This window comes from Salinirussus salinus (assembly GCF_009831455.1).
GTDB lineage: Archaea > Halobacteriota > Halobacteria > Halobacteriales > Haloarculaceae > Salinirussus > Salinirussus salinus.
In genome coordinates this window covers 435,112-491,378 of the sequence record NZ_WOWO01000003.1, presented here as the reverse complement: position 1 = coordinate 491,378, position 56,267 = coordinate 435,112, and the positions used below count along the sequence as shown (strand labels likewise).

Below are 56,267 nucleotides of genomic sequence, written 5' to 3'. Positions count from 1 at the left end.
TCGTTCATGCGTGGAGTACCGGCCGTAGCGGAATAAACGCTTACCCGTCGAGTTCGTCGGCGGCCTCGCGGACCAGCCCGTCGAGGATTTCGGGCGTCGTGGGGTGGTAGGCACGGTCCGGGACCTCGCGGACGTCGATCCCCGTCTCGACGGCGACCTGCATCGTCTTCGCCATGGCGTCGGCGTGGTAGTGCAGGCCCTGCCAGCCCAGCACCGTCCCGTCGGTGCCGACGACCAGCCGGCCCAGCCCCGCGGGGACGTTTTTCGTCCGGAAGACGCCGTCGCTCGCGGTCTCTCGGGTGACGACGACGTGGTCGATTCCCGCCTCCCGCGCCGACTCGGCGGAGTGGCCGACGCGGGCGTAGGGAAGCACGCCGAGCCCCGAGAAGACGACGTGGTGGTGGACGTTCTCGTAGCTGGTCAGGGGATCCCCGTCGCGGTGGGCCAGGACGTTCTCGGCGGCCACCGCCCCCTGCTCTTTGGCGACGTGGAGTATCGGCTCCTTCCCGTTGGCGTCGCCGACGACGAACACCCGCTCGTCGTCCCGGGCCTGCATGGTGTCCGTGACCCAGCCGGGTTCGGACGACAGCGCCGTCCGTTCGAGGTCAAGCCCCTCGAGAGCGGGGCGGCGGCCGGTGAACGCGAACAGCCGGTCGGCCTCGACGGTCCGCTCCTCGCCGTTTTCGGCGACGGTGAGCCGGACGCCGTCGTCGGTCGGCTCGACCCGCCGCTCGTCGGTCTGCGTGAGCACGGTCACGTCGAAGTGCTCGCGGTAGTAGGACAGCAACGCGTCGCCGAAGGGCGGGTCGGCCTCGTCCAGCGGACGGGCGTCGTGCTCGACGACCGTCAGCTCCACGCCCGCCTCGCTGAGATAGGGAACCAGCTCCATCCCGATGTAGCCAAACCCCATCACGACGCCGGTGTCGGGCAGGGTGGTGGCGTCGAGTACGTCCGCGCTGGTGGCCACGTCGACGTCGCCGATGCCGGGGAGGTCGGGGATGTTCGGGACCGAGCCCGTGGCGACGACGACGTAGTCCGGCTCCAGCCTCCGGTCGCCGACGGCCAACCGGCAGTCGTCGACAAAGCAGGCCCGCTCCCGGAGGAAGTCGACATCCTCGCGGTCGGCGAGCCGGTCGACCGCCGCCCGGCGGTGGGCCGCGAAGTCGGCGGTGTGTTCGTCCTTTCGCTCGACGACCCGCTCGAGGTCGACCTCGGGGAGCGGGCCCGTCAGCCGGTCGTCGTGGCGGGCCGCGAACCGGTGTTCGGCCGCCGAGAGCACCTCCTTCGAGGGCATACACCCCCGGAGGATGCAGAGCCCGCCGCCGGGGTCGCCGTCGTCGACCAGTGTCAGCCGGATGCCTGGCTCGTCGGCAAGCCGCTGTGCGACCGCGACGCCCGCGCTCCCGTACGCGCCCACGACCGCGACGTGCGTGCTCACGCCCGGACACCCCCCGTTGCCCGGTCGGTCTGCCCCGAGTCGTGTGTTCCCGTGGTCCGGTCGGTCCGCCCCGAGTCGTGCGTTCGGTTCGCCGTCATCGTTCCTCCGCGAGGAACTCGCCTGCGGCCTCCCGCCCGTTGTCCATCAGCTCCCGGATGAAGGCCGGGTCGCGGTCGACCTTGGTCGCGCTGTCGTAGCGCTGGCCCATCTCGATGCGGCGGATCTCGGTGTGGGTGAACTCGTCGGCCGGGAGCTTGCCCGTCTCGACCCAGTCGTTGACCCGCTCGATGAACCCCAGTTCCTGGTTCAGCGAGATGTTGCCCGAGAGCTCGTTGCGCCGGTCGTTTATTTCCAGGGTGCTGGTGGGGACCTCCTCGACCTCCTGGGGGTTGATCTGGACGACCCACAGCTCGTCGGGCTTGCGGCCGGGCGGCTGGTGCATCAGGTCGTACACCGGCGGGTTCTGGGAGAACAGCCCGTCCCAGTGGGCGTGGCCGTGCAGCTCGACGGCCTCGAAGAGGTCGGGGACCGCCGCCGAGGCGAGGACGGCGTCGACAGTGACGTCCTCGTTGGTGAACGTCTCGAAGACGCCGCCGTTGACGTCGACGGTCCCGACGACCAGCTCCGGCGACTCCCGGCCACACAGCGGCGGGATCGCATCGAAGTCGATGCAGCCCTCGAGTGCGTCCCGGATGCGCTCTTTCCCGAGTTCGTCGCCGGGGACGTCGTAGGGGCTGACCTGAGGGAAGGGAAAGCCGCTCTTTTCGAGCCGGTTCAGCGCGGTCAGCCAGGAATTGACCGCCCAGTCGGCCCCCTCCTTCGCCGAGAGGGCGTCCCACAGCTCCTCGAGCAGTTCCACGGACCGCTCGGGCCCCTCGGTCACCAGCCCGTACCAGGCCGCCAGCGCGTTGAACGCCCCGCCGGAGGTGCCGCTGATCCCCACGAGTTCGTGTGTCGACCAGTCGACCTCGGTCAGCAGGACCTCCAGGACGCCCGCGGTGAAGGCGGTGTGGCTCCCCCCGCCCTGGCAGGCGATGGCGACGTTTCTCTGCCCGGGCGGCGCGCCCGCGGTCGCGTCCCCCTCCTCGCCGCCGTCCGTCGCGACAGCATCTCCCGCGCCGGTGTCACTCATCACTCGTAGGTGTGGGTGTAGCCGCCGTCCCAGAGCAGGTCGGCGCCGTTGAGGTGTTTGCCGTGACTGGACAGGCCGAAGACGAACAGGTTGGCGACCTCCGCGGGCGTCATCATCTCCTTGGTGCGGGCCTGGCCGAGCATCACGTCCTCCACGACCTCCCGCTCGGAGATGCCCCGCTCCTCCGCCGTATCCTGGATCTGGTCGACCATCAGCGGCGTCAGGACGTAGCCTACAGACACCGAAAACGAGCGCAAGGTCCCCTCGCCCTCGGCGGCGATGGCGCGGGTCAGCCCCGTGAGCCCGTGCTTTGCGGTGATGTAGGCGGGCTTGTCCCGGGTGGCGTAGTGGCCGTGGATCGAGGACATGTTGGCGATGGCCCCCACCCCGTCACCGGACTGCGTCCGGTTACCCGAGGCGTCATCCGACGCCTCGCTGTCGTCGGTCGCCTGGATGTGTGGGATCGCGTGTTTCGCGGTGAGGAAGGGGGCACGCAACATCACGTCCAGCAGGAGGTCGTACTTCTCCATCGGGAAGTCGGCGATGCTGTCGATGTGCTGGAGGCCGGCGATGTTGGCGACGTAGCGCAGGTCGCCCTCGTCGGCGGCAGCCTCCACGACCGCCGCGACGTCGCCGTCGCTCGTGAGGTCGGTCTCGACGCCCTCCACGCGGCCGGGCGCGTCGAACTCGGCGGCCATGTCGGCGGTGCCGTCCAGACCATCGCTGTCCACGTCGGCCCCGACGACGGTCAGGCCGTTCATCGCCAGCGCGACCGAGGTCGCCCGGCCGATCCCCGAGGCCGCGCCCGTCACGAGCGCGACGGTCTCGGCGGTAAAGCGGTCGTCCTCGAGGACGAGCAGGTCCTCCGGAGTCAGTTCAGGCGCGCTGAGTTTAAAATCGTCTGTCACGAATATCCCTCGTCAAGTCAGACGTCACCGAGCCGTATAACTTGCCCTCACGTCGACGTAAGCGGCGTTCCGCCCGCACCGAGGGGAGGCGTCGTTCGGCCCGCGTTCGGACGCCGGCGCTCAGGCCAGCAGCTCCACGCCGAGGACGATCCCCCCGACGACCGCGAAGACGACGCCGAGCCCGACCTCCATCAGGTCGCTCGGGACGTACTTGCCCACGCGGGTGCCGATGGTGCCGCCGACGAGCACGCCCGGGACCGACCAGGCGACGACCCACCAGACCGGCGAGGCCGCCAGCGCGTGGACCAGCGCGCCCGCGGCGGCGGCGATACCGAGGGTGAAGACGCTGGTGGCGACCGCGACCCGGGGCGGGAGGCGACACCGGACCACCAGTTGGGTGGTGACGATCTCCGGCAACCCGGCGCTGATCAGCCCCGTGATGAAGCCGCCGACAGTGGAGAGCGCCACACCCGGCAGCCGCCAGCAGGTGTCGTAGGTGAACGTCTCCCCGTCGGCGGCCTCGATGGTCGTCGTCCCGCGACCGGTGTTCTTCTCGCGCAAAAAGTCGCCCTCGCACTCGCCGGGTTCACAGTCCTCGGTGGGGTCGTAGTAGACCAGAAACCCGCCCAGCAGGATGAGTCCTCCGCCGAAAAACAGTTTCAGGAGCGTCGGGTCGACGACGTGGGAGACCAGCGCCCCGACGACGATGGCGGGCACCGCTCCGAGCAGCAGCCACTTCGCGGTCCGGAAGTCGACGACGCGCTGGCCGACGTAGGACCGGAGCCCGTTGCCCATCCCGAACACCTCGGTCAGGAGCCCGGCGCCGATGGCCTGTGCGGGGCCGAGCCCGACCACCAGGAGAAAGAAGGGGCTGAAAAACAGCGCCCCGGAGACGCCGGCCGCGAGCGCGACCGTCGAGAACGCCACCGAGACCGGAAACACCCACCAGTGGGTGAGAAACAGGCCCATATTGAACGCGGAGGGGACGTCACCCCCGCCCCCGCCGGCGGCGGTCGCGGTTACCACGTCCGCGAGGAGGACCAGCCCGACCACCGCCAGCCCGCCGGCCACCAGCCGCCGGCGGCTCACCGGGAGCGCGCGAGTCATCCGAACAGCTCGGCGACGGTGTCCTCTTCGGGCGCCCAGCCGACGAATTCGCCGCCCTCGAAGGGCAACTCGACGGCGGCGACGTAGTTACAGAGGCCGACGTAGAAGTCCACGAGCAGCCCGACCGCGACCACCTCGCCGGGGTCGTAGGCCCGACAGAGCGCGCCGTGTATCTGGTCGGTCACCTCGCCGGTGGCGACCGCGCGGGCGTACTGCAGCAGGACGTACTCCTCGTCGGGAAACGGCGAGAGGTCGCCGCCGCCGACCGCCCGCATCTCCTCGAGCGACACGCCCAGGTCGCGGGCGATGTCGACGTGCTGGTGCCACTCGTAGCGGGCGCCCCGGGCCCGGGCGACCGCGAGGATGACGAGTTCCTTCTTGCGGGGGGTCAGCTGGTCGTAGACGGTGTTCAGGTACTCCAGGGTCGCCTCCAGCAGTTCCGGGTTGTGCGCCCACACCCGGAAGATGTGGCGGTCGCCGAGGTAGTCGTCGGTGAACAGGTGGTGGTACGCCTCGGGGATCTCCTCGAGGTCGAGCAGGTCGAGTCGGGTCATGGAGACGAGTGGACCGTACAGCCACAAAAGCAGTCTCTCACGCGCGGGTAACCCGGTCAGCGCCGGTTCAGCCGGCCGCCTTACCCCTGCGTAACCCACTTTCGGCACTCTCCACGAACGGTTATGTATCAGCCCCGTGCCAGAGTTACCTAGAGTAACCCGAAAGGGTGCTCGTGATACACATGGTCGAGGTAACACTCATCGGCGGACTGGCGGGCGGGATCGTCGCGACGGTCGTCATGACCGTCTTCATGATGGCGCTGGGGGACGACTCCCCGCCGCCGACGGCGCTGTTCTGGTCGAAGTACGTCGGCGACGGGGCGCCGGAAGCGTACGTGATGCAGGGGATGGCCCTGCACATGCTGTACGGGCTGGGCGCCGGTGTGGCGCTGGCCGCGCTGTTGCCGGCCGCGGGCTTCGGGACCGTCACGCTCGTGACGGCGCTGGGGGTCGGGGTCGGGTACGGGATCCTGCTGTTCGTGGTCGCAGCCGCCTTCTGGATGAACGTCGTTCTGGCGCTGGATCCGGAGCCGAAGGCGGTCGGCACTTTCCTCTTCTTTCACCTGGTCTACGGCGCCGTCCTCGGCGCGTGGCTGGGTGCCGGCGTCCTCTGAGCGGACGTGAGGTCGGGGTAACCCGGTGAGCCGGGTGTTCGCCACGAGTCTTTAGCCTCCAGGCAGGACCTCCAGGATACCGCCGGCACAGTATGACGTCCCCTCGTCGAGTCCTCGCCGCGCTGGTCGCCCGCTACGACGAGCGCGGCTCCCCCCTGTCGCCGGCGGTGATCGCGACCGCGCTCGACGGCGACCCGGACCCGTGCGCCGTCGAGCGCTGTCTCGACCGGCTGGCCGGCTGCGAACTGGTCGCGGCCGAACCGGACGGCTACCGGCCGACCGTGACGGGCCGGGAGTTTCTCGACCTCGACATCGACGACGGGTTCGCGGTCGTCGACCCCGGCGCAGGTTCGGATCCCGGGTGACTCACGACGGCGCCCCCGAGCGCGAACGAGCGGTCGCGTGCGAGCGATATCACGTGATTTCCGGGACAGGTTTGTCACCGAGACGGGGATTTATCTGAGCGGCTATCGAAGCCATCAGGGATGGAACCCTCCGGAGACACGAACACCGAACCCCACAGCGAGGCGGATCCGGACCGCAGCGAAACGGGGGCAGGCGGCGGGATGGAACCCGACGGCGGCGACGCACGGGACGGCGGACCGGGGCTGGGCAGGCTGGCCGAGGGTGCCGAAGTCGACTTCGGCGACCGGGAGTACGGCGTCTACGAGTGTACCGACTGCGAGAACGTCGTGCTCTCCTTGCGGGACGCCGAGGGGATGGTCTGTCACGGCCAGGAGATGCAGCGGGTGACCGAACACGCCATGGACATCCAGCCGCCGGATTTGCGGGAGGTGTTGCTGGACGCGTTCGGCCTGCCGAAGGTCGGGCTGGACATCTGTCTGTGTGTCATCGGCGAGGGACCGGTCCCGCCCGCGGAGGTCGCCGAAGCCCTCGACTACGACACCTCGACCGTCCGGACTTACCTGAACGAACTCGTCGACCTGGGGCTGCTCACCAGGTCACAGCTCAACCGCGAGAGCGGCGGCTTCGTCAACGTCTACCACTCAGTTGACCTGGCGGAGATGCGCCGGGAGACGCTCGTGGGCTTTTACGTCTGGGCGGGCGAGGCCGCCTCGCTCATCGAGCAGGCGAACCTCACGAAGAAGGACTACCTCGAAGAGAGTCACGAGGAGGGGCTCGAGGAGGTCTTCTGGGAGGAGTTCCGGGGCAGGACGGGTGGCCCGGAGGACGGGTAGCGCCCGGTTCGAGTATTTGTATCTGTCGGTGACCGGGGGCCGGGTCGCCAGTCCGGCGTGCCTTAAGGGAGTCTCCTGTCGTCGGGTGTGGTATGAGCTCCGAACCACAACGGCGAGCCGACCGCGAGGTGCCACTGTTCACCGACCCCGGGGACGTGTTGCTGTCGATGCAGGCCGTCGTCGGGCGGAAGTGGCAACCGGTCATCGTCTACCACCTGCTCGAGGCGGGGCCGCTGGGGTTCAGCGCGCTCAAGGACCGCACCGGCGGCATCTCCTCGAAGATGCTCTCGGAGAGTCTGGACGACCTGGAAGCAGCCGGGCTGGTCGCCCGCGAGGTTGTCAGCGACAAGCCCGTCCGCGTCGAGTACACGCTCACCGAGGACGGCGAGAGCCTGGAGGGGCTGGTCCGGGAGATGGTCTCGTGGGGCAGCCGGCACATCGACGACGCGGCCGGTGAGGAAGCCGGCCTCGTCCTGGAGGGGGCACGATGACCCGCGAGTACGACGTCCTCGTTGTCGGCGGCGGCACCGGCAACAACGTCGCGGCCGCGGCCGCCGACGCCGGCCTCGAGACCGCACTGGTCGAGAAGGGACCGCTCGGCGGGACCTGTCTCAACCGCGGCTGCAACCCCTCGAAGATGCTCATCCAGGCCGCCACCGCCGCCAATCACGTCCGCGAAGCGGGGAAGTTCCACGTCGACGCCACCCTCGATGGCGTGGACTTCGCGGCCGTCGTCGACGGGATGGACGAGACCCTCTCGGCGCTAGCCGACGGCATGGAGGCCGGCTACCGCGGGAAGGAGGGGCTGACCATCTACGACGACGAGGCCGCATTCGTCGACGAACGAACCGTCGAGGTCGGCGGGGAGCGCGTCAGCGGCGAGCGGGTGGTCGTCGCCGCCGGCTCCCGACCGCTGGTCCCGCCCATCGACGGGCTCGACGAGGTGGATTACCTCACCAGTACCGACGCCCTCTACCTCCGCGAGCAACCCGACAGCCTGGTCGTCATGGGCGGGGGGTACATCGCGGTCGAACTGGGCTACTTCTTCGAATCGATGGGGACCGACGTGACCGTCATCGAGATGATGGACAGCCTGGTCCCCCGCGAGGACCCCGAGGTCGCGGAGGCGTTCACCGAGATCGCTCGCGGGCGCCACGAGGTCTACACCGGCCACCGCGTGACAGCCGTCGAGCCCGACGGCGACGGGGTCCGGGTCCACGCCGAGACCGAGGGCGGCGAGGCCGTCGCGGTCGGGGGCGACGAGCTGCTGGTCGCGCTGGGTCGCCGGCCCAACACGGACACGCTGAACGTCGAGGCCGCCGGCATCGAGACCGACGATGCGGGCTTCGTCGTGACCGACGACCGGCTGCGGACCAGCGCCGAGGGCGTGTGGGCGCAGGGCGACATCGCCGACAACGCGATGTTCAAACACTCCGGGGACCACGAGACCGAGGTGACCGTCGCGAACGTCGTCCACGAGGAGGGTGCGACAGTCGACTTCGCCGCGATGCCACACGCCATCTTCACCGAGCCACAGATCGCCGGCGTCGGCAGGACAGAAGCCGAGCTGGAAGAAGCGGGCGTCGACTACGAGGTCGGCCACCAGTCCCTGCCCGAGACGCCGATGGGGCGGGCAAAGAAACTGGAGGAGGGGTTCGTGAAGGTGCTCGCGGCCCCGGACGGCGAGGTGCTTGGCTGTCACATCCTGGGCTACGAGGCCTCCACCATGATCCACGAGGTGGTCGTCGGGATGCGCCGCGGGGAGGGGACCGTCGAGGATATCGCCGACACCATCCACGCCCACCCGACGCTGAACAAGGCGGTCGAGTACGCCTTCGACGAGCTGGCCTGATGCGGGTCGCTGTGCGTCAGTGCCGGGTCGGCCGCACGGCTGCGCGCGGACGTATCGGCCTCACAGCGAGCCGATCAGTTACGTGCTCGGGGCCGGCGCGTCCGCCCGCTCGCGGCGCAGCGCGCGCTGGAGGCCGACCTCGGCGATGTTGCCGCCGTGTTCCGCGGTCCGGACGACGCTGTCGAGCACGCGGGTCAGCCGGTAGTCGACCCCCTCGGCTTCGAACAGCCGGCGGTCCAGCGCCTCCCCTTCGTCTCTGACCCGGTCGCGGGCGCGCAACACCTCGTGGGCGGCCTCCAGCCCGCGACCGTCGACGACCAGCCCGACGGCGTCCTCGACGACCGCCCGGGCCCCGCAGGCGAGGTCGTCGATGTCGCCGACCGGACCGCCACCGCCGGCGTCGAGTTCCGCCGCGGTGCGGGCGACCCGCTCGGCGTGGTCGGCGACCCGCTCGAGCTCGCGGGCGGTCGCCCACAGCTCGAACAGCTCGGACCGGTCCAGGCCGAGCGCGTCCACCTCGCCCAGCCGGGCGAGCCCGCGGGTGAGGTGGCGCTCGACGAGGGCGTACAGCCGGTCGGCCTGGTCGTCCCGGTCGCCGGGGTCGGCCATCCCCGCGCCGTCCAGCGCCGCGAGCGCGTCGCGGTGCATCGAGAGGGCGACGTACTGGAGCTGGCGGACGGACTGGCGGACCGACACCTCGCCGGGGTCGACCAGTGTCCGGACGGTGGCGCCGTCCTCGCTTTCGCCGATGGCGACGCCGGTGAGCCCCCGACCCACCCGCTGGAGGGCCCGTTCCTGCTCGGCTGAGAGTCCGCCGGGAGAGTCCAAGCGGAGCTCGGTGCTGCCGGCCGCATAACCCGCCCGGACGACGCGCTCGACGGCACCGGGGTCGTCGTCGACCGGAACCGCGATCGGTCCGTCCGGCGCCCGCTCTCGGTCCCCGGCCCGGACCGCGAGCGTCCCGTCGATGTGGGCGTACAGCGCCACCTCGGTCCCGGCGGTTACCCCCTCGCGCTCGGCCCACTCCTTGGGCAGCGAGACCGTGTACGTTCCGCCGCCGACCTGCTGGACCTTTCGGGTCTCCATCAGTAGATCAGCTCCCGCTCGTTCTCGACCATGTACAGCGTCCGGGCGGCGATGTTGACCGCGTGGTCGCCGACCCGCTCGATGTCCCGGATCGTCAGCAGGAGCCGGGAGACGTCGTCGAGCAGCGCCTCGACGCCCCAGGCGCTCCCGTCGGCCTCGCGCTCGATGAGGTCGCGGGCGACGGTCTCGCCGGCCCGGTGACAGAGCGCGTCGATCTCGTCGTCGTCCGCGGCAACCTGCCGGCAGGCCGCGGCGTCGCCGCTCCCGTAGGCCGCGAGCGCACGCTCGACCAGCGCCAGCGCCTCCCGCCCTATCCCCTGGAGTTCGGCGAACTGGACGCCCGCGGCGGGCTCGCGCTCGCCGGCGGTCGCGTAGCCGGCGAGGTTGGTCGCCAGGTCGCCGACCCGTTCGAGGTCGGTGAGGATCTTGAACGAGGCCGTGACAAAGCGCAGGTCGCTTGCGACCGGCTGCTGGAGGGCGTACAGCTCCACACAGCGCTCCTCGAGGTCGACATAGCGGTCGTTGACGTCCTCGTCACCCTCGATGAGGGCCCGGGCGCGGTCGGCGTCGCCGGTCGCGAGACACCCCAGCGCGTCGTCGAGCCGGTCGGTGACGAGCGCGCCCATCGCGAGCACCCCCTCCCGGAGCCCGTCCAGCTCGTCCTGGTAGGTGTCGCGTGCCATCGGCTCACCCGAACTTGCCGGAGATGTAGTCCTCGACGCGCTGGCTCTCGGGGTTCTCGAAGATCTTGTCCGTGCTGTCGTACTCGATGAGCTCGCCGCCGGTGAGGAAGACGGCCGTCTGGTCCGAAATGCGGGCGGCCTGCTGCATGTTGTGGGTGACGATCACCACCGTGTAGTCCTCGGCCAGCTCCTCGACGAGGTCCTCGATCTTCGAGGTGGCGATCGGGTCGAGTGCGGACGCCGGCTCGTCCATCAGGATGACGTCGGGGCCGACCGCGAGACACCGGGCGATGCACAGGCGTTGCTGCTGGCCGCCCGAGAGCCCCAGCGCGTTGTCGTCGAGCCGGTCGTTGACCTCCTCCCAGAGCGCGGCCTGCCGGAGCGCCCGCTCGACGAGTTCGGCCTCCTCGTCGGTGTCGTCCCGACCCAGCAGCCGGGCCAGCAACCCCTTCTCGATCTCGCCGTGCTTTCGGGGGCCATAGGAGACGTTGTCCCGGATCGACTTGGGGAAGGGGTTGGGCGACTGGAACACCATCCCGATCCGCTTGCGCAGCTCGACGAGGTTGGTGTTGGGGTCGTACACCTCCATGCCGTCGAGTTCGACCGACCCGTCGACCCGCGCGGACTTGATCCGGTCGTTCATCCGGTTGAGCGAGCGCAGGAACGTGGACTTCCCACACCCCGAGGGGCCGATCAGCGCGGTGACGCTGTTTTCCGGGATCTCCATCGAGACGTCGTCGATCGCGCACTCGTCGCCGTACCAGACGTTGAGGTCCTCGACGGTCAGCTTCGGCGGCCCGTCGAAGCCGTAGTCGGTCCACTCCGGCCGGGCTTCCTCGACGCTCTCGCCGGCGGTCGTCGTGACGCCGGCGTCCGCTCGTTCGGTCTCCGGTTCAGCTCCCAGGTCGGTGTCGGTGACTGATTCACTCATGATCGAGTTTCCTCCTGAAGTAGGTTCGGGTCAGGATCCCGATGGCGTAGAAACCAAGCACGACCGTCAGCAGGACAAAGGCGGAGGCCCACCCCATCGACGGCGACCCGCTGACGCCGGCGGTGATGACCGCCCACACCTGCGTGGGCAGGGCCGCCGTCGCCTCCAGCAGGGCCCCGTTGTAGACGAACGGTGGCTGGGCGGTGAACTGGAAGCTGCCGAACACGTCGATGGCCTCGGTCTCGTTGAGCGTCGAGCCGAGCACGAGGATCAGCGGGGCGGTCTCCCCGGCGATCCGGCCGACGCCCAGGATGACCCCCGTGATCACGCCCGGCAGCGCCGCCGGCAGGACGACGCTCCGGATCGTCTGCCACTGGTTCACCCCGAGGGCCGCGCTGGCGTCGCGGTACTCGTCGGGGACGGCCTTGACCGCCTCGCGGCTGGTGATCAACACCAGCGGCAGCAGCATGAACCCGAGGACGAGCATCCCGATCAGCAGCCCCTCGCTCTCCCCGAGCCGGGGGATGAGGAAGGCGGCGCCAAAGAGTCCAAAGACCACGCTCGGGGTGCTCCACAGCGCGTTCGTGGCGACCTCCACCAGGGCGGTGAACTTCCCCTGCTCGGCGTACTCGGTGAGGAAGACCGCCGCACCGACGGCCAGCGGTACCGCGAACAGGGAGGCGCCGACCACCAGCCAGACCGTCCCGACGACGGCCGGGAGGATCCCGCCGGGCTCGGGCCCCAGCGGGATGTACGGCGACATCACCATCGGCCAGGACAGGGTTCCCGTGTAGCCGATGGTCACACCCAGAAGCGTGAAGTCCGCACCCGTGACGGCGACGTGCAGGGCAGCGATCGTGAGGAAGCCGGCCGCCGCCGCGAGCCCGAGCGTCGTCTCCTCGCCGACCACCCGCCGCCGGAGCCGGTCGGCCGGCTCGTCGGGAGCGACCGACCGGCGGGCGAGCGCCGTCACGAGGGCGACGGCGAGGGCGGCCACGGCGGCGAGCACCCCCACCGCCGGGACCAGATTGGCCGGCCCGACCGAGGGGTTCACCCCGGCCGCCGGCTGGAGGAAGACGACGGCGGCCAGCAGGCCGAGCGCCCCGAACAGCCCGACCTTGACCGCCTGCGCGCGTTCGTGTGCCCGCTCGGCGGGGCTCCCCTCGCCGACGAAGAGTCCGAGGAGGGCGGCCACCGCGAGCGCCGCCGCGGCCAGCGTGCCGGCGTAGACGGCCGCGAGCCCCAGCGTCCCGGCGACGGGGAGCCCGAACGGCGTCTCCCCGAAGACGGCGAGGGCGAGCGTCAGCAGGACGGTCGAGCCCATCGTCAGCCCGAGCGCGCGCTGGAGCGTCCGCTGGTTCGGCAGCTCGCTCCCGACCCCGCTGAGGCTGCCGTACTTGCGCAGGAAGTAGACGAACACCACCGCCCCGGGGATGGCGACCAGCAGCGTCCCGACGGTGAGTTCCGGCGTCACCCGGACCGTCGTGTCCGTGGGCACCAGCTCCCGGTTCTGGAGCACGTCGTAGACGAAGGGGATCTCGATGGCGTCGCCGGTGACGACGACCGAGAGGAGTCCCGCGGCGAGCGCGCCCAGCACCGCCAGCGGGAGCGCTCTGAATAGCTGGCGGGCCGCCGAGTGCCACTCGTCGGTGCCGGCCGGCGAGCGCGCCCAGCTGAGCGTCCCGACCAGAAGCGGCGAGAGGAGCACGAGCGCGGTCAGCGCGCCGATCCGGAACCCGTGGAAGGCGTAGGTCACGCCCTGGGACGCGACGAAGAAGACGATCGAGACCATCGCGGCGACCATCAGGAGTGCGTTCAGGTTGATCAGCAGGAAGGCGCCGTACTGGCGCCCGCGGGCGCCAAAGCCCGCCCGGGACTTCGCGGCGGCCCACCCGGAGACCATCGACCCGAACAGGGTGAACAGCGGGACCACCACGCCGCCGGTGAACCCGCCCTGGAGGCTCTGGGGGTCCCACTCCCAGCCGACGCCGACCACCGCGGTCGCGACGGTCGTCCCGAGCGTCACCAGCAACAGCGCCGCCGGGGCCGTCGAGGAGACGTCCTCGCGGGGGAACACGGTGAGCACAAACAGGCCGACGCCCGCGGCGACCGCGACGACCCAGGTCAGGGTGCCGCCGAACAGGGTCGCGGCGAGCGCGCCGCCGACGAGCAGGCCGACGACGCCGAAGGCCACGCCGGCGAGCAGGCCGGCGCTGCTCGCTGGTTCGTTCCGGACGACACCCAGCCGCGAGACGACGCCCGCGGCCCCGACGACCAGTCCCTGGCCGACCAGCAACAGGCCAAGCAGCGTCGCCAGGTTGAGTCCGGTCCCCATGGGGGCGGAGACGACCGCCAGCAGTGTCAGGCCGACGAGCAGCCCCACGCCGACGCCGCGGACGCGCTGTGACGTTATCGGGACGATGCCGAGTGCGGAGAACAGCCCGACGGTCGCGACGCCGCCGACCCCGAGGACGAGCAGGGTCAGAAACAGCGAGTTCAGCGCCGCGCCGCCCGTATCGAGCGCGACGGCGTCGACGAGGGTGACCAGCCCGAGCAGGAAGCCGACGACCGAGAGCGCGACGGAGGTGTCCAGTGCGCGGTCGTAGTAGTTCGACTGCTCGCTGACGAGTTCGTTCTCGCGTGCGTATCCCTCGCTCATCGTTCACCCTGGAGGTTCCGCTGCATGCGATTCTCGATGTACTGCGCGAGGACGCTCATCAGGGCGACGATGACGAAGAGGATGACGCCCGCGAAAAACAGCACCTCGAGGGTGTTGTCCGTGGCGTCGCCGTAGGAGGTGGCGATCCGGGAGGTCAGCGTGGCGCTCTGCCCGAAGACGTCGTACAGCGGCTCCGGGATGCCCTGGCCGGCGGCCATGATCGCCGCGACGGCCATCGTCTCCCCGACCGCCCGGCCGAGCCCGAGGATGATCGCCGCCGATAGCCCCGACAGCGCCGCGGGGATGGAGATGCTCTTCATCGTCTGCCACTCCGTGGCGCCCATGGCGATGGCGCCGTCGCTCATCGACCGCGGGACGCTCGAGAGGGCGTCCTCCCCGACGGAGACGACCGTCGGCAGCGCCATCACCCCGACGACCGTGCCGGCGATCAGGAAGCTGGCCTGCTGGTCGAGAAAGGAGGTCTGGACGAAACTGTTCAGCACCGAGAAGCCCAGAAAGCCGTAGACGATGGAGGGGATGCCCGCGAGCACCTCCACGGCTGGCTTCACCACCTCGCGCACGCGGTCGCTGGCCACCTCGGCGATGAACAGCGCGCCGAAGATCCCGAGCGGGCCGGCGACGAGCAACGCAATGAGGGTGACGACGACCGTCGCCCAGATGGTCGGCAACAGCGAGTAGGTCCCGCCGGCGGGGTTCCACCCGCTGGGTAACCCGAGCTGTGGCAGAACCCCTTCGAGCCAGAAGAACCACCGTGCCTCGCCGCTCCCGCCGGTCGGCACGGCGACCAGCCCGGCTCCCCACTTCTCGACGGCCGGCCACGCACTCGAGAAGAGGTAGTAGGTGATGAACCCGACCGTGATCACGGTCCCGACGGTGGCGACGAAGGTGATGATCTTCGCCGTGCGGGCCTGTTTGGTCGTCCAGCCGACGACCATCGTCAGCAAGAAGCCGGCCAACGGGTACGCGACCAGGTCGTTGGGTCCCAGAAACGTCACCAGCGTCAACAGGAGGGTGACGGAGCTGGCGGCCCCGAGCGCGATGTCGCCCGGCGTGGGCTCGGCGCCGACCAGGGCCCGCTTGAGCACGACCAGCGCGTGCCAGATTTCTCCCGGCAAGCCCAGGACGAAGCCGACGACCCGACCCGGAACTGCGGTCACGAACGCAACCAGCGCCTGGATGCGTCCGACGATCCCCTCTCGTATCCTCCCGGTCAGACCATCGGCCATTGTGTAGGTATCTGAAACGGTTACCGCGGATGTTGCGTGGCGACCGGGCGCCTACTCCCAGACCGGGTTCTGGTCGGGCAGCTTCTCGATCTGTGCCTGGCGCCGGGACTCGCCCAGCGTGAAGTAGTCGTTGGGCGCGACGAACGTGTCCTGGCCGAACTCGGTCAGACACATGTAGATCGCCGCGGCCTCCCGGTTGTCAGTGCCCTGCCACGTGTACATGTGGAGGTCACGCGAGAGCGGGTAGTCCTGGGAGTCGAGCCCGTTCTGGTCGTCCTCGTAGGTGTAGGTCGTCCCCTCCCAGGTCAGCGAGATGGGGCTGACGCCGTCGGTGTCGAGGAATGCCAGCGCGAGGTAACTGATCGCGTTATCGGCCTGGGCGATCGCCTGCGCGAGGCGCTGGTTCTGCCCGTAGCGGTTGGCGACCGTCGTCTCCTCTTCGGGGTTGTCGAAGACGTTGCTGACGAAGGAAGTCCGGGTGCCCGACCCGGTGACGCGGCCGAGCACGAGCACCTCGCGGTCGGGCAGGCTGCTGTCGATCTCCTGCCAGTTGTCGATCCGGCCCTTGTAGAGGTCCTTCAGCGTCTGGCCGTCGATCCCGTCCAGGCCCGCCTCGGCGATCTCCGAGGAGACCACGATCGGCTGGCCGTCGACGGCGACCACGTGGTCGACGAAGTCCTCGTAGGAGTCCCGGTCGGGAAGCTCGTCCTCGACGTTCCCCGAGGAGTTGCCAAGGTCGACGAGGCCGTCCCGGACCTTCCGGACGCCCGTCCCGGAGTGGGAGAGCGCGACCGTCCACGGGAACGGCGGGTTGGCGTCGTCCCTGCGCTCGAAGCCGTACAGGCCGGCGAAGTAGTCAGCCAGCGCGTACTCCTCGGGGTTGTCGAGCCCGTACTCCTCCCAGGGCCAGTACTCGGCGTCGTCGGCCGGCCGGTTCCCGTTCCAGTACGACGAAGCCGTGTTCGCCGGCGGATACACCGTCGAGGAGCCGCCCGAGCGCAGGGTGCCCGGCCCGCTCTGGCTCCCCGTAGGGGTGTCCTCGGTCTCGTTGTCTCCGGTCTCGTCGTCCGACGGCTCCGGAGTGTTCGAGGAGCCGCCATCGTCGTCGGCCTCGGTCTCCGCGGGCGTGTTGCTGCCGCCCGAACTCGAACAGCCGGCCAGCGCGGCCGCACCGGCCGTCCCCGTCCCCAGGATGAATTTACGCCGCGATACCCGCCCGGACTGACGCTTGTCGTCTTGCGTCATCGAGTGAGTCGACCCCGAGAACGGTTAAAGGAATTTATAATACCCGACAGGAGTGGTATGGAGGAATGTATTCCGCTCAGAGGGTACTGACACGGATTTCCCGTATATATTTCTCAATAGCTATAATGTCTCGCACCGGGTAGAGGGCGACCCACAGCCGTCACGTCGCGGGGACACGGTCGGACCGAGCCCGGAGCGTCGGGCGCGGTGCTGAGGGGGCGTCACGCGCTGTCAGAAACGCAGCCGTCGGGGGTGGCCGGTCACCCGAACTTGCCGGTGATGTAGTCCTCGACGCGCTGGCTCTCGGGGTTCTCGAAGATCTTCTGGGTGTCGTCGTACTCCACGAGCTCGCCGCCGGTGAGGAACACGGCGGTCTTGTCGGAGATCCGGGCGGCCTGTTGCATGTTGTGGGTGACGATCACCACCGTGTAGTCCTCGGCCAGCTCCTCGATCAGGTCCTCGATCTTCGAGGTGGCGATCGGGTCGAGTGCGGACGCCGGCTCGTCCATCAGGATCACCTCCGGGTCGACGGCGATGGCGCGGGCGATACAGAGCCGCTGCTGTTGCCCGCCGGAGAGGTCGAGCGCGGACTTGTCGAGCTGGTCGGAGACCTCCTCCCAGAGGGCGGCGTCTTTCAGCGCCTGCTCGACCGTCTCGTCGAGGTTCTCGGTCTCGTCCTGGACGCGGAGCCCGTAGGCGACGTTGTCGTAGATGCTCTTGGGGAAGGGGTTGGGATGTTGGAAGACCATCCCGATCTGGCGGCGCAGCGCCACCGGGTCCACGTCGTCGTCGTAGATGTTCTTCCCCTCGAAGAACAGCTCCCCCTCGACGCGGGCGGCGTCGATCAGGTCGTTCATCCGGTTGATCGAGCGCAGGAACGTGGACTTCCCACACCCCGAGGGGCCGATCATCGCGGTGACCTGTTTCGCCGGGATCTCCAGCGAGACGCTGTCGAGCGCCTGGAGGTCGTCGTAGTAGACGCTGAGGTCACGGGCCTCGATGACGGTCCGGCCCGTCGTCGTCCCGTCGGTCGTCCCCTCGACGTCGAGCGAGGAGTCGACGAGCGGTTCGCTCGTCGGGTCCGGCGACGCGTCGGTCGGTGTCTGTCGTTCGGTCCCCTCGTTCGAGTCGGCCATGTTATCCTGTGACATTGATTACGCCTCCCGCTGATACTTGTTCCGGATGACGATCGCCGTCGCGTTCATGATTATCAGGACTGCCACGAGCGTCACGACGCCCGCGGCCAGCACCCCGTGGCGGAACGCGGCCTCGAACTCCGAGGACCAGGTGAGGATCTGGCGGGGCATCGCCGCGCCGAGGTCGAAAAAGCCGTTGGGCGCGAGCCGGACCGAGGCCGCCAGCCCGACCATCAGAAGCGGCGCCGTCTCGCCGATCGCCCGCCCCAGCGCCAGGATCGTCCCCGTCAGAATCCCCGGCAGCGCCTGGGGTAGCACGACCCGCCGGACGGTCTGCCAGCGGGTCGCACCCATCCCGTAGGAGGCCTGCCGGTGGGAGTCCGGCACCGCGCGGATCGCCTCCTGGGCGGAGATGATCACGATCGGAAGGATCAGCAGACCGACCGCCAGCGCCCCGACGATCACCGTGCCCGTCGGGAAGTTGACCACCCTGATGAAGAGCGCGAGCCCGAGCAGGCCGTAGACGACCGAGGGGACGCCGGCGAGGTTGCCGATGTTGATCTCGATCAGCGTCACGACCTTCCCGGCAAGCCCCGAGGAGGGGGCGTACTCCTCGAGGTAGATCGCCGCGCCCACACCGACGGGAAAGATCGCGACGACGATGACCACCATCATCATCACCGACCCCACCAGCGCCGGGTAGATGCCCGCATCCTCGGGCGTCCGGGAGGGCACGTCGAGAATGAACGCGGGGTCGAGCCACGGGTCGGGGGCGGCGAACCCGAGCTGCCGGACCAGGACCGCCCCGAGCAGGACGCCCCCGACGAGCACGACCGGGAAGACCAGGCCGGCGACCCCCTCCCGGCGCCGGAGGACGCCCTCGACGTAGACGGCGAGCGGCGGGAGCGTGAAGGTTGAGGCGATGACCCACCCCTCCGCCCCCAGCCCGGTGAGGGGGCCGGCGACCAGCCCGGCGGCGGCGACGGCGACCGCGCCGCCCAGGAATGCCAGCCCGTCCCGGCGGCTGTCCCGGCGGCGGGCGACCAGGAGGCCGAAGCCGCCGGCCACCGGGAGGGTCAGCGAGAGGACCAGCAGGATCCAGTCCGCCGGGAGGACCGGCGCCATCATGACCAGCTCCCGGAGGCTCGTGACCCGGGTGGTGACGAGCGTCCCGGCGCCGAGCTCCCCGGCCGCCCAGTTGAGGAGCGTGACGACCTCCGCGGGCGGAACGCCGAAGATGGCGACTGTCGGCGCCAGGATCATCACGCCGAGTCGCTCCAGGGCCGCCTTCCGGCGGAGCCGGGCGTGCAGGGCGATGGCGGCGAGCGCCAGCCCCGCCGCCAGCACCGTCGCGAACAGCTCGATTATCGTGATCAGTTCGACGACGAGGACGACCATCGCGCCGGCGGCCAGGAGCCCGACCACCGGGATCCCGGCGGTCGCGTACGCCACCTCCCCCGCGGGTTCGTCGCTCAGGTAGTAGTAGCCCGCCAGCCCGAGGACGGGGACGACGAGCGTGAGGAAGTAGACCAGCCCCCAGCCGGGGTCCGCCGAGAACGGGCGGAAGGCGTCGGCGGCCACGAACAGAAGCAGGATCAACACCGCGACGAGCCCGGCGGAGGTGGCGGCGAGACAGACGGCCTCGAAGGCCCGGCCCTTGACCCGGCTCACGTCGCGGGTGCCGGCCGCGATCCCGGCGTCCCCTTCGGGTGCGGCCATCAGTCGTACTCCTCCCTGTACCGGGCGGCGATGCGGTTGCTGATGACGTTCATCAGGAAGGTGATGAGAAACAGCGTCAGCCCGATGGCGAAGAGGCTGGTGAAGGCGACCTGGCTGACGTTGTCGGCGCTGTTGATCCGGACCATCGCGGCGGTCATCGGCTCGCTGGCCTGCCAGAGGTTCTGGAGCGGGTCACCCAGCTCGATCATCCGCGGGCGGCTCCCCATCGCGATGAAGACGATCATGGTCTCGCCGATGGCCCGCGAGAGCGCGAGGATAAACGAGGAGAAGATGCCGGAGGCGGCGGCGGGGATCACCACGCCCGTCGAGACCTCGTACTTGGTCGCGCCCATGCCGTAGGCGGCCTGGCGCAGCGAGTCGGGAACCGCGCTCATCGCGTCCTCGCTGAGCGAGGAGACCATCGGGATGATCATGATCCCGACCATGATCGACGCGCTCAGCGCGTTGAAGGTGTTCACCGGCAGCCCGATGGCCTGCAGGAAGGGAGTGACGTAGACCAGCGCGAAGATGCCGTAGACGACCGTCGGGATGCCCGCGAGCACTTCCAGGGCTGGCTTGAGGACGGCCCGCGCCCGCTCGCTGGCGTACTCGCTCAGGTAGACCGCCGCGGCGACACCGACCGGGATGGCGATCGCCGCCGAGACGACCGTGACGATGAGCGTCCCGCTGACCAGGGGGAGCACGCCGAAGGTGTTCCGGGCGAGGATGAACTCCGTCCCGGTAAAGAAAGAGAGGGGGTCGACGATCCCGAAAAACCGCGCGGCGTCTCTCGCGAGCAGGACGACGATGCCGACCGTGATCAGCACCGAGGTGGCTGCACACGCGAAGAGGACGTATCTGTAGATACGTTCCCGCGCAGCGGCGCCTCGCGGCCGGGACGTGATGTCGTCGGCCGGCTCCGTGCTCATGTGGTTGGGGTGTCGTCGTGGGCGTATCTAAATAGTCCGATTCAGAACGGGCTCACCGGCCGGCGACTTCCTCGAGCTTGGCGAGGTTCTGGTCGCGCTGCTCCGCACTCGAGGGCACGTAGCCGATCTCGGAGACGGTGTCGGTTTCGGCGTTCTCCAGGTAAAAGCGCATGAACTCGTAGACCTCCTCGCGCTGGAGCGAGGACTCCGAGGCGTAGATGAACAGCGGGCGGGCCATCGGGTAGGACCCGTCCTTCGCGGTGTCGAGGCCCGGCGGCGTACAGCCCTGGCCGCCGTCGATCTCCAGCGCTTTCACCTGCTCGGGGTTCGAGGCGTAGTAGGCGTACCCGAAGTAGCCCATCCCGGCGGCGTTGTCCCTGATCCCGCGGACGATGGTCTCGTCCTCCTCGGTGGGCTGGTGGTCGGCCGTGTGCCGGAGGTCCGGGCCGATGATGTTCTCGCTGAACCAGTCGTAGGTCCCCGAGGCGCTGGAGGGGCCAAAGAGCCGGAACTCCTGGTCGGGCCAGTCGTCGCGCACGTCCGACCACATGTCGGCGCCGCCATCCCGCCAGATCTGGGACAGCTCCGCGGGCGTGACGCAGTCGACCCAGTCGGCGTCGTTGTTGACCGCCATCGTCAGCGCGTCGCTGGCGACCTCGAACTCGACGGGCTCGACGCCGTTCGAACTACACTGCTCGACCTCCGACTCCTTGATCGGGCGGGAGGCCCCGTTGATGTCCGACTCGCCGGGACAGAAGTGGTTCTGGAACCCGCCCCCGCTGCCGGTCGAGTCGACGGTGACGTTGACCTGCGGGTGTTCCTCCATGAACAGCTCCGCGAAGGTGTCCGAAACCGGGAACACCGTGCTGGAACCTTTGATGATGACCTGGCCGGAGAGCTGGTCGGAATCCGTCGAACCGCCGCCACCGCCCGAGTCGTCACCGCCTCCGCCACCGCCCGAGTCGTCGCCGCCGTCGCCGTTCCCGTCATCGACCTCCTGGGTACACCCCGCAAGCGCGACTGCCCCGGCCGCACCCGTCCCGAGCAGAAAGTTCCGCCGTGATACGGTGTCGAACTGGCGCCCTGTGTCCTGCGGCATCATCCGGGAGGAACCACAGGCCGACTAAAGCCATTTATATTAGTGTTCAGTTCCGGTACCATCGGGACAGTACGACGCATACCGGAAGGGTTGTCTATATATCACTATATACGCCATCTCGGTAGACCCCGTCACCGACCGGAGACGCGTCGGGCCCGTCGTGGCCGGCGCGTTCCCGACCTATCGGTTCCGTAACCGGAGGTCGTCAGTCTTGACGGATTCGGACTGCTTAAGAAGCACCTCTCCTGAACGGGTGGTAGACGATGGAGCAGACAGCAAGCAGATTCTCGCGGCGTAACGTCCTGAAGACAGTCGGTGCCGCCGGAGCGGTGGCCCTCGCGGGCTGTTCCGGCGGCGGCGGCGACGGCGGCGACTCGGGCCGGACGATCAGACAGGGCTTTCTCCTGCCGCTGACCGGCGACCTGGGTTCGCTGGGGACGGCGATGCGGGACGCAGGCATCATGGCCACCAACCAGGTCAACGACGCCGACATCGACATCAGCGTCGAGAAGCAGGAGGAGGACACCCAGACCACCATCCCGGACGCGATCAGCGGGGCCAACGCGCTGGTCAACGCCGACTACCCGATGATGGTCGGGGGCGCGACCTCGAACATCGAGATCGGCAACCAGGTGTTCGTGCCCAACGAGATGGTCGCCTGCTCGCCCTCGAACACGCTGCCGACGCTGCGGACCTTCGAGGACGACGGCTTCTTCTTCCGGACGACCCCCGGTGACCGCTACCAGGGCTTCGCGATGGCCCAGGCCGCCGGCGAGCGGCTCGACGGCATCGAGACCGCCGCCACGACCTACATCAACGACGACTACGGCCAGCTGCTCTCCCAGTGGTTCACCGACCACTTCGAGCAGGGCTTCGGCGGGAGTGTCCAACAGCAGGTCGTCCACGACCCCGTCCAGTCCTCCTACAGCTCGGTGCTCCAGTCCGCGCTGCAGGACGACCCGGACCTGTTCGTGGTCATCACCTACCCCCAGAGCGGGGCCCAGCTGTTCCGTGACTACTACGCCGACTTCGACACCGACCGCCCGATCATGCTGACCGACGGCACCAAGTCGCCGACGCTGCCCGACGAGGTCGGCCAGGACATGAGCAACGCCGTCGGGACCATGCCGGCCGCGGACGGCCCGACCTACGACACCTTCGTCTCGATGTACGAGGAGGAGTACGACAACGCGGCCGCCGCCTTCACCGCCCAGACCTACGACGCCTCGGCGGTCACCATCCTGGCGAACGCGGCCGCCGGCGAGAACAGCGGGCCGGCGGTCCGCGACGAGATGCAGAACGTCGCCAACCCCGGCGGCACCGAGGTCACCATCGACAACCTCGCGGAGGGCGTCGAGATGGCCGCGAACGGCGAGGAGGTCCAGTACTCCGGGGCCTCCTCGGCCGTCGACTTCGACGACCAAGGCGACCTCCAGGCCGGGACCTACGAGATCTGGGAGTTCGACGACAGCGAGTCCGGCATCAACCGTCTGGACCTGGTGAACGTCACCCAGGACCAGGCGCTGGAGCCCGGGAACTGACCAGCTAGCGCGCGGACACGGGCGGCGCGCGCGGACCGTTTTTTACGCCCGATTTTTACCCTCGACTGACCGGAGCGTACGCGGTGCGAGAACCGAGGGTAGCGGAGTGTGGTCAGCGGTGTTGAACACGTTGCGGGGACGCGTGTCGCCGTCGCAGCCCGGCTCCGCTCAGCCGCCCAGGAAGTCCCTGCGGACCTGCTCGTCGGAAAGCAGTGCGTCGCCGGTGTCGACGTAGCGGTTCTCGCCGTTGACCAGGACGTACCCGCGGTCGCAGTGGCGCAACGCGGCCTTGGCGTTCTGCTCGACCATCAACACCGCGGTGCCCGACTCGACGATCCGGTCGACCCGCTCGAACATCTCGTCGACGAGGTCGGGCGCGAGGCCGGCGCTCGGCTCGTCCAGCAGGAGCAACTCGGGGTCGAGCATCAGCGCCCGGCCCATCGCGAGCATCTGTCGCTGGCCGCCCGACAGCGTCCCCGCTTTCTGCGAGGCCCGTTCCCGGAGGACCGGGAACCGGTCGTAGACCTCCTCGAGGGTGTCCTCGGGTACCTCGTCGAGGATGTACGCCCCCATCTCGAGGTTCTCCCGCACCGACAGCGGCGGAAAGACGTTGTCGGTCTGGGGGACGTAGCCGACCCCCTCGTGGATGATCTCCTCGGGGTCCATCGCCGTGATGTCGGTCCCGTCGAAGCTTATCGTGCCACCCATCCGGTCGGTCAGGCCGAACACCGACTTCATCACCGTCGACTTGCCCGCCCCGTTCGGGCCGACGATAGTGACGTACTCGCCGGCTTCGACGTGCATGTCGACGTCGGTCAGCACCTGGAGGTCGCCGTAGCCGGCCGAGAGCCCCTCGACCTCGAGCAGGCTCACGCCACCTCACCTCCCAGATACGCCTCGATGACCTGCTCCTCGGACCGGACCTCGTCGGGAGAGCCGGTCACCAGCGTCTGTCCCTGGTGCATCACGATGACGCGCTCGCAGTGTTCCATGATCAGGTCCATGTCGTGTTCGACGAGCAGGAAGGTCCGTCCGCGGTCCCGCAGATCCTCGATCCGGTCGAGCAGGTCCTGCTCCAGCGAGGGGTTCACGCCCGCAAAGGGCTCGTCGAGCAACAGCATCTCGGGGTCGAGCATCAGCGCCCGGGCGAGCTCCAGCAGCTTCCGCTGGCCGCCCGACAGCGTCCCCGCCTCCTCCAGGGCGAGGTGGTCGATGTCGAAGAACTCGAGCATCTCCCACGCACGCTCGAACAGCTCCTCCTCGTCGCGCTGAACGCCCCCGCGCGTGCCCGGGAGGATCGACCGCCAGGCGGCCTCTCCGCGCTGGTTTTTCGGCGGGAGCATCATGTTCTCGAGGACGGTCATGGTCTCGAACTCCCGGGCGATCTGGAAGGTCCGGACGAGCCCGCGGGAGGACGTCTCGTAGGGCGCCCAGTCGGTGATGTCCTCGCCGTCGAAGGTGACCTGGCCCGCGTCCGGCTCGATGGCGCCGCTGATGACGTTGAACGTCGTCGACTTCCCGGCGCCGTTCGGGCCGATGAGGCCGGTGAGCGTCTCCGGCTCGACCTCGAAGGAGACGCCGTCCAGCGCCGTCACGCCCCCGAAGGACTTCCGGACGCCGTCGACGGTCAGGATCGGGTCCGTCCCGGCGGTCCCGGCGTCCGCGGCGGCACCGGTCCCGGCGCCGTCGGCGTCAGTGCCGCTGGCGTCCGCCTCTGAGGTGTGGCTCAATCCGCGTCACCTCCCTGTGCCTGCGCCTCGGACCCGCTCCCGCGGCGCTTCTGGACCCGCTCCTCGAGGTCGATGCTCGAGGCCACCTCCCGGCGGTCCCCGAACAGCCCCTGGGGACGGCGCTTGAGCAGCCAGATGAGCAGCAGGCCGGTCAACACCACCCGGAGGGCGCTGGTCTGGTCGAAGACGTACAACAGGAGCGGGTCGACGCTGCCGCTCCCCAGCGCGCCCAGCGCGTCGGGGAAGGTCGGCACCGAGCCCGACAGGCCGACGAACTCCTCGACGACCCGGCGGAGCTGGCCGGGCCCCTCGAGGACGAGCCCAACGAAGAGGATCGTGCCGACGACCGTGCCGGTGTTCGAGCCGGCGCCGCCGACGATGACGGCGATCCAGATGAAGAAGGTCAGCTCCGGGAGGAATCGGCTCGGCGTGACGTAGCCGCTGCTCGCCCCCTGCCAGACGATCCCGAGCAGACCGAGCACCGCACAGCCGATGACGAACGCGCGGACCTTGAACGACGAGGTCCGCTTGGCCAGGGACTGGGTGGCCTCCTCGTCGTCGCGGATCCCCTTCAGCACCCGGCCGAAGGGCGAGGCCGACAGCCGGGCGATGAGCAGGTAGGTGCCGACCAGGATGGCAAGCAGGACGAGCACGAAGGCCCACCCGGCGACCAGCTGGCCGTCGATCCCGAGCCCCTCGGCGGCAGCGACGACCGGCTGGCCGGCCGTGTCGAAGAAGTCCCGCACCGGATTCGAGAACGTCCGGATCCCCCGTCCGCCGCCGGTTCCGAAGGTCCACCCGAGGACCGTGACTTCCTGGAGTTCGGCGGACTGGAACGTGATCCGGACGATCTCCGCGAACGCCAGGGTGACGATCGCGAAGTAGTCGTCCCGGAGCCGAAGCGAGGGGAGCGCGGCGACGTAGCCGGCCGCGGCGGCCACGAGCACCCCGGCGACGACGGCCAGGGCGAGGGGCACCCCGAAACCCGGGAGCGACCCCGTCGGGTTCTGGCCGGCGACCGGCCGCGAGAGGATCGTCGCCGTGTAGACGCCGATGGCCATGAACCCGGCGACGCCGATGTTGAACAGCCCGCTGTACCCCCAGTGGAGGTTCACGACGAGCGCGGCGATGCCGTAGACCACGACCAGGAAGGTGACCCGACGCAGCGAGTTGAGCTGGCCGGAGAGGTCGTAACCGAGTAACACGCCGGTGATCAGGTACAGGAGGTAGACGACCCCGAGCGTGGCGAAGATCTTGACGACGTCCCGTTCCCAGTAGCCGGCCGCCCAGTCGGGGAGCCGGCGGCCGACCGGGTCGGTCGCGCCGCTCACAGCGTGTCACCTCCGAAGAGGCCCGACGGGCGGGTGAGGAGCACCGCGATCATGACCGCGAAGCCGACCGCCTCGGCGAAGCTGGCCGGGATCCAGACCTGCGAGACGCGGGTGACCAGTCCGATCAGCACGCCGCCGGCGATGGCGCCGTAGACCGAGCCGATCCCGCCCATGATGACGCCCGCGAAGACGAGCAGGAGAAGCGTCCACCCCAGCTGGTAGTTGATCGTCCCCTGGAAGAGGGCGATCATGAAGCCGGCGAGGCCGGCCAGCGCGCCGCCGACCAGCCAGGTGGCGGTGACAACCCGCTCGGAGGGGATCCCCGTCACCCGCGCCAGGTCGCGGTTGGCCGACATCGCCCGCATCGCCTTGCCGAGTTTCGTCCGCGTCAGAAGCAGGTGGACGCTCACCATCGAGACCCCGGCGACGGTCACGAGCAACAGCTCCGGGGCGCTGACGTTGACCGTCCCGCCCGGCAGCGAGAGCTCGTAGGCCCAGGCGCTCACCGTCAGGCCGAAGGAATCCTGCGTGAACAGAAACACCATCATGAAACGCAGCGTGAAGGCCACGCCGATCGACGCGATCAGCAGGGCGATGGCCCCGCTCTTTCGCATCGACCGGTAGACGAAGCGGTCGAACAGCAGGGCGACCACGGCGCCCCCGACCGCGGCGACGACCAGCCCGACGAGCACCGCCCCCGGGGTGTTCGTCACGCTGATCCCGACATCGCGGGGGAAGACGGTATCCCCGACCCCGAGGAAAAGCAGGTTCAGCGGGTCGAAGTCACCGAAGCCGGCGACGAGGTAGGTCGACCCCCAGCCGACGAAGGCCGAGACGCTGATGTAGTCGCCGTGCGCGAAGTTGGCGAACCCGAGCAGGTCGTAGGTCAGCGAGAGGCCGACCCCCGCCAGGCCGATCACCAGCCCGAAGACGAGCCCGTTCCAGAGGTAGCCGGTCAGCAGTGACGGCGCGAGCGACTCTCCGAGCAGCCGCCGCAGGACGTCGAGCAGTAACAGGGCGAGCACGGCAACGAACAACGCCGTCCGGACCCGGGTCCGGTCCGGCACCCAATCAGGTGTCTTGTCGCGTAACAGGGCCATAACCAACAGCGGGAGCTACGAGGGTAGGGACGTAAATAGCTGACTGATACGGCGAGTGCTCGGCCCGTCGAAAGCCCCGGCAAACGGTCGCCAGGGGAGCGGGTTTTTTGTACCGATCGTCCGAAGCCTGCCTGTATGTCACGCCAGGTCGTTTCCTACGACGACGACGGACACGTGTACGAGTTCGGGCCGGAGATGGAACCCGTCTACACCGCCGCCGACGGGGAGTCGCTCACGGTCGAGACGATAGACAGCCTCAACAAGGAGATCCAGACCGACGACGACCTGCTCGACGCGATCCCCGAGGAGGTAAACGCCGCCACCGGCCCCATCGCCGTCGAGGGGGCCGAGCCCGGCGACGTCCTGAAAGTCGAGATCGAGGACGTCCGGGTCAACGAGGACCGCGGCCGGGTGATAACGGCCCCGGGCTTCGGCCTCCTGCAGGACGACGAGGAGATCGACCACCCTGCCACCGAGATCACGGCAGTCGACGGCGACACCCTCGACTTCGACGGGATCGACGTCCCCATCGACCCGGTGATCGGGACCATCGGGGTCGCCACTGCCGAGGAGACCATCTCGACGCTGACTCCCCACGACCACGGCGGGAACCTCGACACCACCGACATGACCGGCGGCACGACCGCCTACTTCCCGGTCTTCCAGGAGGGCGCCATGCTGGCGATGGGCGACTCCAAGGCCGCCATGGCCGACGGGGAGATGTGTGGCACCGGCGCCGAGATCGGGACCGACATCGACATCACGGTCTCCGTGGTCTCGGACCCCGAGGTGGGGATCGACCGCCCGGTCGTCGACACCGGCGAGGCCGTCAAGTCCGTCGCTAGCGCCGACACGATGGAGGAGGCCGTCGAACTCGCCAACCGGGACGTCCTGGCGCTTCTTCAAGCGGACCACGGCATGTCCAAGACCGAGGCCTACCTGTTCTCGAGTCTCGTGGGCGGTCTGGAGATAAGCCAGGTCGTCGACCCGCTGGTGACCGCCAGAAACGCCGTCCCTGCCGAGTACCTCTCGGTGCCGTACTGAGCGGCGCCGGACGGGAGCGCGCCAGCTACTCGGCCGCCGCGCCCTCGCGCTCGGCGGGGGCCGGCGGGGAGAGGCGGGCGACGAGCAGGCAGACCACGCCGCCGCCGCCGCCGACGACGGCGACGCCGAGACCGACGACGCGGACGGCCGGTCCGAAGCCGAGCTGTGGCGCGAGGGCGGCGATGGCCGCGCCCATCGCGACCGGGGTTGCCGTCGCGGTGACGCGGCCGCCGGCCTCGGCGACGCTGACCAGCCCGGCCCGCAGCGACTGGGAGGCCAGCCCGGTGACGATGCTCCGGTACAGCGAGAGCGCGAGGCCGAACCCCACGCCCGTCACGAGGATGCCGACGCCGGCCACCGGGACGCCGGGCGCAAAGAGAACGACCGCAAGCCCGACCGCCAGACAGCAGTTGGCGGCCACGAGCGGGTAAAAGCGGGAGTCGAAGAACTCGGTCACCCGGCCGGCCTGGCTGGCCGCACCCGCGAAGGCGACGCTGCCGACGGCGGTCAGCAGGCCGGCCTGAGCCGGCGTCCCGCCGAGCAGGTCGCCGACGATGATGGAGTTGTAGGTGAGAAAGCCGATCCAGACCACGACCGGGAGCGTGCGCCCGACCACGAGCGCGAGCACGCGGGGCCGGCGGACCAGCCCGGCGAGGGCACGCCCGTACGAGACCCCCTCGTCCCAGTCGACTGCCCCCCTGCCGGGGGCCGGCTCGTCGCCGCCGGAGTCCCCGCGGCCGCCGTCGGCCGCCGCCTCCCCGGCGGCCGTCGGCTCCTCGAACCAGACGGCCACCGCGGCCGCGGCCGGCAGCGCGATGGCGAAAAGCAGGAACGGGTACTGCCAGGCCGTCGCGACGAGGACGCCCGCGAGCAGCGGGAAGGCGGCCTGGCTCAGCCCGGAGACGGTGAAGCGAAGCCCCTGCGCCGTGGCCTCCCGGGAGCCCTCGTAGAAGTCCCCGATGCTCGTGATCAGCGTCGGGACGATCCCCGCAAAGCCCACGCCCTGGAGCAAGCGGAGGCCGAGCGCGACCCGGAAGTCCGTCGTGAACGCGATGGCGGTCCCGGCCAGCCCGAAGAGCACGAGCGCGGCGACCAGCACCGGCTTGCGGCCGTAGCGGTCGGCCAGCGCCCCCGCGACCGGGACGATGAGAATGCCCGGTGCGGTGAAAACCGAGATCAGCAGGCCGACGTCGGTCTGTGTCGTCCCGAACGGCCCGACCAGCGAGTCGAGCACCGGCGAGAGCAGCGCCGTCCCGATGACCGGCGGCACGTTCGACAGCAGGAGGAGCTGGAAGTTCCGGTCGCGGAGGACGGCCGCGTCGTCGCCGAGCAGCGAGGCCAGGGAGAGCACGTCCGGTGGAGCGACCGACGGGGGCAAAAATCGCTCGGATGCCGAGTCGACCGCCGCCGCCGCGGCGGGGCAGAGCGGGCACGAACCGGCTGCCGGCCCGGAGATCCGGCAACTCAAGACGCCGGAGCCACTACGGCCGGAAGTGAGCGCGTACCAGCCCGGGCGGTGCAACATCGGCAGCCGGCAGCGGCGGCGCCGCCTGCTCGTCGCCGGCGCCGGCTTCGGCGCGGCCGGCCTGACCACCCTGGCCTACGTCGCCGGCGCCGTTCCCGCGCCGGCCCTGCTCGCGGTGTTCGCGTTCCTGACCGTCGGCTTCGAGTGGGGACTGCAGGCCTACCGCGCCTTCTGTGTCCGCCTGGCGATGCTCAGCCGCTACGACTTCCGGGGCGACGGCGGCGACGCCGGACCCGTCACCGACCCGGGCGCACGGCGTGACGACCGGGTCCAGGCCCTGCGGTTCACCCTCGTCGCGCTGGCCCTTGCCGCCCTCGTCACGGGTCTGCTGTTCGTCCTCCTCTGAGCGGACCGTCACCCGTCCGCGGGGACCGGGTACGACTGGTCGCGGGCGACGACGGTCACGGGCTCGACCCGAATGAGCCGGTAGCCCTCGGCGTCCAGCCCCGAGAAGCGGTCGGGCCACTGCCGCCTGTCGGGACCGAGGTACTTCGCCAGGAGCCGCCCGGCCCGGTCGGGGTCGTAGGGCTCGAGGCTCGCCTCCCCCCGGATCCCGACGTGCTCGACGCGGCCGGCCGCGGGGTCGAAATCCACGACCGCCAGCGCGGTCCGGGAATCCCGGCGCACCCGTCCGGGGTAGGAGCGAGCGCTCGTCTGGGCGATGTGCCAGACCGCCCCGTCCTCCCAGAGGAACCACAGCGGCGACACCCGCGGCCCGTCGGGCGAAGTCTGGGCGAGGAAGGCAAACAGCGGCCGGTCCAGAACGTCGTCGACGCCGGCCTCAAGGGTGTTCTCGATGACCTCCATACCGGAGAGAGCGGGGCCGCCCCGAACTGTGTTGTGCTGGCCGAGCGGGGCGCCGTCCGCGCTCTCAGCGTTTCAGCTGAACGAACGATTTACCAGGGCGGAGGTGGAGAGACACCGTATGTTTCCGCTCGGACCCGGACCGCTCCGTGTGGGGGTGTTCGGGAACGGGTCCATCGAGTCGCCGCTCTCTGACGCCGAGGCCGTCGACCGCCCGCTCGACGTCGAGCCGGTGGAGCCGGCGACAGTCGTGGACTCTGACCGGGACCAGCCGCTACACTGCGTGGTCGTCGACAGCGCGTCCGGCGTCGACTGCACCGACGTCGTCGAGGAGTGTACCGAAAAGCGCCCGGAGCTGCCGGTGGTCGCGCTCACGAACGGCGCGGACGGCGGGGCCGTCGAGGCACTCGAGGCGGGCGCGGACGAGACGCTACCGGCGGCGGTGACCGAAACGGCGCCGGAGCTGTTCGCCGAGCGGGTCGTCGAGACGGTCGAGCGCGAGCGCGCCCGGGAGGGGCTCCAGGAGCTCTACGACGGGGTCGCGGGCGGGGTGACGCTGCACGACCCGGAGACCGGGGAGGTGCTCCGGGCCAACCGCCAGGCCTGTGAGGCACTCGGCTACCCGCGGGAGGAGCTGCGGTCGCTGTCGCTGGGGGCGCTCACGGCCGACGTGGCCGGATACGACGGCGAGCGCGCGCGGGAGGTCGTCGGAGAGGCCGCGGGCCAGGAGGAGCCGGTGACCCTCGAGTGGCCCTTCGAGCGGGCCGACGGGACGGTCCGCTGGACCGACTCCCGGGTCGAACGGGTGACCTTCGGCCCCCGGGAGCTGGTGCTGTGGGCCGCGACGGACGCGACCGAGCGCCGACAGCTCGAGCGGACCTACCGCGAGGTGTTCGAGAGCATCTCCGACGGGCTGGTCGTCCACGACCCCGAGACCGGCGAGATACGCGACGTCAACGACCGGTTCTGCGAGATGAACGGCTACGACCGCGAGGAGCTGGTGGGGGAGGCCATCGACGTGGTCGCCGGGCCCGACCACGCCTACGAGGAGGCCCGGGACCGCATCGCGGCCGCCAGGGAGGAGGGGCCACAGCTGTTCGAGTGGCACAACGAGCGGGCCGACGGCGAGACCTTCCCGGTCGAGGTCCACCTGCGCGTCGTCGAGATCCGGGGCGAGGAGCGCGTGCTCGCGAGCGTCCGCGACATCACCGAGCGCCGGGAGCGCGAGGAGCGACTCGAGGAGCGGCGCCGGCTGTACAGCACGCTCGTCGAGCAGAGCCCCAACGGCGTGATGATCGTCCAGGACGAGTCGGTCCAGTTCGTCAACCCCCGGATGGAACGCCTGACCGGCTGGTCGGAGTCGGAGCTGCTCGGCCGCCCCTTCTACGAGGTGATGACCGAGGAGTACCGCGACCTGGTCAAAGAGCGGTACGAGCAACGGACCAGCGGCGACCGGCCGCCGCGGAACTACGAGGTGGAGGTCCGGACGAGCGACGGGGAGCGGCGCATCATCGACCTGCACGTCTCGCGGATCCAGTACCGGGGCGAGCCGGCGACGCTGGCGACGTTCGACGACGTCACCGAGCGGCGCCGCCAGCAGCGGGAGCTGCGCGAGAGCGAGCGCCGCTTCCAACTCATCGCCGACCACATCGACGAGATCATCTACCTCGCGACCGCCGACTTCTCCGAGATCCTCTACATCAACGACGCCTACGAGGAGGTCTACGGCCGGCCGGTCGAGGAGCTCGACGAGAACCCCACCTCCTTCGTCGAGGCCGCCCACCCCGAGGACAGGGCCCGGTACGAGGAAGACGTCGAGCGGCTGCGAGCAGACGTCGAGGCCGGCGACTTCCAGGAGGCCTACGAGGGGGAGTACCGTATCCAGCGGGACGGGGAGACCCGGTGGGTCGCCGTCACCCGTTTCCCGGTCGAGGGCGAGGACGGCACCGTCGACCGCATCGTCGGCCGGGTCCAAGACGTCACCGCCCGCAAGCGCCGCGAGCGGGAGTACGAGCAGGTCTTCAACGGCGTCAACGACGCCATCGCGGTGTTCGACCCGGAGACCGGGGAGATCACGGACGTCAACGACACCTACCGGGAGATGCTCGGCTACGACGACCTCGGGACGATCCGGGAGCTGGGGATCGAGGGCCTCAGCGCGACCGAGGAGGGGTACACCGGCGAGCGGGGGAAGGCGCTCATCGGCGAGGTCGCCGACACCGGCGAGCCCACGACGGTCGAGTGGCGCGGCGAGACCAAAGACGGTGAGCGGCTCTGGCTGGAGGCGACGCTCTCCCCGGGGACGGTCGGCGGGGAGGAGCGCGTGCTGTCGATCCAGCGGGACGTCACCGCCCGCAAGCGTCGCGAACAGGAGTACGAACAGGTGTTCAATGGCGTGCCGGACCCGATCACGGTCAACGACCCCGAGACGGGGGAGATGATAGCGGTCAACGACGCGATGTGCGAGACGGTGAGCTACGACAGGGAGACGGTGCTCGAGAAGGGGCTCGACGGGCTGAGCGTGACCGAGGAGGGGTACACGAGCGAGCGCGCGGCCGAGATCATCGACGGCGTGATGGAGTCGGGCGAGTCCAGGACCTTCGAGTGGAAACTCGAGACCGCCGAGGGTGACCACCGGGTGCTCGAGGTGACGGGGAAGCCGGCGACGGTCGGCGGGGAGGAGCGGTACATCTCGCTCACGCGGGACGTCACCGAGCGCAAGCGCCGCGAGCAGGAGTACGAACAGGTGTTCAACAGCGTCACCGACGGGATCGTCGTGTTCGACCCCGAGGCCGGCGAACTGACCGACGTCAACGACACGTATCTCGAGATGGTCGGCTACGACGACATCGAGACGATCCGGGAGCTGGGTGCCGAGGGGCTGAGCGCCGACGGGCCGGAGTTCACCGGGGAACGCGTCGACTCGATCGTCGAACGGGTCGCAAAGACCGGTGAGACCGAGACCGTCGAGTGGGAAGTCGAGCGCGCCGACGGCGAACAGCGCGTCTTCGAGGTCAACTCCACGACGGCGACGGTCGGCGGGGAGAAACGCGTCCTCTCGCTCAATCGGGACGTCACCGAGCGCAAGCGCCGCGAACGCGAGTACGAGCAGATCTTCAACGGCGTCAACGACGGGATCGCGGTCCACGACCCCGAGACGGGGGAGGTCATCGATGTCAACGAGCCGATGTGCGAGCTGACCGGGTACGACCGCGAGGCATTGCTCGCGGAGGGCGGGAGCCTGGTCGACGTCCCCGAGGAGGGCTACTCGAGCGAGCGGGCCGGCGGGATCGTCCGGGAGGTGATGGAGACCGGCGAACGCCGGACCTTCGAGTGGCTGGTCGAGCGAAAGGACGGGCAGCGCCGCTGGCTGGAGGTCAACGCGACGCCGGCCGTGCTGAACGGGGAGCCGCGCTGTCTCTCGCTGATGCGCGATGTGACCGAGCAGCGCCGCACCGAGCGCCGCCTCGAGGAGATCCTCGAGCGGATCGACGAGGCGGTCTTCATGACCCGTGCCGAGGAGATCACCGGAGCCTCGCAGGCGCCCGATTACGTGAGCTCCGGCTACGAGGAGATCTGGGGCCAGCCCATCGAGGCGATCCGCGAGACCTACGAGGCGGGCTTTTTCGGCACGCTCCACCCCGACGACGAGGCGGGGTACCGGGCGTTCGTCGAGGGGATCGCCGAGGACATCGCTGCCGGCGACGCGGCCGACCGGTACGCCCGCGAGTACCGCATCGAGCGGCCCGACGGGGAGGTCAGGTGGGTGCACTCCGACTACTACCCGACCGAGTGGGAGACCGGGAGCACCCGGGTCGTGATCGTCAGCCGGGACGTGACCGAGCGCAAGGCCCGCGAGCGCCGGATCGCCTCCTTCGACGACGCGACCGAGGACCTCGCGACGGCGGACACGCCGGCGGAGGCGACCCGCACGGCCGTCGAGGCCGCGGCGGAGACGCTCGGGCTCCCGGCCGTCGGCGCCTTCCTCTACGACGAGGAGGAGGGCGTGCTCCGGCCGGCGGTGACCGCCGGACCGCTCCCGGCGGCGGTCGCCGAGCCCGTCGGGCCGGGGGACGGCCCGCTCTGGGAGGGGTTCGCGACCGGGACCGTCGTCGCGCCGGACGGCGGCGACAGCGAGCCGGGGCTCGTCGGCGACGGGGAGACGGCGACGCCGGCCGAGCTGTCGGACCTGGCGGGGTGGCGCGCGCTCGCGCTGGGCAATCACGGAGTCCTGCTGGTCGGGTCACCCGACAGGGCGCTGGGCTCGAAGACGATCCAGGCGGCCCACGTCCTCGCCGCGACGCTCGAGGCCGCGCTCAACCACCTCGAGGGACAGCAGCGCCTCGAGGCCCAGCAGGAGCAGCTCCGGACACAGACCGAGCGGGCCGAGCGGCTCGACCGGATCGCCCGCCTCACCCAGCAGGTCGAGGCGGCGATCACGGACGCGTCCACCCCGAGCGAGGTCGAGCGGGCGGTCTGCCGGCGCCTGGCCGGGTCGGGTCCCTACGACCTGGCGTGGGTCGGCGGGGCCGAGGTTGGAACCGACCGCCTCGCCCCCCGCGCGGTCGTGGGCGCCCCCGACCAGTACGTCGGGGCACTGGACCTGTCGGCGGAGGGGACGGCCGACCCCCACCCCGCGGTCACGGCCTGGCGGACAGACGACCTCCAGGTCGCGGACTCGCTGGTCGACAGCGGACCGGCCGGCGACTGGCGCCGCCGGGCGCTGTCGGAGGGATACCAGTCGCTGTGTGCGGCCCCGCTGACCTACGACGGCGTCACCCACGGCGTGTTGACGGTCGGGGTCGAGTCACCCAACGCCTTCGGCGAGCGCGAGCGCGACGTACTCGCACAGCTGGGCACCTCGATCGCGAACGCGCTGGCGGCAGTCGAGCGCCGCCGGGCGCTCGAGTCCGACGAGACCGTCGAGCTCGAGTTCCGGGGGAAAGGACAGGCGCTGCCGTTCGCGCAGGCGGCAGAGGCCGCGGGCTGTCGGGTCGGTCTCGAGCGGACCGCGACCCGGCAGGACGGCTCTGTCGGCGTCTACTTCAGCTTCGAGGGGGACGTGCCCGAGAACGTCCCGGCGGTCGCGCGCCGGACTCTGCCGGGGAGCGTCGACGTGGTGGCCGAGGAGCCGTCGTCGACGCTCGTGGAGGTCCGCACCGACGACTGGTTCGGGTCGCCGCTGGCAGAGTACGGCGGCGTGCTCCGGGAGGCGTCGGCCGAGCCCGGCGAGACGACCGTCACCGTGGAGGTACCGACGGAGGCCGACGTCCGCTCGTTCGTCGAGCGGCTGCAGTCGGTCGCCCCGTCGCTGGAGCTGGTGGCGAGACGCCAGCACAGCACCCAGGGACGGACGCCGACCGAGCTGAGCGACCAGGTCCAGGAGGCGCTCACCGACCGCCAGCTCGAGGTGCTCCGGACCGCACTCTCGGCTGGCTACTTCGAGTGGCCCCGCGAGAACGACGGCAGCGAGGTCGCCAGCCGGCTCGACATCACCCAGCCGACGCTGAACAAGCACCTCCGGCTCGCCGAGCGGAAGGTCTTCGGACTCCTGTTCGAGCCGGGGGGCTGACGGGAGCCGGCTGCCGACTCACTCGAAGCCGTCGCGCTGGAGAGACGGCAGCGCCCCGCCAAGGAACGGGCCGAGCGCGACCGTCCGGAGCACGCCGAGCGCGGCGAGGCGCGACCGGTCGCCGTCCGGGACCGGGTAGCCGTGGTCGGGGAGGGCGGCCCGCGCCCGCGTTCGAATGGTCCCGACGCGACGGGCCCTGTCGCGGGCGTACGCGTCGACGGCTCCGGCGGCCGACCGCGGCCCGCGGGCCAGCCGGGAGACGAGGGCGAGCGCGTCCTCGATGGCGACGGAGGCCCGGAAGCCGCTCGCCGGCGCGAACGGACACGCGGCCCCGCCACAGCGGGCGATACGGCCCCGCCCCCACCGCGCCGGGCTCGCGGCGGCCGGGGGCAGCCGGACCCGCCGGCGGCCCGCCGGTTCGGCCCCGGCCAGCGCGGCGGCCACCGCTTCCGGGTCCGGGCCGCCCCGGGTCGCCGGCCCGTCGGGGCCGTCCTCGACCAGTGCGGCCCGCGGGTCCCGCCCCGCAGTCGTCACCCGGAGCAGGCGTCCCCCGTCGTCCGGGTGCGGCAGGTGCTGTACCAGCACGCCCGGCCACCACGCGTCACGGAGGCGGTTCGGCGCCGGGTCGTCGTCCCCGAGGACCGTCTCGTACTGGACGAGCGTGACGCCGGCGTCGGTGTCCCCGGGACCGGTCCCGGGCGGGCCGAGCGCCGGGGTACCCGCGCTCGCGTCGACGACGGCGTCGAACCACTCCCGGACCCCGCCGTCGAACTCCGCGGTCAGCCCGCCGTCGTGCCGGGAGAGGGTCTCGACAGTCCGGTCGAGCCGGACCCGTCCGGACAGTGTCTCGCGGAGCGTCCGGCGGAGCGCGGGCGTCGGGACGACCACCGGTGGGGCGGCCGCGCCGTCGGCCGCCCGCGAGAAGGTCGCCGGCTCTGCCGACCCGGCGCCGACCCGGTGGACCGAGACATCATCGACGACGCGAGCGCGGTCGAGGACCGGTCCCCCGGCGTCGACGGCGGCGAGAACCCGGAGTGCCGGGGGCCACAGATACGCCAGCCGGGAGGAAGACCCCTCCCCGTCACCGGCCGCGAGCAGGGGGTCGTACCCCGCGCGCCCGAGGAGGAGTGCGAGAGTGAGGCCGGCGACGCTGTCGCCGACGACGAGCACCTGACGGTCGGTGGCTCCCGCGAACCCGTCGTCGCTGGGAACCCACGCCGGCGCCGACACGCGCCGGTCGGGCGAACCGGAGGCCGGCTCGCCGGTGCCGGCGCGCGCGTTCGAGTCGGTCTGCATTCGTGTGTCGGCGTTCGGCCAGCGACCACCTAAGAGGGCGACGAGTGTTTCAGGGGGCGAAACAGCCGGGGGCGACACCGGCGGACGCTCCCGCGAGGGGCAGCGGGCAGGCACGAGCGGGCGTGGCGGGCGGTTCCGGCGACCGGACGGGCGGGACGGAGCGCCCGCGGGGACGGGCGCGTGGCCGGGGTGGGCAATATACCTAGCCGTCCGCCGGGGGCGGGACAACGTCAGTTGTCAGCAGCCTCTGGGGGGTAGGGTCCGACGGGTGGAGTATGAGCGAGGCGGTCACACGCGATCGGCCGGACGAGAACCGCGACGTCAGGGAACCGACACCGACGGAACGCAGCCGGGATGGGGGCGACGAGCCGGAGCTGTCCCCGGCGGAGCTGCTGGCGCTGCTCGACGCCGAGTACACCCAGGCGATCCTGGCGGCAGCCGGACAGCGGGCGCGCTCTGCGCGGGCCATCGCCGAGGAGGTCGGCGCGTCCCGGGCGACGGTCTACCGGCGGCTCGACAGCCTGCAGGAGGCCGGACTGGTCGAGACCGGCATGCAGTACGACGCCGACGGCCACCACCGGACCGTGTTCGAAGCGACCCTCGAGACCCTCTCTATCGACGTGACCGGCGACGGGCTCTCCGTGACTGTCACGACGAGCGCGCCGGAGGACCGGTCTGCCGCCCCGGTGCTGGACGCGTGACGCCGGCCGCGACCGGGCCGGTCGGCACCCGGAGCTGCGACGGCGGTGTTGCGCACGGCGAAACACTGCAGGCCGGGTTATGGCCGCCGGGGGCGTCCGGAGACACATGAGCAACAGCAGCGACCGCGAACGTACCGACCCCCGGTCGGAGACCGACCCCGAGTGGCACACCCCGCCGGCAGTCGCGCCCCGCCTCGAGACGATCCCGGACAGTGAGTCGGACACCGTCACCTTCGTTCCGCTCGGCGGCGAGTACCTCGACGTGACGACGGCGTGGATAACGGCCGACGAGGACCTGGTCGTCGACGTGGCGGAGATGCACTGACCGTGGAATGACGACCGCGCGACCCGACCGAAGTGAGCCAGGGCGCGCGACGGCCTGGTTCGGCTCCTCCGTTCCGTGCTCGCTCTTCACCTCCGTTCGTCGCAGAAAGCGGGCGGCGAGGGATTTGAACCGAGTGGAGACGGTCGCCCTCGCGTCGCTCGGGCGCTGCGACTCCCCGGGTTCAAATCCTCGCTGCCGGTTCACTCACCACCTCGCTGTCGCTCGGCAGGTTCGTTGCACGGGCGGCGAGGGATTTGAACCCCCGACCATCTGGTCCGGAACCAGGCGTTCTGTCCGCTGAACTAGCCGCCCTCACACGCCGGTAACAGCAACGCGGATAAAACAGTTGCGAGTCAGGGAGACTCGTCGGTCTCCAGAGTGAACGATTGGGTCGGGTACGCCGTGCAGGTCAGACAGTACCCCCTCTCCATCTCGTCGTCGGAGAGCGTGTCGTTGTTCGAGTGGCGGACGTAGTCGTGAGCGTCGCCGTCGGCGATGTGGCCCGAGCAGGAGAGACACGACCCCTCCCGGCAAGCGTAGGGCAGGTCCCAGCCCTCCTCCTCCCCGGCCTCGAGGATGTTCTCGTTTTCGGCTATCTCGATGGTTTCGCCTTCCTTCGAGAACTCGATCTCGTAGGTCTCGGGGTCCTCGATGGCCGCGGGGTCGAAGCCCTCCTCTTCCTCCTCCTCGGAGTCGGCGAGTTCGGCCTCCGCGCCGCCAGCCCCGACGGCCGCCGCCGCGCCGCCACCCCCGATCGAACGGTTCATCGGCTCGGGGAAGTCCGTCTCCGGCACCGTCTCGGCGCGCCGCTCCAGCACTTCCTGGGAGATGTCCTCGGTTGGCTCCCATCCGGTTCCCTCCGAGTAGTGCAGGATGACCGTCACCGCGGTCAGCAGAAATCCGGTGACGACACCCAGCGAGGTCAGCTCGACGATGTTGCCGAGCCAGAACACGACGAAGGCGACCCACACGAGGAGCGCACCGCCGACCAGGAAGGCGTCCCTGTTCATGCTCGCGGCTATGGAACAGTGGTTTAATTACCTGTTGTTTCCGGGCCCCGTCCCCCGAACCGGGCCGGCGCGACGGGACCGTGCGGGCCGGTCGCGTCCCGTCTGTCCGGGGCTGTCGCTCGCGTCGGGACCGGAACCCGGGTCTTTTATTTGCGCGGCCCGGCCTCCATTCGGTACGATGGTCCCTGCCGGCGACCGCGCCACGAGCCTGCTGGGCAGTCTCCTCTTTCTCGGGGTGTCGGCGGTCATCCTCGCCTTCGGCTACGTCACCGGCTTCGTCACGATGACGCTCCAGCACGACGCCGTCCCGGTCGCCGTCGGCTTCCTCGAGGCCGAGTTCGCGGTCGTCTCCTTCGGCGCCTTCATCCTCGTCTCGGCGGCGGTGTTCCTCGCCGGGCTGGCCCGCCGCTCGAACCCCGACTTCGCGACCGACGCCGGCCACGTCACGGCGGTCGTTCCCGTCTACCGGGACGCGAACGTCCTCGAGCGCAGCGTCGAGAGTCTGCTCGAGTCGGACTACGAGGACCTGGACGTGCTGGTCGTCTGCGAGCCCGACGACCCCCGGACACAGGACCGGGCCGCCCAGCTCGCCAAGCAGGAAGGGGTCGACTACCTCGTCAACACCCGGGCACCGGGCTCGAAGGCCGGCGCCATCAACTACGCCGTCGAGGAGACCGACGGCGAGTACGTCGCGGTCTTCGACGCCGACGAGCGCGTCGACGAGCGGTTCGTCCCCGCCGCCGTCGCAAAGCTACAGGACAGCGACGTCGTTCAGGGCCGAACCGTCCCCGAGCCGACCGGCCTGGTCGAGTCCTTCGCCTACTACGAGTCGGTCCTGCTGAACTACGTGGCGCTTCGCCTGCTGTACGTCTTCACGGAGTTCCGGATGGCCGCCAGCCGGGCGGTCGTCCTCCGCCGGGAGGCGCTTTCGGCGGTCGGCGGCTACGACGAGGGGATGCTCACCGAGGACTTCGCCTTCGCCCACGAGTGCTACCGCGAACGGCTGGACGTGACGGAGCTGCTCGCGTACCCCTCGCAGATCGACGCCGCCCACACCCTCCGTGACTGGTGGGGGCAGCGAAAGCGCTGGATGACCGGCTACGCGCAGGTGCTCCATCGCCTGCTTGCGTCGGTCCGCCCGCTGACCGACTACCGCAACCCCCTCTCGGCGGTCATCGGCGCGACGACGGTGCTGGGAAGCCTGTTCATGCTCACCGTCCTCTCGAAGTTCGCCGTCCTCCTGGTCGTGGGCGCGAACCTGCTGTTCGTCGTGCCGCTTGCCGCGATCGCCGGCGTCACCTACCTGATCCACTGGCTGGACCACGCCCGCGGGACCGTCTCCCGGCCCGGCTGGCCCGGGCTGCTCGTCCCGCTGGTGCTTCCGGTCTACAGCCTCGCGGCCGTCAAGGCGGTCTTCGAGTACCTCTTCACCTGGACCGGCGAGTGGTACCGGGTCAGCAAGGAGGCCTGACGCGCCCGCGCCGGGCGACCCCCCGCCGGAGCGGTGGGCGGCCCGTCGGCCCGAGCCCCGACGATTCTTGTACCGCGGCGGGCGTGGTGTGAGTATGGCACACGACGCCTTCGGGCTCGACGGGTCGGTCGCGGTCGTCACCGGCGGCAGCCGCGGCATCGGCGAGGCGACGGCGGTCGCGCTGGCCGAGGCCGGCGCCGACGTCGCCCCGGTCGCCCGCTCCGAGGACGAACTGGCCGAGACCGCGACGCGGGTCGAGGACGCCGGGAGCGAGGCCCACCCGGTCGCGCTCGACGTCACCGACAGCGCCGGCATCGTCGCGCTGTTCGACGAGGTCGCGGACGCGCTGGGTCCGGCCGACGTGCTGGTCAACAACGCCGGCACGAACCCCTTCTTCGGGGACGCTCGCGACCTCGATACCGAGACCTGGGAACACATCTTCGCCGTCAACGTCCGGGGGGCCTTCGAGTGCGCCCGGGAGTTCGGCCGCCGGGTGCTCGACCGCGGTGGGGAGGGTGCGCTGGTCAACGTCGCCAGCGTCGGCGGGGTCCGCGGGCTCCCCAGGCAGGTCCCCTACGTCGCCTCGAAACACGCGCTGGTGGGGATGACAAAGACCCTGGCCGTCGACTGGGCGCCCGACGTCCGCGTGAACGCGCTCGCGCCCGGCTACGTGAAGACCGACCTCACCGAGGGGGTGCGGGAGAACGAGTCGATCCGCGAGGACCTGCTCTCGGAGATCCCCCAGGACCGCTTTGCCGACCCCGAGGAAATCGCGACCGGCGCGGTCTACCTGGCCAGCGACGCCGCCTCCTACGTCACCGGCGAGGTCCACCTCGCCGACGGCGGCATGTCGGCGAACTGAGGGCAGTCGAGGGACGCCCGGACCTGAGCCGGGAGAGAACCACCCACACCCGCCGCTCGGGCGTGGCAGGTATCGACGCCTCACTCGCCGTCGGCGGAGGTGGTCCCCTCGGCGGGACCGCCCCCACCGGTGGAGTCCGTCCCCGTCGAGGACGGCGCGTCGTCCGCCCGGGCCTCAGACTCCGTGGCGGCCGTATCGTCGCCGGCGTCGGGGCTCTCGTCCTCCGCGTCGGGGGGCTGATCCGTCGCGGCGGAGGCCCCTCCGTCTGCGTCAGAGGGTTCGGTATCCGCAGCGGTGTCCTCGCCGTCCGTAGCGGCGCCCCCACTATCCGCGCCGACGGCCTCGCCGTCGGAGTCGGGGTCGCCCTCCCCGGCCGGAGCGGTCGCGTCGGCCGTCTGCGTGTCCTCCGTTCCGGAGCCGTTTGCGGTCCGGTCCGGCGTCGCGGTGGCGCTGTCGGTCGTTGACGCCTCGACCGCGGGGCCGGCGGGTTCGGAGCCGTCGGCGACCGTCGAATTCGCCCCCGGGGTGTCGGTCCCGGCGGGCGGGGTGGCCGTCGCGTTCCCCGCGCCCGTCCCTGAGGCCGCCGGGTCGTCGTCTGACGGAGCCTCGGCGGTGGCGTTCGCGAGGCTGTCGTCGTCCGTGTCCGCACCGGCGGCTGCCGTGGGCTCGGCGACCCCGTCACCCACCTGGCCGCCGTCGGAGGTGTTGGTCCCCGGCTGGGACGGGTCGGCCGCGTCGGCGATGTCCGGGTCGGGATCCTCCCCCAGACCAGCGGTGGCGTTGCCGCCCTCACCGCCGGCCGGGTCACCGCTTCCGACGGCGGTCGCGTTGTCGTGTCCGACGGCGGTCGCGTTGTCGTGTCCGACGGCGGTCGCGTTCCCGTCGGTGTCGACGGCGACGTTCCCGCCCGGGCCGGCGGTGGCGTTCCCGGCCGGGTCGCCGGCGGCATTCTCGCCCGCGTCGGTGGTGCGGTTCCCGGAGGGGGAGGCTGGCCGGTCACCGGTGTCTCCTGCAGGGGGTTCCGGATTACCGGCCGTCCCGTTTCCGGCCGTCGCGGGCGTCGGTGCCCCGGTCGTTCCCGGTCCGTCACCGGTCGCGTTTCCAGCGGCCGTGGCGACGGGGCCGCTGTCGCCGGACCCGCGCTTCGCTCCGGGCCCGGGACCGGCGCCGTCGCCGGCCGCCCGCGCGTCGGGGACCGGCTCCCGGACGGCGAAGTCCGTGCCGTCGCTGCTCGCGCTGAACGTGACGTCGACGGCCTCGGTGTCGCCGAGCCGTCCAGCGGACGTTCCCTCACCGCCCACGACGCCGCCGGTCGCGGCCGCGAAGGCGGCCATGAGGGCGACGAAGATAACGACTGTTCGTTTCATCGGTCTGCCTCCGCGTCCGCGCCGTCGGCGTCGGGCTCCCCGCCCGTGTCGGTCCCGCCGTCGGTCTCCGCTGCCAGCGGCTCCGTCGCGGACGCGCTCCCGGAGTCGTCGGCCGTTCTCGCACGGTGCCACGCGCCGACGGTGACCCAGCCGGCAAACAGCAGGCCCAGCCCGCCGGCGGTCGCCGCGCCCACCGACACCGGGTCCGGGGCCGCAGCCACGGTCACCTCGCCGTAGACGTTCCAGCCCGCGTACGCCAGCAACGTCCCGGAGGCCAGCAGCGTGAGCTTCAGGTCCGCGACCGCCACCGCGACGGTACCGGCCCGCGACGGCGTCTCAGCGTCCGTCTCCGGGTCGGCCTCCGCATCGGTGTCCGCGTCGGCCTCCGCCTCGGTATCGGTTTCGGCGTCGGCCTCCGCTGCAGCGGCCTCCGCATCGTCCGCCTGGTCGGCGTCAGTGCTCGCGGCCGGCGCGTCGTCCTCGTTCTCCGTGTCGTCGACACCGTCGGGCGCGGTGTCAGCGGCGTCACCGCGGCGCGCCCAGCTGTACAGCTCTGTGACCAGCAGCAGGGCCAGCGGCGCGACGACCATCGCCACGTAGCCGGTCGGGGTGTTCGCCCAGAGGATGACGTGGCCGACAAGCGGGATGGTCAGTACCACCTTGCCGACGAGACTCTCCCGCGCGACCAGCCGGCTGTCGGGCTCCTCGTTCGCGTCACCTTTCGTGACGAACTGGCCGTCCTGGGTGCCGACCACCCGGTGGGTCGTCGGGACTTCGTTGCCGTCGTCGAAGGTGACGATGTCGCCCGCGGCGACCTCCGCGGTTGCGGCCACGATGACCACGTCACCCGGCGAGAGCGCCGGCTCCATGCTCCCGGAGAGGATCACGTAGCCGTGGTCCGCGCCGACGACCTGGGGGACCGCGAAGACGACGAAGGGGACCACCGCCGCCACCAGGAGCACCCCGGCGAGCGCGACCGCCACCTTCCGGGCCCGGGAGCTGTTGGCCGACCGGAGCCGGCCGAGCGGGCTCATTCGCCCCCTCCAGTCTCACCGGACTCGGCCGGCGGCGCGGCGCCCCCGCCGGACGTGTCGGCTCCGCCCCCGGCGTGTTTCGGCCCGGGGTTCGGTCCGGGGCCGTCCCCGGACCCGGGCGTCGACGGCGGCCCGTCGACGCTCGCCGCGGGCTTCGCCAGCGGTTCGGGACAGTCCCCGCCCTCGAGGGTCGGCGCGCAGACGCTCACGAGCACGTAGCTGATGGCGTAGCGGCCGCCGCTGTTGGGGTTTTCCGGCGCGCTGATGACCCCGTCGACCGCCCCGTCGAGGACGCCCGTGTCGAATCCGTAGGTGTCGTCGGGGCGCTCGTACTGGGCATCGTTCGGGCCACCCTTGACCGCCACCGCACAGAGCGGGAGGACGGGGCCGCCGTCGGTCGAGACCAGCTCGAAGGCCACGCCCGAGTCGCCGTCGACGGCGGTCACGTCGAGCGCGTAGCCGACCAGCCCCTCGTCGAAGGCGTAGGTCCGGCCCGCTTCGAGGGGCTCGTCGACCTCCACCTTCCCGACCGGCCAGCAGCAGTCACAGCGCCAGGCGGGCGGGCAGGGGTCGGGGGAACTCGGGGCGAAGGGGTTCCGGTCGGGGTCGCTGTTGCGACACTGGACGGCGGCGACGTCGAGTGCGAACTCGACGGTCTCGCTGCCGACGTAGCCCTGGAGGTCGTACTCCACGAGCACGAACAGGTCGTCGGTCAGGCAGTCGAAGCCGTTCGGGGGGTCGCCGTCGCCGTCGAGCCGGCGGCCGGTCCGCAGCCCCTCAGCGACCTCCCGTAGCGACCCCTCGTCGATGCGGGGGCCGGCCGTTCCGTCGGCGTCCGAGTACCGCAGCCGGACGCCCAGCAGCTCCGCGAGCGTCGTCTGCGCCGGGCAGTCGGCCCGGAGCCAGAGGCTCGCGGGGTTGTTGACTCCCCGCGCCGACTCGGGCAGCGAGAACCGCAGCAGCGTCCGGCCCTCGGTCCCGTCCGCCGGAACGGCTATCGGGAGCGCGAGCCGTGGCCCGTCGGCGACGCCGTCGGGGTCGTCGAGGTCGACGGCCGTCGGGTCACCCTGCCAGTAGGCGACGGTGAGGTCGACGAGACCGGCGGTCAGCTCGCCGCCCGTCCCCTCGCTGTCCCGGAGGAGTGCGCCGGTGCCCTGGCCGGCGAGCGCGCCGGCGCCGCCGGCCGCAGCCAGCGCCGCGAGCACGCGCCTGCGGGTGAGGCTCACGGCCCCACCTCCGTCGGCTGGACCGTCGGCGCCACAGGGAACGGGCTCGCGGCGCCGGCGGGGACGGCCCCGAAGGCGAGTTCGAAGGCGACGCTGTCGCCCTGGGCGACGTTGACGCCGTCGGCGTCGGGCATCGACCACGCGAGCGCGAAACAGCGCGCCGACCCGGGGGTGAGCCCGGTCAGCACGCGCTGGCCGTCGGCGTCGCCGACGTCGCTGTCGGGACCGAAGGCGGTCCCGAGCGGGGCCCGCTCGACCAGCGGCGCCTCCAGGGCCTCGGAGAACTCCCGGCGGCCGTTACAGGAGCCAAGCGGCGAGCCGTCCCGCCAGAGCGCGACGGTGACCCGCTCGTCGAGCTCGCCGTCGTCGGGCGACCGGTCGCCCGCGGCGGCCTCGGCCTCGTTCAGCCCGCCCTCCGCGTCGTCGGTGACGACCCCGCGGAGCCAGACGTCGACCGGTTCCGCGAGGAGGTCGCCGTCGTCGACGGCCTCGAGCCCGACCACGAGCGTCCCCTCGTCACCGGGGAGGACGTTCCCGACGGTGACGACGGGACCGTTGACGGCCGTCACGTCCGTCGGGTCGTGGACGTAGGTGGGGTCGGTCCCGGGGTCGAGTGTCTCGGTCAGGCTGGCCTCGGCGGGCCCGGCCTGGCTCTCCAGGGCGACGCCGTTGTAGCGTTCGTACCACGCGACCCGGACCCGGCGGTCGTCGAGGTCGCCGTCCGAGGCGTAGGTGTAGTGGGTGTAGCGGGGCTCCTGGCGGGTCAGGTTCGCCCCGGTCACCCCGAGTGCGCCGGCGCCGATGCCGGCCAGTAGCTGCCGACGTGTCAGTTGCATAGTGTTGTGTTCGTTGTCCTCCCCTCGACTGCCGGGGGGATAGGTATGGAGTCGTTCCCGGCCGCGTCCGAACCGGTACGAGGTCCGTACAGCGGCGTACGGAGGCCGTACACCGGCTTCGTTTGCCGGAAGTCAGTCCGCCGTCTGCGTGACCTCCTGGCCGGCGGGCTCGGCGTCCTCGCTCTCGAAGGGCGCGTCGTTGTGCCGGCACTGCTCGGCCTCGAAGCCCAGCGAGAACTCGAGGGAGTCGGACTGGATCTCGTTGCCGACCGCCGGGTCGACGGCCCACTCGAAGCCGACGTAGTAGGTGCAGGACCACTCCAGACACTCCCGGACGGGGGCGTCGCTCTCGGGATCGGCCGCGACCCGGGGGTTCCCCACGAGGAGGAGTCCGTCGTCAAGCGCCTCCAGCGCGCCGTCGAGGCTGCCGTAGAACAGCGGGACCTCGCCGGCACAGAGGTGGGCGATCCGGTGGAGTACACAGACCAGCCGGTCACGGTCCGCGGCGAAGGAGAGACGGTTGATGTCGAGAGGGTCGCCGCTGACCGGCGAGGCCATGATCTCGAACAGCTCGATGGTCTGGATCTCCCCGTCGACGATGTCGTAGTTCGGGGCCGTGCCCTGGGCGTAGGCCGTGTCGATCCCCGTCGCCAGGCTCACCTCAGGTTCGACCTCGTAGTGGACGGTCAGCACGTTCGCGCCGACCACGTCCTCGAGGTACTCGGTCAGCTGGACCGAGTAGGTCGCCCCCCAGTCGTCGTAGGTGACGCCGGAGAGCGGGTTCACGGGCGAGCCGCTTCCGGGTTCGTTGTTGCCCGTGTCGTGGGGCTGGCCGTCACCGATGACGACGACGCACTTCTCGTCGGCGTCGCTGCCCTCGAGCATGTCGATGGCCTCCTCCAGTGCGGTCGGCAAGAGGGTGCTGTTGCCGGGGGACATCGCGTCGACCTCGTTGCGCAGCGCGTCCAGGTCGTCCCCGAGGGGGACCTTGACCCCGGTGTCGTTGCCGTACTCGACGAGTCCGACGCGGACGTTCGCGTCCGGAATCATGTCGGCGGGCAGGCCCAGCCCGGAGACGTCGGGCTCGGCCAGCAGCTCCTCGAACAGCGCCTTCGCGCCGGCCTGTGCCTGCGGGAACTTGTTCGGCGCGGGCGTGTTTTCGTTTGCGTTACATCCCGCGGAGGAGTCGGCCCACTCCATCGAACAGGAGGTGTCGAACAGGACGACGACGTCGACGTCCTGGCCGTTCCGTGGCTCGTAGACGTTGTCGCCGTCGTCGTTCCAGACGAGCACGTCGACGCTCTCGCCGAGCTCGCCGGTGTCGGGGGTCGAATCCACCTCGGCCTCGGGCTCGGTGAGCCCGTTCTCGGCCTCGCCGGTCAGGTCCCCGAGCATCCGGATGTATGCGGGGTTGTCGAAGAAGTGCAGCGACAGCGTCACCTCGCCGGTGTCGCCGGGCTTCACGTCGTCGAGTGCGACCAGCGGCGCCTCCCAGTCGTTGCCCGCGCCCAGGTCCGCGAAGAAGGCGTCTTTGAACGCGGCGACTGCGGCCGACTGGCCGGCAGCGGTGTTCAGGTCGTAGCCGTTGCGCTTCGCCCAGACCACGAAGGACTGGGGAACGTCGTCCTGGACCCCGTCACCGTCGCTGTCGGGGTAGGCGTTGACGTAGGGGCGGCCGGCCGAGCCGTAGACCGCGCTCTCGGCGGGGCCGTCGTAGGTCTGTTGCCAGTCGACGAGCAGGTCGAGCTCGCCGGCGCGGAGGCTGTTGTTCGTGAACGATTCGCGGTCGCTGAAGAACGCGGAGGTCCCGAGACCGGCGCCGGCCGATGCCAGCCCCACGGTCCCCAGGCCCGCCAGCAGCTTCCGCCTGCTGAGGTTGTACAGTTGATTGTCGTCAGTCATGTTTCTGAAGGGTCGGTCCGGGACCCCCGGACCACGGTCGGGGCGGGGCCGGAACGGCCCTGCCCGTCGGTTCACCCGGTCACTCCGCCGTGGGAGTGGGAGCGTACGGGTCGGGGTCGTCGTTGTGGCGGCTCTGTTCGGCCGCCAGGCCGATGTCGAAGGTCACCGAGTCGGACTGGACCTCGTTGCCCACGTCTGTCGGGAGCGTCCACTCGAAGCCGATACACTGGGTGGTCGCGCCGGGGTAGGGCTGGACGCCCTCCTCCTGGCGGTTGCCGTCCAGCAGGACGCCGTCGGCGAGCTGGTCGAACACCTCGCTCATCGTCCCCTCGGCGATCTTCTGTTCGCCCGCGAGGACGACCTGTGCGATCTCCGCGTAGACGGTGTCCAGGTCGGCGGGGTTCGGCGCGACGAACGCGTCGTCGGGCGACGTTGCGAGACTCTCCAAGAGACTCGTGTCCGCGTTGCCCAGCGCGATGGTGAAGATGCGGATACCCGCGTTCTTCGCGGCGTCGGCGGCTGCGATGGCTGCGCTGGCGTTGGACTGTCCGTCGCTCAGGAGGATCATCACCTTCGAGGCGCCCGGGGTGGCGTTGGTCCCGTTGAGGAGCTCGTCGGCACCCTCGTTCACGCCGGCCGCGATAGAGGTGCCGCCACCCGCGGTGTAGCTGGTGATCGCGTTCTGGACGAGTTGGTAGTTGGTCGTCAGCTCCTGGTCGGTCGTGGCGCCACTGTTGAACGAGACCGCCGCGGCCTCGTCCGGCGAGGAGAGGTTGTCGACGAAATTCGTCGCGGCGGTCTTCAGCGCCGACAGCGGTGCGCCGCCCATCGAACCGGAGACGTCACTGACGAGCGCGACCTCCAGTTCCTGTTGCTGGCCGGTGCCGGTCGGCTCGTAGACGTTGTCGCAGTCCTCGTCGTACCAGACGCAGACCTCGATGGCGTCCGCGAGGTCGCCGCCCTCGGTGTCGTCGACCTCGCTTTCGGGCTCGGTCTCGCCGTTCTCGGCCTCGGAGAGGTCGCCGAACAGCTCGACGTAGCCGGGGTTGTCACAGATGTGGACGCTGATGGTCACCTCGCCGGAGTCGCCGGGTTTCACGTCCTCAAGTGTGAACATCGGGATCCCGCTGCCGTTGACCAGGAATTCGTCGGCCTCGAGCGAGCAGAAGTCGAACTCCTCGCCCTGGACGAGGTCCTCCCAGGCCTGCATGTCGGCTGGGCTCGGTGCCTGGTCGAGCAGGTACCGGCCCTCGCCGAGGTCCTCGGCGTCGGGGTAGCCCATCGCCGTCACGGCGTCGAGCCGGCCCGGGCCGCCGAGGTAGGTCGCCTTGTAGTCGAGTTTCAGGTCCAGCGTGCCCGCGGTGAGGCGGTTGTCCTCGAAGGCTTCGCGGTCGCTGAAGAACGCGGAGGTGCCGAGGCCGGCGCCAGCGGAGGCGAGCCCCACTGTCCCCAGGCCTGCGAGTAGCTTCCGCCTGCTGAGGTTGTACAGTTGGTTGTCGTCGGTCATTGTCGTGTTGTGTGTTGTTGGTTGGTCTGAGACGGTTCAGGCGGTGGTCACTCGATGCTGATGTCGAAGGCGACGTCCTCGTCGCTGCCGGAGTAGTCACCCTGGACGTCGACGGTGACGTCCCCGCTGATCTCGAACGGGGCCGCCACGTCGGCGGCGTCGGTGTCGAAGACCAGGTAGGTGAGGTCGCGGCCGCTGCCGTCGTTGCTCGCGGAGACGGCGTCGGGACCCGAGAGGGTCGTGGCCACGCCGTTCAGTTCGAGCGCGAGGTTCGCGACGCTGACAGTCGCCTCGTCGGCCTTGGTCGTGATGGCGAGCTTGCCCGAGGGTGCCGGGATCGCGCTGGCGACGCTCACGCCGTCGAGGGTGAACGAGGCCTGGCTGCCGTCGTACTCGTAGCTGAACGGGACGGTGTTACCGGGGGTCCAGACGTAGTTCGCCGTGGTGGCACTGCCCACGTCCGGGCCGACCGCGACTTCCCAGGCGCCGGCGGCGAGGTTGTCACCGTAGCGCCCGCGTGCGAAGGAAGTCTCCTGCTGGGTCGCGAACTCCTCTTGCTTGGCGAAGCCCTCACCGGTCCGGGTGGTGATGCTCGGGGTGCAGGGGTTGGCGGTGCCGTCGTTGTGGCGGGACTGGACCGCGTGGAACTCCAGGGCCATCGACAGCGTGTCCGTCTGGATCTCGTTGCCCACCGAGGTGGGAACTTCCCAGAACAGGCACAGGCAGGGGCCGGTGATGTAGTCAGGGCCGTCCGTGACCTCGACTTCCTCGCTGTAGGGAGCTTGGTCGCCCGGTGCGAGCCCGGCGGCACCGGAGCCATCGAGGGCTGCGCCACCGGTGATGGCGGCAAAGACGTCGAGGAGGCTGCCGGAGACTATCTCCTCGCCCTCGACGAACTCGCCGTCAACCTCGTTACAGTAGACCAGCCGGGCGTCGATGCTCTCGGCCAGTTCGCCGTTCTCAGTGCTGTCGACCTCGCTCTCGGGCTCGGTGAAGCCGTTCTCCGACTCGGAGATGTCACCGCAGGCCCACACGTAGGATGGGTTGTCGACGATCTCGAAGCAGAACTCGACGTGACCGGAATCGCCGGGCTTCACGTCGTCCAGTTCGTAGAACGTGCTCGCGGGCTCGCCGTCCTGGGTGCCCATAGCGGAGCCGACCTGGTTCTGGACGGCCCCGTCGCTGTCGTAGGAGGTCTCGTAGAGAACGCGCATGTCGAGCGAGCCGGCGGTGAGCGTGTTGCCGCTGAACGACTCGCGGTCACTGAAGTACGCGGAGGTACCGATACCCGCGCCGGCGGATGCGATGCCGATGGCTCCGAGCCCGGCCAGCATCTTGCGGCGCGACAGTGTGTAGAGTTTGTCGTCGGTCATGGTTTTGGTATCCCGACGATCCATCCGGCGTGGACTGGGTCGTCTGGGGATACTACCCCCCAGCACAGGTCGGGTATTACCTATGCACTCGTTCAGCCGACTCGAGCCCCGAAACGCCGATTTATAGGGGTTCGATACCGATTTCGACCCGCCCTGTACGGGACCCGTACCGGTCGCTGGCCGGTCCGTACGTGAACCGTACCGGTCGCGTTGGGATGTCGTACCGCTCGCAGCCGGATACGTACGGTTCGCGTACCAGATCGTCTCAGATGGCCGACAGAAGCGTACCGGGGCGTACGGAAACCATCCCTAAGCCCGATGCGAGCGTCTCCTCCCGGCAGTGATGGGGTGAATGTTCGAACGTGTCCCGGTAGCCGAATCGGAGCTGTACCACCTGTTGAGCAACTCGCGGCGCCGGGAGACGCTGGCGACGCTCTGGCGCCGGCGCGAGGGGATCCCGCTGCGGGAGCTCTCCGAACGGATCGCCGCCAGCGAGGCCGGCACCGACCCGGCCCCGCGCGCACTTCGGGGGAGTGTCTACAACGCGCTCCACCAGACACATCTGCCGAAACTCGCCGAGTATGACCTGCTGGAGTACGACGCCGACCGGAAGCTGGTCCGACCCTCCCCGCACACACTCCCGGTGAGCCGCTACATGGACAACGTCACCCGCGCGGGGATCACCTGGGGGGAGTACTACCGCGGGCTCGGCATCGTCGGGCTCTTCGCGGTCGTCGCCTCGCTCGCCGGCCTGCCGGCCTTTGGCGCCCTCGACCCGCTGGTGTTCGCGACGCTGTCGCTTGCCACCTTCGCGGTCTCGACGTGCTACCAGCTGGTGACCGGAGGGCTGGTCGCACGCTTGCGCAGAAACTGATTCTCGAGGTACGGCCGACTGACCCGATGGCGGCAGCTCTGTCCGGAACGGTCCGGGTGACAGGGGCCAGTCCCGATCGCGACGAGAACGTCACGCCGCGGCCAAAAAGGGAGTGAGACGGCGACGCCCGGGGCCGGCTACCCGAGCGAGACGGGGTCGGGCTCGGCCGCGAGCATCTCCTCTGTCAGGCGCATCTCGACCAGGCGGGCCTGGCAGTCGCCACACCGGACCGCCACGACCGGATAGCTCGCACAGCAGGACTCGACGGTCCCCTCCTCCAGTGCGGTCGGGCCGCCGCAGGATGGGCAGGTCTCCGCGAGCAGCCGGAGGGCCCCGGTGGTCTCGCTGCGGGCGTCGATGCTCAGTCGGTCCCAGGTCGGGACCCGGTCGGCCAGCAGCTCCATCGCAGCCGCGTCCGCACGGAAGGCAACGGGGGACTCCCAGGTGCCTACCTGCCGGCCGTGAACCGTCGCTGCCAGCCCCTCGCCGGCGGGGGTCACCGCCAGCTCCGCCCCGGCGGCACCGACCCCGGTAGCGAGGACGGGGGCGGCGTCGTCAGCCGACAGCTCGCGCGTCCGGTCGGCCCACGCCGACGCGAACGCGGGGTCCAGCGTCACGTCGGCGCCGTCGGGCTCCTCGACGAGGACGTCCGCGGCGGCGAGCACCACGCCCGGGTCGACGTCGCTCGTCGGGGCGTCGGCCTTCCCGAACCACGCGAGGACCCGCTCGGGGAGGTATCGCTTCGTCAGTTCGGGCGTCCCGGGCACCAGATAGCCCCGGAGGTAGACGAGTGCGAGCGAGAGAACGCCGACCACGAGGGCGGCGGGCGGCGAGAGGAGCGCGACGGCGGCAGTCCCGGCCGCCGCGAGCGCGAGGTTGACTGCGGTACAGGGGGGACACCGGTTCGGGCCGGTGTACTCGGGTCGGCGGACCCGGAAGCGCGACAGCGTCGACGAACTGAGCCTCATGCGGTGGTGACGTCGCTACGTCGTACCGGCGTATAGGTATAGAGAGCGTACGAACCCCGCCGGATGCGGCGCTGTCGGGCCCGACACCCGGCCGGGGCGGTCGACGGCGACCGCCGAGCGGGCGGCGGCCCGGACCTGACCGGTGAATTACGAGGGATATAGTTATTAGATTAATGTGCGTTACGTATAGTTGGAGATCACAATGCAGACGATCGGGGACGGGGGTGAAGGGGCCGACCCGGTGGGACGGGTCGAGTCGGAACTCTCCCCGGACGACATCTTCAAGACGTTGAGCAACCGCCGCCGCCGTCACGTGTTGCACTACCTGCGACACATCGGCGGGACGGTGACGATACGCGACCTCTCGGAGCAGCTGGCCGCCTGGGAGAACGGGACCGCGACATCCGAGGTCGTCCCCGGCGAGCGCAAGCGGCTGTACACCGCGCTCCACCAGACCCACCTGCCGAAGATGGACGCGCTCGGGGTCGTCACCTACGACCGCAACCGGGGGACAGTGAGGATGACCGACTCCGTCCGGGAGTTCGATGCCTACCTCGACGCCACGTCGTCGGGGAGGCGAGCCTGGGGACCGGTATACCTCGCGGTGAGCGGCGCGCTGGGGCTGCTGGCCGCCGCCGGGGCGGCCGGGCTGCCCCCGCTCGCGTGGCTCGGGGGGTACGGCTACGCGCTGGTCACTGCTGCGGTGATCGCCGGCCTCGCAGCCGGCGAGACCGTCCAGCGGTACAGACAGCCGGCCGCGGAACCCGACCGGCCGCCGACGGCCGTCGGCGGCACCGCGGGCAACCGGACGACCGACGACTGACGGACCGGGCCCGGTACGCGATGGGTCATCTCTTCGGACTGGCCGACACAGGAACGCGAGCGTCGCCGACGCTCCGGGCCTCGGCCGGTCGGGACAGGACGCACGGAAAACAGGGGCTCGTTCGGACCACGCGGAAGACAGTGATTCAGGCCGGTTCGGACGCCTCTTCGGCACCGGTCTCGGGGTCGATACCCTCCTGGTCGCTCGCCGCCGAGCGGATCTCCTCTTCGATCTCCTGGCGGCCCTTCTTGAATTCGCCCATCGCCTGCCCCGACGAGCGCGCGAGGCTCGGGAGCTTGTTCGCACCGAACAGCAGGACGGCGATGGCGAGGATGATCAACAGTTCCGGTCCGCCGGGGATGCCCACGAACGCTGGGATAGTCATGCCCATACCCCTCGTTCGGCGGGAGCCGGTATGAGTATGACAGCCGTACGTGTCTGCCGGCTGTGAGGTCAGGCGCGGTTGATGTCGACGTGCCACTCGTCCTCGGTGACCTTCGCGGTCTCGTGGTCGAATCCGCGCTGGTCGAGGACGCCGTACAGCGGCTCGGGCTCGAAGGGGGCGACCAGCCGGAGCCGCTCACCGTCGCCGAGCCCCTCCAGCGCGTCCATGATTTCGTCGAACGGTTCGCCGTCGACCTCGCGAACGTCGAGGAGCGCGTCCGCCTCGCTGGAACCCATGTCCGGGGATCCCGGGTGGGTGGGTATGGACGTTTCCCCGATGACGTTCGCGCCAAAGCCGGGGCATCCACGGCACGACAGGAGGATTCCCGGCCGGTGACATTCGGGACGGGTGTTTTTATACTGGCTCTGGAGTGTTCGATACATGCTCTCGTACGACGACTCAGCGCGAGCCGAGGAACTGGCCGGGCGGGCACGCGACCTGATGGACGAGGTCGTGCTCCCGAAAGAGCGGGAACTGGCCGGCGGGATGACCGCCTCGGAGGGAACCATCGACGAACTCCGCGAGGCAGCCCGCGAATACGGAATCTACGCCCCCCAGATCGAGGAGGAGCACGGCGGGATGGGCGAGGACTTCCGGGACGTGTTGCCGGCCTTCGAGGAGGCCGGCCGGAGCCCGCTGGGGCAGGCCGCGATGCGGGTCGACGCCCCCGACGAGGGGAACATGCACCTGCTGGAGCTGCACGGCACCGACCTCCAGAAGGAGGAGTACCTGGAGCCGCTTGTGGAGGGGGAACTGCGGTCGGGCTTTTCGATGACCGAACCCCAGCCGGGTGCGGGTTCGGACCCGAAGTCGATCCAGACGACCGCCGAGAAAGACGGCGACGAGTGGGTCATCGACGGCCACAAGTGGTGGACCACACAGGGGATCCGCGCGGACATCCTGCTGGTCTTCGCCCGCACCGACCCCGACGCCCACCCCTACGAGGGCTGTTCGGTGTTCATCGTCCCCGCCGAGGCCGACGGCGTCGAGGTCGTCCGGAACATCCCCCACCTCGGCTCGGAGATGACCGGTGCCGGCCACGCCGAGATCAAGTATAACAATGTCCGCGTGCCCGAGGAACACCTGCTCGGCGAGGAGGGGAAGGGGTTCCAGCACGTCCAGGAGCGGCTCGGGCCCGCTCGCCTGACCCACTGCATGCGCTACTCGGGGATGGCCGAGCGGGCGCTCGACATCGCAGCCGCGTACATGAGCGAGCGCGACGCCTTCGGGACGGCTCTCTCGGAGAAGCAGTATCCCCGCTTCGAGCTGGCCGACCAGCGCACCCGGCTCGCCGCCGCCCGGTCGCTGGTCCGGACGGTCGCCGCGGAGATCGCCGCCGGCAACGAGGCCCGCATCGGCGTCTCGATGGCCAAGGTCTTCACCGCCAACGCCACCCAGGAGGCCATCGACACCGCCCTGCAGTTCTGTGGCGGCACCGGCGTCTCCCGTGACCTCCCGCTCGCGGACTTCTACGAGTCGGTCCGTGCGTTCCGGATCGTCGACGGCGCCGACGAGGTCCACCGCCGCACCATCGCCCGCGAGCTGTTCGAGGACGTCCCCGCCGAGGAACTCGAGGCGCTGACCCACTTCGGGGAGTAGGCTTCCCGCCCCGGCCGGCCACACCGGACTCGACTCGTCATGCCGCCGTCGCGGTTCTCCGGCGCGGGCCGTGGACCAGCCAGCCGAGACGCGAATACTAATGTCCCCGCGTCCCAAGACGCCGGTATGGACTTCTCGCTCACCGAAGAGCAACGCCAGATCGAGGAGATGGTCGCGGAGTTCGTCGACGAGGAGGTCGTCCCGCGCGCCAAAGAGATCGACGAGACCGACGAGTTCCCCTGGGACCTGGTCGACCAGATGGCCGACCTGGGGCTGATGGGGATGCCCTTCCCCGAGGAGTACGGCGGTGCCGGCCTTGACTACCACTCCTACCCCATTGCCCTGGAGGAGATCTCCCGGGGCTTGGGCGGGCTCGGGACGGTCGTCGCGGCCCACATCTCGCTTGCCGGAAACATGGTCTACGAGTACGGCACCGACGAACAGAAAGAGGAGTATCTGACCC

At 70.3% G+C, this 56,267-nt stretch carries 51 protein-coding genes and 1 tRNA gene (2 of these 52 only partly in view); 17 read left to right on the top strand and 35 right to left on the bottom strand.

Annotated features, from left to right (window positions below):
* From GN153_RS17555 to GN153_RS12365, 6 genes are all read right to left on the bottom strand, one after another.
* Window positions 1-8 carry the beginning of a C2H2-type zinc finger protein gene (locus tag GN153_RS17555; protein ID WP_201287888.1) on the bottom strand. Its footprint begins 109 nt before the window's first position, so only the first 8 of its 117 coding nucleotides appear in the window; its start codon is at window positions 6-8; the stop codon falls past the left edge of the window.
* A 32-nt stretch (window positions 9-40) separates the two neighbouring features.
* On the bottom strand, window positions 41-1,438 hold the full coding sequence (locus GN153_RS12385; RefSeq protein ID WP_159903247.1) for a dihydrolipoyl dehydrogenase family protein: 1,398 nt from the start codon (window positions 1,436-1,438) through the stop codon (window positions 41-43).
* A 94-nt stretch (window positions 1,439-1,532) separates the two neighbouring features.
* The gene (locus GN153_RS12380) at window positions 1,533-2,570 is read right to left on the bottom strand and encodes a patatin-like phospholipase family protein (RefSeq protein ID WP_159903246.1); all 1,038 of its coding nucleotides are present in this window, start codon (window positions 2,568-2,570) and stop codon (window positions 1,533-1,535) included.
* Complete coding sequence (locus GN153_RS12375; RefSeq protein WP_159903245.1) at window positions 2,570-3,478, bottom strand: SDR family oxidoreductase; 909 nt, start codon at window positions 3,476-3,478, stop codon at window positions 2,570-2,572. The genes GN153_RS12380 and GN153_RS12375 overlap by 1 nt, the downstream gene beginning before the upstream one ends.
* Before the next feature lie 120 nt (window positions 3,479-3,598).
* Complete coding sequence (locus GN153_RS12370) at window positions 3,599-4,585, bottom strand: sulfite exporter TauE/SafE family protein (RefSeq protein WP_159903244.1); 987 nt, start codon at window positions 4,583-4,585, stop codon at window positions 3,599-3,601.
* The gene (locus tag GN153_RS12365; RefSeq protein WP_159903243.1) at window positions 4,582-5,139 is read right to left on the bottom strand and encodes a carboxymuconolactone decarboxylase family protein; all 558 of its coding nucleotides are present in this window, start codon (window positions 5,137-5,139) and stop codon (window positions 4,582-4,584) included. The genes GN153_RS12370 and GN153_RS12365 overlap by 4 nt, the downstream gene beginning before the upstream one ends.
* Window positions 5,140-5,321: 182 nt before the next feature.
* On the opposite strand from GN153_RS12365, the gene GN153_RS12360 reads away from it, so the two are divergent.
* From GN153_RS12360 to GN153_RS12340, 5 genes are all read left to right on the top strand, one after another.
* On the top strand, window positions 5,322-5,753 hold the full coding sequence (locus GN153_RS12360; RefSeq protein WP_159903242.1) for a hypothetical protein: 432 nt from the start codon (window positions 5,322-5,324) through the stop codon (window positions 5,751-5,753).
* 92 nt (window positions 5,754-5,845) lie between these two features.
* Complete coding sequence (locus tag GN153_RS12355) at window positions 5,846-6,118, top strand: hypothetical protein (RefSeq protein ID WP_159903241.1); 273 nt, start codon at window positions 5,846-5,848, stop codon at window positions 6,116-6,118.
* 120 nt (window positions 6,119-6,238) lie between these two features.
* Window positions 6,239-6,952: a helix-turn-helix domain-containing protein gene (locus tag GN153_RS12350; RefSeq protein WP_236544801.1), complete on the top strand. Its 714-nt coding sequence runs from the start codon at window positions 6,239-6,241 to the stop codon at window positions 6,950-6,952.
* 92 nt (window positions 6,953-7,044) lie between these two features.
* Window positions 7,045-7,443: a winged helix-turn-helix transcriptional regulator gene (locus GN153_RS12345; protein WP_201287887.1), complete on the top strand. Its 399-nt coding sequence runs from the start codon at window positions 7,045-7,047 to the stop codon at window positions 7,441-7,443.
* A complete protein-coding gene (locus GN153_RS12340) occupies window positions 7,440-8,804 on the top strand; it encodes a dihydrolipoyl dehydrogenase family protein (RefSeq protein ID WP_159903240.1) in 1,365 nt (454 codons plus the stop codon). The genes GN153_RS12345 and GN153_RS12340 overlap by 4 nt, the downstream gene beginning before the upstream one ends.
* Window positions 8,805-8,882: 78 nt before the next feature.
* Here the strand turns inward: GN153_RS12340 and GN153_RS12335 are convergent, their stop codons facing one another.
* From GN153_RS12335 to GN153_RS12290, 10 genes are all read right to left on the bottom strand, one after another.
* The gene (locus GN153_RS12335) at window positions 8,883-9,890 is read right to left on the bottom strand and encodes a phosphate uptake regulator PhoU (RefSeq protein ID WP_159903238.1); all 1,008 of its coding nucleotides are present in this window, start codon (window positions 9,888-9,890) and stop codon (window positions 8,883-8,885) included.
* Window positions 9,890-10,573, bottom strand: coding sequence for a phosphate signaling complex protein PhoU (phoU, locus tag GN153_RS12330; RefSeq protein WP_159903236.1), 684 nt, complete (start codon window positions 10,571-10,573; stop codon window positions 9,890-9,892). Before phoU ends, GN153_RS12335 begins: the two co-directional genes overlap by 1 nt.
* Before the next feature lie 4 nt (window positions 10,574-10,577).
* Window positions 10,578-11,504, bottom strand: a complete 927-nt coding sequence (pstB, locus tag GN153_RS12325; protein WP_159903234.1) for a phosphate ABC transporter ATP-binding protein PstB — start codon at window positions 11,502-11,504, stop codon at window positions 10,578-10,580.
* On the bottom strand, window positions 11,497-14,163 hold the full coding sequence (gene pstA, locus GN153_RS12320) for a phosphate ABC transporter permease PstA (protein WP_159903232.1): 2,667 nt from the start codon (window positions 14,161-14,163) through the stop codon (window positions 11,497-11,499). The genes pstB (GN153_RS12325) and pstA (GN153_RS12320) overlap by 8 nt, the downstream gene beginning before the upstream one ends.
* A complete protein-coding gene (gene pstC / locus GN153_RS12315; RefSeq protein WP_159903230.1) occupies window positions 14,160-15,410 on the bottom strand; it encodes a phosphate ABC transporter permease subunit PstC in 1,251 nt (416 codons plus the stop codon). The genes pstA (GN153_RS12320) and pstC (GN153_RS12315) overlap by 4 nt, the downstream gene beginning before the upstream one ends.
* Before the next feature lie 51 nt (window positions 15,411-15,461).
* A complete protein-coding gene (locus GN153_RS12310; RefSeq protein ID WP_159903228.1) occupies window positions 15,462-16,655 on the bottom strand; it encodes a PstS family phosphate ABC transporter substrate-binding protein in 1,194 nt (397 codons plus the stop codon).
* A 260-nt stretch (window positions 16,656-16,915) separates the two neighbouring features.
* On the bottom strand, window positions 16,916-17,806 hold the full coding sequence (gene pstB, locus GN153_RS12305; protein ID WP_159903226.1) for a phosphate ABC transporter ATP-binding protein PstB: 891 nt from the start codon (window positions 17,804-17,806) through the stop codon (window positions 16,916-16,918).
* A gap of 3 nt (window positions 17,807-17,809) precedes the next feature.
* Window positions 17,810-19,510, bottom strand: coding sequence for a phosphate ABC transporter permease PstA (gene pstA, locus GN153_RS12300; protein ID WP_159903224.1), 1,701 nt, complete (start codon window positions 19,508-19,510; stop codon window positions 17,810-17,812).
* Window positions 19,510-20,439, bottom strand: a complete 930-nt coding sequence (gene pstC, locus GN153_RS12295) for a phosphate ABC transporter permease subunit PstC (protein WP_159903222.1) — start codon at window positions 20,437-20,439, stop codon at window positions 19,510-19,512. Before pstC (GN153_RS12295) ends, pstA (GN153_RS12300) begins: the two co-directional genes overlap by 1 nt.
* Window positions 20,440-20,491: 52 nt before the next feature.
* On the bottom strand, window positions 20,492-21,538 hold the full coding sequence (locus GN153_RS12290) for a PstS family phosphate ABC transporter substrate-binding protein (RefSeq protein WP_159903220.1): 1,047 nt from the start codon (window positions 21,536-21,538) through the stop codon (window positions 20,492-20,494).
* A gap of 263 nt (window positions 21,539-21,801) precedes the next feature.
* Here GN153_RS12290 and GN153_RS12285 point away from each other — a divergent pair, with 263 nt between their 5' ends.
* The gene (locus tag GN153_RS12285) at window positions 21,802-23,079 is read left to right on the top strand and encodes an ABC transporter substrate-binding protein (RefSeq protein ID WP_159903218.1); all 1,278 of its coding nucleotides are present in this window, start codon (window positions 21,802-21,804) and stop codon (window positions 23,077-23,079) included.
* A gap of 168 nt (window positions 23,080-23,247) precedes the next feature.
* On the opposite strand, the gene GN153_RS12280 is transcribed toward GN153_RS12285, so the two are convergent.
* The 4 genes from GN153_RS12280 to GN153_RS12265 are packed head-to-tail and all read right to left on the bottom strand — an operon-like array spanning window position 23,248 to window position 27,240.
* Window positions 23,248-23,952, bottom strand: coding sequence for an ABC transporter ATP-binding protein (locus GN153_RS12280; protein ID WP_236544800.1), 705 nt, complete (start codon window positions 23,950-23,952; stop codon window positions 23,248-23,250).
* Window positions 23,949-24,809 carry an ABC transporter ATP-binding protein gene (locus tag GN153_RS12275; RefSeq protein ID WP_159903216.1) on the bottom strand — a complete coding sequence of 287 codons (861 nt, stop codon included), beginning with the start codon at window positions 24,807-24,809 and terminating at the stop codon, window positions 23,949-23,951. Before GN153_RS12275 ends, GN153_RS12280 begins: the two co-directional genes overlap by 4 nt.
* Complete coding sequence (locus GN153_RS12270) at window positions 24,806-26,140, bottom strand: branched-chain amino acid ABC transporter permease (RefSeq protein WP_159903214.1); 1,335 nt, start codon at window positions 26,138-26,140, stop codon at window positions 24,806-24,808. The genes GN153_RS12275 and GN153_RS12270 overlap by 4 nt, the downstream gene beginning before the upstream one ends.
* Complete coding sequence (locus tag GN153_RS12265; protein ID WP_159903212.1) at window positions 26,137-27,240, bottom strand: branched-chain amino acid ABC transporter permease; 1,104 nt, start codon at window positions 27,238-27,240, stop codon at window positions 26,137-26,139. The genes GN153_RS12270 and GN153_RS12265 overlap by 4 nt, the downstream gene beginning before the upstream one ends.
* Window positions 27,241-27,375: 135 nt before the next feature.
* Here GN153_RS12265 and GN153_RS12260 point away from each other — a divergent pair, with 135 nt between their 5' ends.
* Complete coding sequence (locus tag GN153_RS12260; RefSeq protein ID WP_159903210.1) at window positions 27,376-28,284, top strand: acetamidase/formamidase family protein; 909 nt, start codon at window positions 27,376-27,378, stop codon at window positions 28,282-28,284.
* A gap of 25 nt (window positions 28,285-28,309) precedes the next feature.
* Here the strand turns inward: GN153_RS12260 and GN153_RS12255 are convergent, their stop codons facing one another.
* Entirely contained in the window at window positions 28,310-29,635 is a 1,326-nt protein-coding gene (locus GN153_RS12255; protein ID WP_159903208.1) for an MFS transporter, read from the bottom strand.
* Between the two features lie 142 nt (window positions 29,636-29,777).
* Between GN153_RS12255 and GN153_RS12250 the strand changes: the two genes are divergently transcribed.
* A complete protein-coding gene (locus tag GN153_RS12250; RefSeq protein WP_159903205.1) occupies window positions 29,778-30,155 on the top strand; it encodes a hypothetical protein in 378 nt (125 codons plus the stop codon).
* Between the two features lie 8 nt (window positions 30,156-30,163).
* On the opposite strand, the gene GN153_RS12245 is transcribed toward GN153_RS12250, so the two are convergent.
* Complete coding sequence (locus GN153_RS12245) at window positions 30,164-30,616, bottom strand: pyridoxamine 5'-phosphate oxidase family protein (protein WP_159903203.1); 453 nt, start codon at window positions 30,614-30,616, stop codon at window positions 30,164-30,166.
* 118 nt (window positions 30,617-30,734) lie between these two features.
* On the opposite strand from GN153_RS12245, the gene GN153_RS12240 reads away from it, so the two are divergent.
* The gene (locus GN153_RS12240) at window positions 30,735-36,185 is read left to right on the top strand and encodes a PAS domain S-box protein (RefSeq protein ID WP_159903201.1); all 5,451 of its coding nucleotides are present in this window, start codon (window positions 30,735-30,737) and stop codon (window positions 36,183-36,185) included.
* Between the two features lie 18 nt (window positions 36,186-36,203).
* Here the strand turns inward: GN153_RS12240 and GN153_RS12235 are convergent, their stop codons facing one another.
* Entirely contained in the window at window positions 36,204-37,481 is a 1,278-nt protein-coding gene (locus GN153_RS12235; RefSeq protein WP_159903199.1) for an FAD-dependent oxidoreductase, read from the bottom strand.
* A 275-nt stretch (window positions 37,482-37,756) separates the two neighbouring features.
* On the opposite strand from GN153_RS12235, the gene GN153_RS12230 reads away from it, so the two are divergent.
* Both GN153_RS12230 and GN153_RS12225 read left to right on the top strand, forming a co-directional pair.
* Entirely contained in the window at window positions 37,757-38,182 is a 426-nt protein-coding gene (locus tag GN153_RS12230) for an ArsR/SmtB family transcription factor (RefSeq protein WP_159903197.1), read from the top strand.
* Window positions 38,183-38,288: 106 nt separating this feature from the next.
* A complete protein-coding gene (locus GN153_RS12225; protein WP_159903195.1) occupies window positions 38,289-38,507 on the top strand; it encodes a DUF7511 domain-containing protein in 219 nt (72 codons plus the stop codon).
* Between the two features lie 239 nt (window positions 38,508-38,746).
* Here the strand turns inward: GN153_RS12225 and GN153_RS12220 are convergent.
* Both GN153_RS12220 and GN153_RS12215 read right to left on the bottom strand, forming a co-directional pair.
* Window positions 38,747-38,819, bottom strand: a tRNA-Arg gene (locus GN153_RS12220).
* 41 nt (window positions 38,820-38,860) lie between these two features.
* Window positions 38,861-39,442 carry a 2Fe-2S iron-sulfur cluster-binding protein gene (locus GN153_RS12215; protein ID WP_201287914.1) on the bottom strand — a complete coding sequence of 194 codons (582 nt, stop codon included), beginning with the start codon at window positions 39,440-39,442 and terminating at the stop codon, window positions 38,861-38,863.
* Window positions 39,443-39,695: 253 nt separating this feature from the next.
* Between GN153_RS12215 and GN153_RS12210 the strand changes: the two genes are divergently transcribed.
* Entirely contained in the window at window positions 39,696-40,988 is a 1,293-nt protein-coding gene (locus GN153_RS12210; protein WP_159903171.1) for a glycosyltransferase, read from the top strand.
* A 94-nt stretch (window positions 40,989-41,082) separates the two neighbouring features.
* Window positions 41,083-41,850, top strand: coding sequence for an SDR family NAD(P)-dependent oxidoreductase (locus GN153_RS12205; RefSeq protein ID WP_159903169.1), 768 nt, complete (start codon window positions 41,083-41,085; stop codon window positions 41,848-41,850).
* Window positions 41,851-41,930: 80 nt separating this feature from the next.
* Here the strand turns inward: GN153_RS12205 and GN153_RS12200 are convergent, their stop codons facing one another.
* The 7 genes from GN153_RS12200 to GN153_RS12170 all read right to left on the bottom strand — a co-directional run bounded on the left by GN153_RS12200 (window position 41,931) and on the right by GN153_RS12170 (window position 51,095).
* The gene (locus GN153_RS12200; protein ID WP_159903167.1) at window positions 41,931-43,217 is read right to left on the bottom strand and encodes a hypothetical protein; all 1,287 of its coding nucleotides are present in this window, start codon (window positions 43,215-43,217) and stop codon (window positions 41,931-41,933) included.
* Window positions 43,214-44,251 (bottom strand): signal peptidase I, encoded by a 1,038-nt coding sequence (locus tag GN153_RS12195; protein ID WP_159903165.1) that lies wholly within the window; start codon window positions 44,249-44,251, stop codon window positions 43,214-43,216. The genes GN153_RS12200 and GN153_RS12195 overlap by 4 nt, the downstream gene beginning before the upstream one ends.
* Window positions 44,248-45,477: a hypothetical protein gene (locus GN153_RS12190; RefSeq protein WP_159903163.1), complete on the bottom strand. Its 1,230-nt coding sequence runs from the start codon at window positions 45,475-45,477 to the stop codon at window positions 44,248-44,250. Before GN153_RS12190 ends, GN153_RS12195 begins: the two co-directional genes overlap by 4 nt.
* Complete coding sequence (locus GN153_RS12185) at window positions 45,474-46,313, bottom strand: hypothetical protein (RefSeq protein ID WP_159903161.1); 840 nt, start codon at window positions 46,311-46,313, stop codon at window positions 45,474-45,476. The genes GN153_RS12190 and GN153_RS12185 overlap by 4 nt, the downstream gene beginning before the upstream one ends.
* 132 nt (window positions 46,314-46,445) lie before the next feature.
* Window positions 46,446-48,215, bottom strand: coding sequence for a vWA domain-containing protein (locus GN153_RS12180; RefSeq protein WP_159903158.1), 1,770 nt, complete (start codon window positions 48,213-48,215; stop codon window positions 46,446-46,448).
* A 79-nt stretch (window positions 48,216-48,294) separates the two neighbouring features.
* Window positions 48,295-49,722: a vWA domain-containing protein gene (locus GN153_RS12175; RefSeq protein WP_159903156.1), complete on the bottom strand. Its 1,428-nt coding sequence runs from the start codon at window positions 49,720-49,722 to the stop codon at window positions 48,295-48,297.
* A 47-nt stretch (window positions 49,723-49,769) separates the two neighbouring features.
* Window positions 49,770-51,095, bottom strand: coding sequence for a choice-of-anchor W domain-containing protein (locus GN153_RS12170; RefSeq protein WP_159903154.1), 1,326 nt, complete (start codon window positions 51,093-51,095; stop codon window positions 49,770-49,772).
* Between the two features lie 352 nt (window positions 51,096-51,447).
* Here GN153_RS12170 and GN153_RS12165 point away from each other — a divergent pair, with 352 nt between their 5' ends.
* Window positions 51,448-51,969, top strand: coding sequence for a DUF7344 domain-containing protein (locus GN153_RS12165; RefSeq protein ID WP_159903152.1), 522 nt, complete (start codon window positions 51,448-51,450; stop codon window positions 51,967-51,969).
* 137 nt (window positions 51,970-52,106) lie between these two features.
* Here GN153_RS12165 and GN153_RS12160 read toward each other — a convergent pair whose 3' ends face one another.
* Entirely contained in the window at window positions 52,107-52,937 is an 831-nt protein-coding gene (locus GN153_RS12160) for a hypothetical protein (protein ID WP_159903150.1), read from the bottom strand.
* A 202-nt stretch (window positions 52,938-53,139) separates the two neighbouring features.
* On the opposite strand from GN153_RS12160, the gene GN153_RS12155 reads away from it, so the two are divergent.
* Window positions 53,140-53,760 carry a DUF7344 domain-containing protein gene (locus GN153_RS12155; RefSeq protein ID WP_159903148.1) on the top strand — a complete coding sequence of 207 codons (621 nt, stop codon included), beginning with the start codon at window positions 53,140-53,142 and terminating at the stop codon, window positions 53,758-53,760.
* A gap of 145 nt (window positions 53,761-53,905) precedes the next feature.
* Here GN153_RS12155 and GN153_RS12150 read toward each other — a convergent pair whose 3' ends face one another.
* Both GN153_RS12150 and GN153_RS12145 read right to left on the bottom strand, forming a co-directional pair.
* Window positions 53,906-54,145 carry a Sec-independent protein translocase subunit TatA/TatB gene (locus tag GN153_RS12150; protein WP_201287886.1) on the bottom strand — a complete coding sequence of 80 codons (240 nt, stop codon included), beginning with the start codon at window positions 54,143-54,145 and terminating at the stop codon, window positions 53,906-53,908.
* A gap of 68 nt (window positions 54,146-54,213) precedes the next feature.
* On the bottom strand, window positions 54,214-54,441 hold the full coding sequence (locus tag GN153_RS12145) for a DUF2249 domain-containing protein (RefSeq protein WP_159903144.1): 228 nt from the start codon (window positions 54,439-54,441) through the stop codon (window positions 54,214-54,216).
* Between the two features lie 145 nt (window positions 54,442-54,586).
* On the opposite strand from GN153_RS12145, the gene GN153_RS12140 reads away from it, so the two are divergent.
* Window positions 54,587-55,804: an acyl-CoA dehydrogenase family protein gene (locus tag GN153_RS12140; RefSeq protein ID WP_159903142.1), complete on the top strand. Its 1,218-nt coding sequence runs from the start codon at window positions 54,587-54,589 to the stop codon at window positions 55,802-55,804.
* Between the two features lie 126 nt (window positions 55,805-55,930).
* On the top strand, window positions 55,931-56,267 hold the beginning of the coding sequence (locus GN153_RS12135; RefSeq protein ID WP_159903140.1) for an acyl-CoA dehydrogenase. Its footprint extends 806 nt past the window's final position; the window shows 337 of its 1,143 coding nt (coding positions 1-337); it begins with the start codon at window positions 55,931-55,933; the stop codon falls past the right edge of the window.

What these genes read in the sequence shown, in the direction of transcription:
- GN153_RS12150 (WP_201287886.1), bottom strand. Translation starts at nt 54,145, where the DNA reads ATGACTATCCCAGCGTTCGTGGGCATCCCCGGCGGACCGGAACTGTTG.
- GN153_RS12245 (WP_159903203.1), bottom strand. Translation starts at nt 30,616, where the DNA reads ATGGAGGTCATCGAGAACACCCTTGAGGCCGGCGTCGACGACGTTCTG.
- GN153_RS12345 (WP_201287887.1), top strand. Translation starts at nt 7,045, where the DNA reads ATGAGCTCCGAACCACAACGGCGAGCCGACCGCGAGGTGCCACTGTTC.
- GN153_RS12355 (WP_159903241.1), top strand. Translation starts at nt 5,846, where the DNA reads ATGACGTCCCCTCGTCGAGTCCTCGCCGCGCTGGTCGCCCGCTACGAC.
- GN153_RS12205 (WP_159903169.1), top strand. Translation starts at nt 41,083, where the DNA reads ATGGCACACGACGCCTTCGGGCTCGACGGGTCGGTCGCGGTCGTCACC.
- GN153_RS12210 (WP_159903171.1), top strand. Translation starts at nt 39,696, where the DNA reads ATGGTCCCTGCCGGCGACCGCGCCACGAGCCTGCTGGGCAGTCTCCTC.
- GN153_RS12265 (WP_159903212.1), bottom strand. Translation starts at nt 27,240, where the DNA reads ATGGCCCTGTTACGCGACAAGACACCTGATTGGGTGCCGGACCGGACC.
- GN153_RS12165 (WP_159903152.1), top strand. Translation starts at nt 51,448, where the DNA reads ATGTTCGAACGTGTCCCGGTAGCCGAATCGGAGCTGTACCACCTGTTG.
- pstB (WP_159903226.1), bottom strand. Translation starts at nt 17,806, where the DNA reads ATGTCACAGGATAACATGGCCGACTCGAACGAGGGGACCGAACGACAG.
- GN153_RS12370 (WP_159903244.1), bottom strand. Translation starts at nt 4,585, where the DNA reads ATGACTCGCGCGCTCCCGGTGAGCCGCCGGCGGCTGGTGGCCGGCGGG.
- GN153_RS12145 (WP_159903144.1), bottom strand. Translation starts at nt 54,441, where the DNA reads ATGGGTTCCAGCGAGGCGGACGCGCTCCTCGACGTTCGCGAGGTCGAC.
- GN153_RS12225 (WP_159903195.1), top strand. Translation starts at nt 38,289, where the DNA reads ATGAGCAACAGCAGCGACCGCGAACGTACCGACCCCCGGTCGGAGACC.
- phoU (WP_159903236.1), bottom strand. Translation starts at nt 10,573, where the DNA reads ATGGCACGCGACACCTACCAGGACGAGCTGGACGGGCTCCGGGAGGGG.
- GN153_RS12360 (WP_159903242.1), top strand. Translation starts at nt 5,322, where the DNA reads ATGGTCGAGGTAACACTCATCGGCGGACTGGCGGGCGGGATCGTCGCG.
- pstA (WP_159903224.1), bottom strand. Translation starts at nt 19,510, where the DNA reads ATGGCCGCACCCGAAGGGGACGCCGGGATCGCGGCCGGCACCCGCGAC.
- pstC (WP_159903230.1), bottom strand. Translation starts at nt 15,410, where the DNA reads ATGGCCGATGGTCTGACCGGGAGGATACGAGAGGGGATCGTCGGACGC.
- pstA (WP_159903232.1), bottom strand. Translation starts at nt 14,163, where the DNA reads ATGAGCGAGGGATACGCACGCGAGAACGAACTCGTCAGCGAGCAGTCG.
- GN153_RS12310 (WP_159903228.1), bottom strand. Translation starts at nt 16,655, where the DNA reads ATGACGCAAGACGACAAGCGTCAGTCCGGGCGGGTATCGCGGCGTAAA.
- GN153_RS12290 (WP_159903220.1), bottom strand. Translation starts at nt 21,538, where the DNA reads ATGCCGCAGGACACAGGGCGCCAGTTCGACACCGTATCACGGCGGAAC.
- GN153_RS12155 (WP_159903148.1), top strand. Translation starts at nt 53,140, where the DNA reads ATGCAGACGATCGGGGACGGGGGTGAAGGGGCCGACCCGGTGGGACGG.
- GN153_RS12200 (WP_159903167.1), bottom strand. Translation starts at nt 43,217, where the DNA reads ATGAAACGAACAGTCGTTATCTTCGTCGCCCTCATGGCCGCCTTCGCG.
- GN153_RS12260 (WP_159903210.1), top strand. Translation starts at nt 27,376, where the DNA reads ATGTCACGCCAGGTCGTTTCCTACGACGACGACGGACACGTGTACGAG.
- GN153_RS12340 (WP_159903240.1), top strand. Translation starts at nt 7,440, where the DNA reads ATGACCCGCGAGTACGACGTCCTCGTTGTCGGCGGCGGCACCGGCAAC.
- GN153_RS12160 (WP_159903150.1), bottom strand. Translation starts at nt 52,937, where the DNA reads ATGAGGCTCAGTTCGTCGACGCTGTCGCGCTTCCGGGTCCGCCGACCC.
- pstB (WP_159903234.1), bottom strand. Translation starts at nt 11,504, where the DNA reads ATGAGTGAATCAGTCACCGACACCGACCTGGGAGCTGAACCGGAGACC.
- GN153_RS12175 (WP_159903156.1), bottom strand. Translation starts at nt 49,722, where the DNA reads ATGACCGACGACAACCAACTGTACAACCTCAGCAGGCGGAAGCTACTC.
- GN153_RS12350 (WP_236544801.1), top strand. Translation starts at nt 6,239, where the DNA reads ATGGAACCCTCCGGAGACACGAACACCGAACCCCACAGCGAGGCGGAT.
- GN153_RS12335 (WP_159903238.1), bottom strand. Translation starts at nt 9,890, where the DNA reads ATGGAGACCCGAAAGGTCCAGCAGGTCGGCGGCGGAACGTACACGGTC.
- GN153_RS12230 (WP_159903197.1), top strand. Translation starts at nt 37,757, where the DNA reads ATGAGCGAGGCGGTCACACGCGATCGGCCGGACGAGAACCGCGACGTC.
- pstC (WP_159903222.1), bottom strand. Translation starts at nt 20,439, where the DNA reads ATGAGCACGGAGCCGGCCGACGACATCACGTCCCGGCCGCGAGGCGCC.
- GN153_RS12380 (WP_159903246.1), bottom strand. Translation starts at nt 2,570, where the DNA reads ATGAGTGACACCGGCGCGGGAGATGCTGTCGCGACGGACGGCGGCGAG.
- GN153_RS12170 (WP_159903154.1), bottom strand. Translation starts at nt 51,095, where the DNA reads ATGACCGACGACAAACTCTACACACTGTCGCGCCGCAAGATGCTGGCC.
- GN153_RS12235 (WP_159903199.1), bottom strand. Translation starts at nt 37,481, where the DNA reads ATGCAGACCGACTCGAACGCGCGCGCCGGCACCGGCGAGCCGGCCTCC.
- GN153_RS12285 (WP_159903218.1), top strand. Translation starts at nt 21,802, where the DNA reads ATGGAGCAGACAGCAAGCAGATTCTCGCGGCGTAACGTCCTGAAGACA.
- GN153_RS12195 (WP_159903165.1), bottom strand. Translation starts at nt 44,251, where the DNA reads ATGAGCCCGCTCGGCCGGCTCCGGTCGGCCAACAGCTCCCGGGCCCGG.
- GN153_RS12240 (WP_159903201.1), top strand. Translation starts at nt 30,735, where the DNA reads ATGTTTCCGCTCGGACCCGGACCGCTCCGTGTGGGGGTGTTCGGGAAC.
- GN153_RS12180 (WP_159903158.1), bottom strand. Translation starts at nt 48,215, where the DNA reads ATGACTGACGACAATCAACTGTACAACCTCAGCAGGCGGAAGCTGCTG.
- GN153_RS12185 (WP_159903161.1), bottom strand. Translation starts at nt 46,313, where the DNA reads ATGCAACTGACACGTCGGCAGCTACTGGCCGGCATCGGCGCCGGCGCA.
- GN153_RS12365 (WP_159903243.1), bottom strand. Translation starts at nt 5,139, where the DNA reads ATGACCCGACTCGACCTGCTCGACCTCGAGGAGATCCCCGAGGCGTAC.
- GN153_RS12140 (WP_159903142.1), top strand. Translation starts at nt 54,587, where the DNA reads ATGCTCTCGTACGACGACTCAGCGCGAGCCGAGGAACTGGCCGGGCGG.